The sequence below is a fragment of the Rhodopseudomonas palustris genome, assembly GCF_003591005.1.
Taxonomy (GTDB): domain Bacteria; phylum Pseudomonadota; class Alphaproteobacteria; order Rhizobiales; family Xanthobacteraceae; genus Rhodopseudomonas; species Rhodopseudomonas palustris_K.
Map to the genome: position 1 here is coordinate 56,503 of NZ_QYYD01000006.1, position 57,671 is coordinate 114,173.

The window sequence follows — 57,671 nt, forward strand, 5'->3', positions numbered from 1 at the left end:
AGCCGTTGGCGCTGGCGCAGAGCCTGTCGCTGATCGGCATCTGGGGCCTGACCTTCGTGGCGGTGGCGGTGTTCGCCAGCCCGGTGGCGCTGTTCGACGATACGGCCGATACCAAGCGGCGCTGGCTGGCGCCGGTAGCAGCGCTCAGCGTGCTCATCGTCATGGCGGTATTTGGCTCGGTGCGGCTGCAGAGCCATCCCACCCAGCTGGTCGACGGCGTGCGGCTCCGGATCATGCAGCCCAATCTGCAGCAGGACCAGCGCTTCAATTACGCGGCCAAAGCCGACGTGATGCTGAAATACCTCAGCCTGTCGGATCGCGCGACCGGACCGAATGCCACAGGCGTGCGCGACGCCACGCTGCTGATCTGGCCGGAATCGGCGTTCCCATTCTTCCTGGCGCGCGAGCCCGACGCGCTGGCGCAAATCGCCGAACTGTTGCCCAAGGGCACCATCCTGCTGACCGGGGCAGTTCGGCCGCCCGAGATGCCGCCCGGACGCCGCATTACCAGAGCGTACAATTCGATCTACGCGATCGATCACGACGGCTCATTGCTGTCCGTCTACGACAAGTTGCATCTGGTGCCATTCGGGGAATTTTTGCCGTACCAGAATTGGATGGAGAAGATCGGCTTCGTGCAGCTCACCAAGGTGCAGGGCGGCTTCCTCACCGGCACGGCGCGCCACAACATGGAGTTGCCGAACGCGCCGCCGCTACTGCCGCTGATTTGTTACGAGGCGATATTTCCCGATGAAATCGACATTCGCGGACGGCGTCCGGGCTGGATGTTGAATCTCACCAACGACGGTTGGTTCGGCGATTCGACCGGTCCCTATCAGCACCTGCAGCAGGCGCGGATGCGCTCCGTCGAGCAAGGCTTGCCGATGGTGCGTGCAGCAAACACGGGGGTTTCTGCGGTCATCGATCCGGTCGGGCGCGTCGTCGCACAGCTCGGGCTCGGTGTCGAAGGTGTTCTCGACTCGGCACTCCCCGCAGCTATCTCGCCGACCATCTACGCTCGCGTCGGAGAGCTTCCTGCGGCTGTGTTGGTTGCGTTGTCGATGATGCTTGTACTTCTGCGAAGGCGTTTCGCAGCCCGGTGATAGTACGTAAAGCTGCGGCGCAACCGGAGATTAGGCTGGAGAAAATACGCACGTCTATTATTGCGTTTCTGTATCGTTGTTCATTAACGTCGGCTTTTTAAGACATTTGACGTCTCCAATATTTCAGGCGTATTCCAATCCGCATCGCCTTCTATTGCGCATGCACGTGTCCTGAGGAGTAAGTGAGATGTCGACCAAAGCGCCCAATCCTGTTGACAAGTATGTCGGCAGCCGTGTGCGCATGCGGCGCATCATGCTCGGAATGAGCCAAGAAAAGCTCGGCGAAGCATTGGGCCTGACTTTCCAGCAAGTTCAGAAATACGAGAAGGGCACCAACCGCGTCGGTGCCAGCCGCATCCAGCAGATCTCCGAAGTTCTGCAAGTGCCAGTGTCGTTTCTGTTTGAAGGCGGCCCCAGTGGTGGGCTGGCCAACGGCACAGGTTTCAGCGAAGCGCCGTCTCCTTCGTATGTTTCGGACTTTCTCGCAACGTCCGAAGGCCTGGCGTTGACCCGCGCTTTTACCAAGATCACCGATGCCAAGCTCCGGCGCAGCATCGTCGATCTTGTCGAGCAGATCGCCGCACGTGAGCCGAACGAAACACGCTGAATTCGCCGATGAGTCCACGCCGCGGCCCGCGCCCTGATTAGTCAGAGCGCGGGCCGCGGCGTTTCGGGACAGTTTGAACTATTTCAAAACAGAACTATTCCGGGCAAACGGTGGCGCAGAACGTGGTAATGGTCACTATTGATCAATGCGTTCAGAATCATCGCCGCGATTTTGCGTATCAAGACGGATAAACAGACGTTCATCGACATGAATGATCCCGCTCATCACCACGGCTCGTTCTTCGGGCGACGCAAGGGCCACAAGCTGCGGGCCCACCAGGCCGATCTGGTCGACGCTCTGCTGCCGCAACTGGCGCTGAACATCGACCAGCCGGCGCCGGTCTCGCTCACCGGACTGTTCGATCCGCCCACAACCGCGGTGCGGCTTGAGATCGGCTTCGGCGGCGGCGAGCATCTCATCGCCGAAGCGTTGGCTCACCCGGACGTCGGCTTTATCGGGGCCGAACCCTACGTCAACGGGATGGCCAAGATTCTGGCCCGCATCGAAGATCAGAATATTCGCAATATCAGATTGTTTGCCGGCGACGCCGCGGAGCTGATGGAGTGGGTGCCGGCCGGATCATTGGCGCGGATCGACCTGATCCATCCCGATCCCTGGCCGAAGCGTCGGCACTGGAAGCGTCGTTTCGTGCAAGATGCGATGGTGACAGCGATGGCACGGGCGCTGGTGGCGGGCGGCGAATTCCGCTTCGTCAGCGATATCGACAGCTACAATGCCTGGACGCTGGCACATCTGCTGCGGTCGCCGGTGTTCGACTGGATGGCGGAGCGCGCCGATGACTGGCGCCAGCCCTGGCCGGCCTACACCATGACCCGCTACGGCCGCAAAGCAGAACGCGAGGGCCGCCGCGCTGCGTATTTCCGCTTCCGCCGGCTCGCCGCCTGAGCGGCTGCCGGCGCCACGGCGCTACGCCATGGTCTGCCGCAGCCGCCAGAACGCAACGATGCGCTGCGCGGTCGAGGGCGCGAGCCGTTCGAAATTGTGCAGGGCCTCTTCGACATCCGGTGACGCCGGCATCCGGTCGGGGCCGAGCCGCAGCCCGATCAGCGCCCTTACGGTGCTCCAGCCGAAGCCGATCGCCTTGCTGAGCATCAGCATCGGGTCATGGCTGTCACCGGCCATCAGCGGGTCGAGCGTCGCGATCCGCACGCCGGACATCGCCGACAGCGCCGCCACGGTTTCCTCGTAGCGGAAGGCCCGTGCGAACTCCAGCACGGTGGTCTCGGTCAGCCCATCGCGGTGATGCAGATCCACGATGGCCCGCTGCGCTGCCGTGAAATCACGCGTCACCGTACAGACCTGCGGCGCGCCGGCCAATTCGTGCATTAGGCGGTTGATGGCAATGCGGTTGCTCGGCGGCGCGGTCTCGATCAGCTGCCGCCGCGCCGTATCGCTGGCCACGGTCAGCAGATCCTTCAGGCGCTCCGACGACAGATCGGCGCGCCCGCCGATCGCCGAGACCAGCGCCACGTCCTGCGCGGCGCGGCGAACCAGGCCGCTGAAGCCGGACTGCGAGAATTGCGCGCCGGCATTCACTGCGATGCTGCGCAGGACGTCGCGGTCACCGCGTCGAACGATGACGTCGCTGACCGGCGGCGGCACGATGGGCCGCTCCGAGATCGCCATCAGGTGGGTCTGGCCGCGCGTGCCGGCGAGCTCGACCAGCGTCTCGCCGTCGATCTGGTTCGATCGTCGCAGCAGCGGTCCGGCGATGCCGATATCCTCGTCCTGCGCCAACTGCGCGATCAGCTGCGGCGGCGCATTGCCGAGCGAACAAAACCGCCGCGCCAGCTCGCTGCGCATCTCGACGTCGATGTCCGGCACCAGGCGCAGCAGCACGCTGTCGAACACCTTGACGTGTTCGGAGCTGAACTGCGCCGCGCCCTGCACGAACAGGTCGGCAATTCGGCGCACCGCGTCGGCGCGGCGCTCGAGGCTGCCGCTGCTGACCACGTCATCGAGCTCGGGTTGAAGGGGAGTTGCCGGGGACATCCTGTTTCTCGGCGAGGCCGCATTCGGCGGGTAGGCCGGAACTTAGGCGGGCGGCATGAACGAAGGGTTAGGGCAAGGGGCCCTTTTGCGACCGGCTCCCATGACGAAATCGCGGCCGCATCGGCCGCATCGGCCGAATGCGCGCAAGCTGGAACCGGCGCGGACAGGAGCACGTCAGCGCCTCGTCCGCAGCCCTTGCCGCTTCGGCAAAAAACCGCTATATCAGCGCCACTCAGAAATTCTCATACGACCACGTATCGAGAGTGGGCCCCGCGGGACCCGCTCTTTTTTATTACCTGGTCGCATGACCAGGCTGGCCGCTGGATGCCGGCCGCCGCCTTGACCCTGAACATGACGAGCCGACCATAACCGATCGCCAACGCTCACTCGATCCGACCATGACCGATCCGACCTCAGCCGCTGAAGCCCCCGATTTGCTGGACGAGCCGCGCCTGGTGGTCGAGCCCGGCGTCGCCGCGCGCTTTGGGGCGGTCGCGGAGCCGGTCTTGCTGGCGATGGGCTATCGGCTGGTGCGCATCAAGGTGTCGGGGGAGTCCGGCTGCACTGTGCAGATCATGGCCGAGCGGCCCGACGGCACGATGCTGATCGACGATTGCGAGGCGGTGTCGAAGGCGCTGTCGCCGGTGCTCGACGTCACCGACCCGATCGATCGCGCTTACCGGCTCGAGATTTCATCGCCCGGCATCGACCGTCCGCTGGTGCGACGCTCGGATTTCGCCCGCTACAGTGGCCATCTGGTCAAGATCGAGATGGCGGTGCCGCATCAGAACCGCAAACGTTTCCGCGGCCTGCTCGACGGCGTCGAAGGCGACGCGGTGCGGGTGCTGCGCGAGGGCGTGAAGGACGAAGAGCCGCTGGTGCTGTTGCCGATGCACGACATCAGCGACGCGCGGCTGGTGCTGACCGACGAGCTGGTCGCGGAGTCGATGCGCCGCGGCAAGCAGGCCGAGCGCGACCTCAAGCGGAGCCTCGGGCTCGCGCCGCCGCCGCCGCCGCATGCCAAGCGCAGCGATCCGAAGAAATCCAACGCGCCGAAGCCGAAGCTCAAGCCGGTGAAGCCGGCCGCCAAGCCGAAGCCGGCCAATACCAAAGCTCACCGTCTCGCCGCCGACAGGTCGCGGCGTGGCGATACCGACCTGTCCGAGGGAGATTGACCCATGGCCGTCAGCGCCAACAAGCTGGAACTGCTGCAGATCGCCGACGCGGTGGCACGTGAGAAATCGATCGACCGCGGCATCGTGATCGCCGCGATGGAAGACGCGATCGCCAAGGCGGCGCGCGCCCGCTACGGCTCGGAGACTGATGTTCACGCCGAGATCGACGCCAAGAAGGGCGAGCTGCGGCTCTCCCGTCACATGCTGGTGGTCGACACCGTCGAAAATCCCGCTAACCAGATTTCGCTGAAGGCCGCGCAGCGCGCCAATCCGGGCGCGCAGATCGGCGACACCATCGCCGACACGCTGCCGCCGCTGGAATACGGCCGCATCGCCGCGCAGTCGGCCAAGCAGGTGATCGTGCAGAAGGTGCGCGAGGCCGAGCGCGACCGGCAGTACTCCGAGTTCAAGGATCGCATCGGCGAAATCGTCAACGGCGTCGTCAAGCGCGTCGAATACGGCAGCGTGATCGTCGATCTCGGCCGCGGCGAAGCGATCGTGCGGCGCGACGAAATGCTGCCGCGCGAATCCTTCCGCAACGGCGACCGTGTCCGCGCCTACATCTTCGACGTCCGCCGCGAAACCCGCGGCCCGCAGATATTCCTGTCGCGCACCCATCCGCAGTTCATGGCGAAGCTGTTCGCCCAGGAAGTGCCGGAAATCTACGACGGCATCGTCGAGATCAAGGCGGTGGCGCGCGATCCGGGCTCGCGCGCCAAGATCGGCGTGGTGTCGCGCGACTCGTCGGTCGATCCGGTCGGCGCCTGCGTCGGCATGCGCGGTTCGCGCGTGCAGGCGGTGGTGAACGAACTGCAGGGCGAGAAGATCGACATCATCCCGTGGTCGCCGGACATTGCCACCTTCGTGGTCAACGCGCTGGCGCCGGCCGAAGTCTCGAAGGTGGTGATCGACGAAGATCGCGAGCGCATCGAGGTTGTGGTTCCGGACACCAATAACCAACTATCGCTTGCGATCGGCCGCCGCGGCCAGAACGTGCGTCTGGCCTCGCAGCTCACCGGCTGGGACATCGACATCCTCACCGAGACCGAGGAATCCGAACGCCGCCAGGCCGATTTCGAAAATTCGACCCGGGTGTTCATGGAAGCGCTCAACGTCGACGAGGTTGTCGGTCAGCTGCTCGCTTCGGAGGGATTCACCTCGGTCGAGGAATTGGCGATGGTGGACAGCCGCGAGCTGGCGTCGATCGAAGGCTTCGACGAGGAAACCGCCGAGGAATTGCAGACCCGGGCCCGCGAATATCTCGACCGCGTCGAATCCGAGATGGAAGCGCGCCGGCTCGAACTCGGCGTCGAGGACGCGCTGAAGGACGTGCCGGGTATGACCTCGAAGATCCTGGTCAAGCTCGGCGAAGGCGACGTCAAGACGGTCGAGGATCTGGCCGGTTGCGCCACCGACGATCTGGTCGGTTGGACCGAACGCAAGGAAGGCGCCGAGCCGGTGAAGTACGCCGGCATTCTCGACGGCGTCGAGATCTCGCGGGAGGACGCCGAACAGCTGATCATGCAGGCCCGCGTCAAAGCCGGCTGGATCACCGAGGAAGAACTCGCCAAGACCATGGGCGAGACCGCAGAAGTTGCGGAGACCGAGGCCGAGGCGGAGTGATCCGCCATGCCGCGCGATCCGAACCGGCGCATTGATCGATGCGTCTAGAGACATGAAGGGCTTGCCGACCGAATGCTTGCTGCCGCCGATGCTGCAGATCTCGACACCGGACCGCGGACTGGGAAGTCCGCGACCGAGCGGATGTGCGCGGTCACGCGGCAGGTGCGGCCGACGTCCGAGCTGATCCGGTTCGTGGTCGCGCCCACCGGCGAGGTGGTGGCGGACCTGAAACGAAAATTGCCGGGCCGTGGGCTGTGGGTCACCGCGACCCGAGCGATGGTCGAGCAGGCGGTCCGCCGCCGGGTATTCGCCAAGGGATTCAAGCGCGACGTCAAGGTCTCGCCGACGCTGGCGCAGGATCTCGACCGGCTGCTCGCGCAGTCGGTCTGCGACGCGCTGGCGATTGCCGCCAAGGCTCGCCAGGTGGTGTCGGGCTTCGGCAAGGTGGAATCCGCGCTGAAGAGCGGCGAAGCGGTCGCGATGCTGCACGCCGCCGACGGCGCCGCCGATGGAATCCGCAAGCTCGGCGCGGTTTCTCGTCAATTCGACGAGGGGGAGCCCGGTTCGCGGAAATTTCCCGTCCTCAACGTGCTCACGTCCGAAGAATTGGATTTGGCATTGGGGCGGTCAAATGTGATACATGCTGCCCTGCTTGCGGGCCCGGCCGGACGAACATTCCTGTCGCGCTGCCAGATTCTGGTCCGATACCGGCTGGCGGATGACGGCGATGCCGATGCGGCCATTGCGGGTGCAGCTCTTGCGGGTATGGATCTTGCGGGAACGCTGATCAACAGGCCGAAAGACGCTGCTGACCACGCCGCTGACGAACAAGCTGCTGACGAAGTTCGTGCGAACGCGCACGACGTTGAAGGATTGGGACGACTGAATGGTTGATACGAAAACTCCTGGCGACAAGACTCTGACGATGCCCACCAAGACCTTGACGCTGAAGCCGCGCGTCGAGCAGGGCGTCGTGCGCCAGAGCTTCAGCCACGGCCGTAGCAAGCAGGTGGTGGTCGAAAAGCGCGGCAAGCGACGCATCGGCGACGGCTCGCCCGAGCCGGCCGCGCCGGAAGTCGCCAAGAAGCCCGCTCCCGTCACGCCGACGCCGCAGCCCTCCGCGCCGCGCCAGCAGCCGCGTCCGTCGCCGCAGCAGCAGGCGCGTAGCGGCATGGTTCTGCGCACCCTGACCGAGGACGAGCGCAGCGCTCGCGCCACCGCGCTGGCCGACGCGCGCGTCCGCGAGGTCGAGGAGCGCAAGCAGGCCGAGATCGAGGCCGCGCGCCGCGCCGAGCAGGAGAAGATCGACAAGGCCGAGCGCGAGGCTGCCGAAGCCCGCCGCAAGGCCGAGGAAGAGCGTCACCGCCAGGAAGAAGAAACCAAGCGCAAGGCCGAAACCGAGGCCAAGAAGCGCTTCGGCGACGCCGAGCCAGCCCGCAAGCCGGCCGACGCCCGTCCTGCCGCGACCACCACCAGCGCCACCGCGCGCCCCGGCACCACGACCGCGCGCACGCCGGCCGCCCCGGGACGTCCGCCCGGCGTTGCCGCCGAGGCCGGCGACGACGACGAGGCGCCGCGGATGATCCGCCGCCCCGGCGGTCCGGCGCGTCCGGCGCCGCCGCCGAAGCAGCCGGCCGCCAAGCCCGGCGCGTCGAAGCAGCGCGGCCGCCTTACGGTCGTCACCGCGCTCAATGCCGACGACGTCCGCGAGCGTTCGATCGCTTCGTTCCGCCGCCGCACCCAGCGCCTCAAGGGGCACGCCTCGAACGAGCCGAAAGAAAAGCTGGTGCGTGAAGTCATCGTCCCCGAAGCCATCTCCATTCAGGAGCTCGCCAACCGCATGTCGGAGCGGGCGGTGGACGTCATCCGCATGCTGATGAAGCAAGGCGCGATGCACAAGATCAACGACGTCATCGACGCCGACACCGCGCAGCTGATCGCCGAAGAGCTCGGCCACACCGTCAAGCGCGTCGCCGCGTCGGACGTTGAGGAAGGCCTGTTCGACGTCGTCGACAATTCCACCGACACCGAGCCGCGTTCGCCGGTGGTGACCGTGATGGGCCACGTCGACCACGGCAAGACCTCGCTGCTCGACGCGCTGCGCCACGCCAACGTGGTGTCGGGCGAAGCCGGCGGTATCACCCAGCACATCGGTGCGTATCAGGTGACCTCGCCGGAGACCGGCACCAAGATCACCTTCATCGACACCCCCGGCCACGCCGCGTTCACCGCGATGCGCGCCCGCGGCGCCAAGGTCACCGACATCGTCATCCTGGTGGTGGCGGCCGACGACGGCGTGATGCCGCAGACCATCGAGGCGATCAATCACGCCAAGGCGGCCGGCGTGCCGATCATCGTGGCGATCAACAAGATCGACAAGCCGGACGCGCGTCCCGAGCGGGTCCGCACCGAACTGCTGCAGCACAACGTGCAGGTCGAATCGATGGGCGGCGACGTCGTCGACGTCGAAGTCTCGGCCAAGAACAAGACCAATCTCGACAAGCTGCTCGAGATGATCGCGCTGCAGGCCGAACTGCTCGACCTCAAGACCAACACCACCCGCCCGGCCGAGGGCACCGTGATCGAAGCCAAGCTCGATCGCGGCCGCGGTCCGGTGGCCACCGTGCTGGTCCAGCGCGGCACGCTGAAGGTCGGCGACATCATCGTGGCCGGCGCCGAGATGGGCCGCGTCCGCGCGCTGATCTCGGATATCGGCGAAACCGTGCAGGAAGCCGGCCCGTCTGTGCCGGTCGAGGTGCTCGGCTTCAACGGTCCGCCGGAAGCCGGCGATCGTCTCGCGGTGGTCGAGAACGAAGCCCGCGCCCGCGAGGTCACCTCCTATCGCGCCCATCAGAAGCGTGAGAAGGCGGCGTCCGCGGTCGGCATGCGCGGCTCGCTCGAGCAGATGATGAGCCAGCTCAAGACTTCAGGCCGCAAGGACTTCCCGCTGATCGTCAAGGCGGACGTCCAGGGTTCGCTCGAAGCCATCCTCGGCTCGCTGGAGAAGCTCGGCACCGACGAAGTCGCCGCGCGCATCCTGCACGCCGGCGTCGGCGGCATCAGCGAAAGCGACGTCACGCTGGCCGAAGGTTTCAACGCCGTCATCCTCGGCTTCTCGGTGCGCGCCAACAAGGAGGCCGCTGCGGCCGCCAAGCGCAACGGCATCGAGATCCGCTACTACAACATCATCTACGACCTGGTGGATGATATTAAGAAGGCGATGAGCGGCCTGCTCGCGCCGACGCTGCGCGAGACCATGCTGGGCAACGCCCAGATCCTGGAGATCTTCAACATCTCCAAGGTCGGCAAGGTCGCGGGTTGCCGCGTCACCGACGGCACCGTCGAGCGCGGCGCCAATGTCCGCCTGATCCGCGACAACGTCGTGGTGCACGAAGGCAAGCTGTCGACTCTCAAGCGCTTCAAGGACGAAGTGAAGGAAGTCCAGGCCGGCCAGGAATGCGGCATGGCGTTCGAGAACTACACCGACATGCGTGCCGGTGACGTGATCGAGTGCTACCGCGTCGAAACCATCCAGCGCTCGCTGTAAGTCCGATTCTTACAGCCGAGACGCTCGATTGAACTGAGACGTCATGGCCGGGCTGAAGCGCGAAGCGCGTCTTCGCGATTAGAGCCCGGCCATCCACGTCTTGCTTTGCCCCATCGAAGACGTGGATGCCCGCGACAAGCGCGGGCATGACGATAGTTTTGAGAGAGCATCATGCCTCGCCATCAGCAGAAAAATTCCCCGTCCGGCGGGTCGACGCGGTCGTTGCGTGTCGGCGAACTGGTGCGCCATGCCGCGGCCGAGATTTTCAGCCAGGGTGGCGTGCATGATCCGGTGCTGGAGACGCATCTGATTACGGTGCCGGAAGTCCGGATGTCGCCGGATCTGAAGCTCGCGACGATCTACGTGATGCCGCTCGGCGGCCGCGACGAGAAGCTGGTGCTGGACGCGCTCGAGCACCACAAGAAATTTCTGCGCGGCGAGATCGCCCGGCGCGTGAGCCTGAAATACGCCCCCGATATCCGCTTCCGCATCGACGAACGTTTCGCCGAGGCCGAGCGGATCGACAAACTTCTGCGCACACCCGCGGTGCAGAAAGACCTCGAACCCGATCCGGACCAGGACTGATGACCGTAACCACCTCCGCCGCGGCGCTCGCTCCGCATGACCTGCAGCACGGCACCGAACCCGCGCTGAGCGCCGCCGAGGCCCGCAAGCCGCGCGACAACAATGATCCGCGCAACCAGGCGCGCGGCAAGGACGGCAACAAGCAGCCGCGCCGCGACAAGCGCGACGTCCACGGCTGGGTGGTGCTCGACAAGCCGGTCGGCATGACCTCGACCCACGCGGTCGCGGTGGTGAAACGGCTGTTCTCGGCCAAGCGCGCCGGTCATGCCGGCACGCTCGACCCGCTCGCCTCCGGCGGGCTGCCGATCGCGATGGGCGAGGCCACCAAGACGGTGCCGTTCGTAATGGACGGCCGCAAGCGCTATCGCTTCACCGTGGCCTGGGGCGAAGAACGCGACACCGACGATACCGAAGGCCGCGCCGTCGCCACCAGCGCCGAGCGGCCGACCGCAGAAGCCGTGATGGCGCTGCTGCCGCGCTTCACCGGGGTGATCGAGCAGATCCCGCCGCAATATTCGGCGGTCAAGATCCAGGGCGAGCGCGCCTACGATCTGGCGCGCGACGGCGAAGTCGTGCAGCTGGCCCCGCGGCCCGTCGAGATTCACGAATTAACCCTGGTGGATCATCAGGATAGCGGCCATTCGGTGTTCGAGGCCGAATGCGGCAAGGGAACCTATGTGCGGGCGCTGGCGCGCGACATGGGCCGGCTGCTCGACTGCTACGGCCATATCTGCGCGCTGCGCCGGACGCTGTGCGGCCCGTTCGACGAGGCCGACATGATTCCGCTGGAACAGTTGCAGGCTTTGTGCGATAGAGCGGCGTCCGGCGAGGGTAGCCTCGCCGACGCGCTTTTGCCCGTTGAGACCGCGCTGGACGACATCCCGGCACTGGCCGTCACACGGGCTGATGCGGCAAGGCTCCACCGGGGCCAGGCCGTTTTTTTGCGCGGACGGGATGCGCCCAATTGCAGCGGCACAGTCTATGTCACGGTGGCAGGCCGGCTTCTGGCCCTCGCCGAGCTCGGCAACGGCGAACTCATCCCCAAGCGTGTGTTCAACCTCTCGGGACTGACCGCCAGTCCCGTCGCCAAAGAAAGTAATTGACGATGTCGATTGCCGCAGACCGCAAAGCGGAAGTCATCAAGACCAATGCCGTCAAGGCCGGTGATACCGGTTCGCCCGAGGTCCAGATCGCGATCCTGTCGGAACGCATCGCCAACCTCACCGCGCATTTCAAGACCCACACCAAGGACAACCACTCGCGTCGCGGGCTGTTGAAGCTGGTGTCGACGCGCCGTTCGCTTCTCGACTACGTCAAGAAGAAGGACGAGGCGCGCTACAAGGCGCTGCTCGAAAAGCACGGCATCCGTCGCTGATCGATCGCGTCCGCCGGCTGCGGCCTGGACGCGGTGCGCCGCTTCCAATTCGCCGCGCCGGCCGAACGACCACACGGGTGTGAACGAATTCGCCCGTGTGTTTCGCTCAGCCGCATCCGGTGGCTGGGCCGTCAACGGGCCCAAGGCCCGCTCCGCGAGGTCGGCGACCAAGGGTGGTCGCGATCCCGCACCCGGGAGGACCGAGCGCCATTCCCACCTTAAGACCATGGCAGGATCGCCGGACGCTGTGCAGGCTTCGCCGCCAGCGTCCCGCCATCTTGGCATGGTCTTTTGGTATCTGGCGTCCGGTCGTCTCGGCATCCGTATGAAAGAAGGATCCGATGTTCAATCAGCACTCCGTGGAAATCGATTGGGGTGGACGCCCCCTCAAGCTTGAAACCGGCAAGATCGCCCGCCAGGCCGACGGCGCCGTCGTCGCCACCTATGGCGAGACCGTCGTGCTCGCCACCGTGGTGGCCGCCAAGTCGCCGCGCGAAGGCGTCGACTTCCTGCCGCTGACCGTCGACTATCAGGAAAAGACCTACGCGGCCGGCCGCATCCCGGGCGGTTACTTCAAGCGCGAAGGCCGTCCGACCGAGAAGGAGACGCTGGTCTCCCGCCTGATCGACCGCCCGATCCGTCCGCTGTTCGCCGACGGCTGGCGCAACGAGACCCAGGTGATCGTCACCGTGCTGTCGCACGACATGGAGAACGATCCCGACATCGTCTCGCTGGTCGCCGCCTCCGCCGCGCTGACGCTGTCCGGCGCGCCGTTCAAGGGCCCGATCGGCGCCGCCCGCGTCGGCTTCATCAACGATGAGTACGTGCTCAACCCGGTGCTCGACGAGATGCCCGAGACCCAGCTCGAGCTGGTCGTCGCCGGCACCGCCGACGCGGTGCTGATGGTCGAATCCGAAGCCAAGGAGCTGTCGGAAGAAGTCATGCTCGGCGCCGTGATGTTCGGCCACCGCCACTTCCAGCCGGTGATCGACGCGATCATCGAGCTCGCCGAAAAGGCCGCCAAGGAGCCGCGCGAACTCAACGTCGTCGACGATTCGGCGATCGAGAAGGAAATGCTCGGCCTGGTCGAGCAGGAGCTGCGCGCCGCCTACGCCATTCCGGTCAAGCAGGATCGCTACGCCGCAGTCGGCAAGGTCAAGGAGAAGGCGATCGCGCACTTCTTCCCGGAAGGCCAGGAGCCGAAATACGACAAGCTGCGCATCGCCGGCGTGTTCAAGGAGCTCGAGGCCAAGATCGTTCGCTGGAACATCCTCGACACCGGCAAGCGCATCGACGGCCGTGATAGCAAGACCGTCCGCAGCATCGTGGCGCAGGCCGGCGTGCTGCCGCGCACCCACGGTTCGGCGCTGTTCACCCGCGGCGAGACCCAGGCGCTGGTCGTGACCACGCTCGGCACCGGCGAAGACGAGCAGTATGTCGACTCGCTGTCGGGAACGTACAAAGAGACGTTCCTGCTGCACTACAACTTCCCTCCCTACTCGGTCGGTGAGACCGGCCGCCTCGGTGGTACCAAGCGCCGCGAGATCGGCCACGGCAAGCTGGCGTGGCGTGCGATCCACCCGGTGCTGCCGCCGCATCACGAGTTCCCCTACACCATTCGCGTCGTCTCCGAGATCACCGAGTCGAACGGCTCGTCCTCGATGGCGTCGGTGTGCGGCGCCTCGCTGGCGCTGATGGATGCGGGCGTGCCGCTGAAGCGGCCGACCGCGGGCATCGCGATGGGCCTGATCCTGGAAGGCGAGCGCTTTGCCGTGCTGAGCGACATCCTCGGCGACGAGGACCACCTCGGCGACATGGACTTCAAGGTCGCCGGCACCGAGCAGGGAATTACTTCGCTGCAGATGGACATCAAGATCGCCGGCATCACCGAAGAGATCATGAAGGTGGCGCTCGGCCAGGCCAAGGACGGCCGCATCCACATCCTGGGTGAGATGTCCAAGGCGCTCGACCGCGCCCGCGCCGAGCTCGGCGAACACGCGCCGCGCATCGAGACCTTCAAGATCCCGACCGACAAGATCCGCGAAGTGATCGGCACCGGCGGCAAGGTGATCCGCGAGATCGTCGAGAAGACCGGCGCCAAGGTCAACATCGAGGACGACGGCACCGTCAAGGTCGCCTCGTCGGATGGCGAGTCGATCAAGGCTGCGATCAAGTGGATCAAGTCGATCGCCTCCGATCCGGAGATCGGCGAGATCTACGAAGGCACCGTCGTCAAGGTGATGGAGTTCGGCGCCTTCGTGAACTTCTTCGGCGCCAAGGACGGTCTGGTGCACATCAGCCAGCTCGCTGCCGGCCGCGTGCAGAAGACCTCCGACGTCGTCAAGGAAGGCGACAAGGTCAAGGTCAAGCTTCTCGGCTTCGACGACCGCGGCAAGACCCGGCTGTCGATGAAGGTGGTCGATCAGACCACCGGCGAAGACCTCGAGGCCAAGCAGAAGGCCGAAGGCGAAGCCCCGGCCCCGGCGGCCGGCGCGTAAGCTGCCGCCCGCACGGGCATTCGGCTCAATCATCGATCAGGGGCGGCCGCATCGGCCGCCCCTTTTTGATGCAGCAACCGCTGGTTCGTGTCCCGGCAGCCACGCCAACTGCCCGTTGATCTGCACGGCTTGGTGAACGGGGCAGTCAGGCCTTGCGACGCATATGCCGCACCCTGATACTCTCGGCATCCTCGAGAGACCGTCCTGATGCGCCGTTGGATTGGACAGCTCGCCGCGATCGTCCTGATACTCGCGCCGAACGGCGCATTGGCGCAGCGGGCTGTGCTGGTCGGCGAGAATGACGCGATCGTCAACACCGATCGCGACTACACATCCGGCTTCCGGCTCTCCATCGTGTTCGACGATTTCAACCGCGACCTGCTCGCCGGTCAGATGTTCGGCGCGGTGCGTCCGGCCCTGCTGACGTTCGGCGCGCCGGGCGGCGCCGTACGACAGCAGTTCGAATGGATCGCGCTGGCACAGAACATCTACACCCCGGACCGCGACACCCGCGGCACCTATGTGCCGGGCGTCGACCGCCCGTTCGGTGGCTGGCTCTACACCGGCTTCAGCATCGCGCAGGAAACGGCGCGCAGGCAGCTCGATTCGTTCGAGCTGCAGGTCGGTGCGGTCGGCGGCAACGCGTCGCTGGGCCAGGCGGTGCAGTCGAGCTTTCACCGCATGCTCGGTCAGTCGACGCCGGTGATCAACGGCTACGAACTACGCAACGAGCCGGGCATCGCAGTGTCGTGGGAGCGGCGCTGGAAGTTCGCGACCGATTTCGGCCAGGGTTTCGGCGCCGACATCATTCCGTCGCTCGGCTTCACCGGCGGCAATGTCTTCACCTATGGCGAGGCCGGCGCGATCGTCCGCGTCGGCCGCGCGCTGTCGACCAACTGGGGCCCGACGCTGGTTCGCCCCGGTGTGTCCGGCGCCAACTTCGTCAGTCCCGATCCGGCCGCACCGTTCTGGGGCTTCTCGTTGTTCGGCGGCGTCCAGGCGCGCGGGGTCGCGCGCAACATCTTCCTCGACGGCAGCACCTTCGCCGATAGCCCGCACGTCACGCGCGAGTCGTTCGTGTACGACCTCGTGGCAGGCGCGGAAGTGTTCAACCAGGCCGGCTTCCTCGCCTCACTGACCTGGATCCACCGCTCGCGCGAATACACCACACAGACGCGGGCCTATTCCGACTACGGCTCGGTCACGCTGGCCTATCATTTCTGAAGGCCTATTGGAAACTCGACCGCTTGACCGGCTGCGCTACTCCGTCGCGGCACACGGGCCCTAATTGACGAAACTGTGCATGAAACTGCGCGTAGTTCGTTCGGCCAGCAAACGGAGGAAACATGCCAGCCCTGTCTCGACGCCATCTGATGATGGCCGCTACCGGATTCGTTGCCGCCGCGGCCATGCCGCGCTACGCGTTCGCGCAAGCAGCGGCCGCGGCCGCTGGCCCTTTCCAGCTGCCGCCGCTGCCTTATCCGGCCGCCGCGCTCGAGCCGCATATCGATGCCAGGACGATGGAAACCCATCACGGCAAGCATCACCAGGCCTTCATCACCAATCTCAACACTTTCGCCAAGGACAATCCCAAGCTGGCCGAGATGCCCGTCCCTGACGTGCTGGCCAAGCTTGGCGACTTGCCTGACACGATTCGCACCGCCGTACGCAACAATCTCGGCGGTCACGCCAATCACACGATGTTCTGGGAAATCATGGGGCCGAACGGCGGCAAGCCGTCGGGAGAGGTTCTGGCCGCGATCGATCGCGATCTCGGCGGCATGGACAAGCTGCAGACCGACTTCAATGCCGCCGGTGGCCGTCAATTCGGATCGGGCTGGGTGTTCGTCACCGTCGCTCAGGACGGCAAGCTCGCGATCGAGACCAGACCGAACCAGGACAGCCCGCTGATGGACGGCAAGCGCGTTTTGCTCGGCAACGACGTGTGGGAGCACGCTTACTACCTGGCCTATCAGAACCGCCGCGCCGATTATCTCAAGGCGTGGTGGAATACGGTGAACTGGAGCAAGGTCGGCGAACGCTACGCCGCCGCCAAGGCCGGCACGCTCGGCGTCTGACACGCGACTGAGCGTCGTCATTGCGAGCAGCGAAGCGACGAAGCAATCCAGAAAGCTCCGGTTTGCGTCCTGTGGATTGCTTCGCTGCGCTCGCAATGACGAACGCCGCTGCTGATCTCTGCACTCGTCTTCAACCAGTCGCGCTCGCCACACGCAATCTTCACGCATCGCGTTGCTCCAGCTGCGGTTGCAGATTGCACTAAATACACGGCTGTTTCTTGCACGCGCCTGGTGCGCAAAACGAGTGTCGTCGCGAGGGTTGGGATTAGCGAACAATTAGATCGAATATACCACTATGCGAATAGCCCCGTAGAATTCCGATCAAATAAGCCGGCTTCGGGACGCACCCAGATGCTTATCCCGAGCAGAGGCACTTCAGATGTTTTCATTTCGGCGCAGCACGGCCGGCTTGTCGTCGTCGGCGATTCTCGAGGCGATCAATCGTTCGCAAGCGATGATCGAGTTCGATCTCGATGGCAATGTCATCACCGCCAACGACAACTTCCTCAATGTGCTTGGCTACAACCTCGATGAGATCAAGGGGAAGCATCACAGCCTGTTCGTCGATCCGGCCCAGAGCAGGAGCGCCGGCTATGCGGAGTTCTGGGCCGATCTGAAAGCCGGACGATTCCGGGCGGGTGAATTCAAACGCATGGCCAAGGGCGGAGGCGAGGTCTGGATCCAGGCGTCGTATAACCCGGTGCTCGACAAGGACGGCAAGACGCTCGGCGTCGTCAAGTTCGCCGCCAACATCACCGACGCCAAGCTGCGCAGCCTCGCCGACGCCGGCAAGCTCCAGGCGATCGGCCGCGCTCAGGCGGTGATCGAGTTCGCCATGGACGGCACCATCCTCGACGCCAACCAGAACTTCCTCGACGCGCTGGGCTACACGCTTGGCGAGATCAAGGGCAAGCACCATAGCCTGTTCGTCGAGCCCGCGGATCGCGACAGCACGGCCTATCGCGAGTTCTGGGCCACGCTGAACCGCGGCGATTATCTGGCGGCCGAATACAAGCGGATCGGCAAAGGCGGCCGCGAGGTGTGGATCCTCGCCTCCTACAATCCGATCCTCGACGACAACGGCAAGCCGGTCCGGGTGGTGAAGTTCGCCACCGACGTCACGCAGCAGAAGCTCGCCACTGCGGATCTGGCCGGTCAGATCGCCGCGATCGGCAAGTCGCAGGCGGTGATCGAGTTCGGCATGGACGGCACCATCCTCAGCGCCAACGACAATTTCCTGCACACGCTCGGCTACGGGCTGAACGAGATCAAGGGTCGTGATCACAGCATGTTCGTCGATCCGCACGAGCGCGACGGCGCCGAGTATAGGACGTTCTGGGATGCGCTGCGGCGCGGCGAATACCAGGCGGCCGAATACAAGCGGATCGGCAAGGGTGGCAAGGAGGTTTGGATCCAGGCGTCCTACAATCCGATCCTCGACCTCAACGGCCGCCCCTTCAAGGTGGTGAAATACGCCACCGACGTCACCCGGCAGGTGCTGATCCGGATGGGCAATGAGCGTGTTCGCGCCATGATGGATTCGGTTGCGGCCGGTGCCGAGGAGCTCAACGCTTCGGTGCGGGAGATCTCCGAAGCGATGACGAAGTCACGGCAGACCGCCGCCAGCGCGGTCGGCGAAGTCGACGCCGCCGACGGCCAGGCCAACCGCCTCAACGACGCCGCGCAGGCGATGAGCGGCATCGTCGAACTGATCGGCCACATCACCGGGCAGATCAATCTGCTGGCGCTCAACGCGACCATCGAATCGGCGCGTGCCGGCGAGGCGGGGCGCGGGTTTGCGGTGGTGGCGGCCGAGGTGAAGAACCTCGCCAATCAGGCCAAGCAGGCGACCGACAAGATCGGCGCCGAGATCGAGAACCTCAACAATATCTCGGGCGACGTCGTCACCGCGCTCGGCAAAATCAAGACCGCGATCCAGAACGTCAGCGAATACGTCACCTCGACCGCCGCAGCCGTCGAGGAGCAGAGCACGGTCACCGGTGAAATGTCGCACAGCATGCAACGCGCCGCCAACGAAGCCGCCTCCATCGCGGGGCGCTGAGCAACCTCGCCGTTAAGTAGCCGACCTCTCCGCGAGTCATTCCGGGGCGCTCGCAAAGCGAGCGAACCCGGAATCTCGACGGCTACGTTGGCACACCCCGAATTCCGTCACGGCCGGGCTTGTCCCGGCCATCCACGCCTTTTCTGAATTGCCGTCAGCAAGGCGTAGATGCCCGGCACAAGGCCGGGAATGACGCGAGGATAGGAAAGTGCCTGATTCTTAAGGTCGCATTTCCGGCTAGTCTCTGAGGAGCCCGGCTGAAGACTCGCTCCGTGGACTAATTACTTGAATGCCGTCATTGCGAGGAGCGAAGCGACGAAGCAATCCAGGCCCCGCGCTGGGCTTTGGATTGCTTCGCGGAGCCTGTGCTCGGACGGCGCGTAGCGCCGATCCGGGTGCTCGCAATGACGGAGTGCATCCAGGCGGCGCATGGTTCGAGACGGCGCTGCGCGCCTCCTCAGCATGAGGTTGTACTTGTGGCGGCGCCACGTTCGCCGCTCCGATTCTATCGCAACAGGACTACGCAGCTGCGGTGGCCGGCTTGCCGACGCCCTGCTGCACCACTTCGCCCAACACGTCGAAATCGTGCCGCCGCGGGGAGGTCTTGCGGAACACCAGGCCGATGCTGCGACCAGGCTGCGGCCGCCGCAGCCGCAGGAATTTGACGCGGTTGTCGCGGCGCTCGACGTCGGCGGCGATCTGCGGGATCAGCGTCACGCCGTAGCCGCCGGCGACCATCTGGATCACCGTGGTCAGGCTGGAGGCGCCGAACGTCGCGGTGCCGGCGCCGCCCATATTGACGGCGCGGTTGCGCGCGGTGGCGCAGAACGCCAACGCCTGGTCGCGCAGGCAGTGGCCGTCTTCGAGCAGGATCAGCCGCGACTGGTCGATCTCGTCGACCGCCACCGTGGCGGTTTCCGGCCGCGGATCGTCGGCCGGCACGGCGAGCAGGAATTCATCGTCGAACAGCGCGATGGTTTCGAGATCGCGGATGCCGACCGGCAGCGCCAGCAGCGCAGCGTCGAGTGCGCCGCTGCCGACCTCGGCGACCAGTTGCCGGGTCTGGCTCTCGCGCAGCTCCAGCCGCAGCTCCGGATAGCGCTGCTGCAGCAACGGCAGCACTTTGGGCAGCAGATACGGGGCCAGCGACGGGATCACGCCGAGCGTCAGCCGGCCGGTCAGCGGCTGGGCGCGGTGCCGCGCGAAATCCACCAGGTCGCGCGCGCCGCTCAGCAGTTCTTCGCCGCGGCGGGCGATTTCCCTACCAATTTCGGTCAGAAACACCTCGCTGGGCCGACGTTCGACGACCTTGACGCCGAGCGTGCGCTCCAGTTCGGCGATCTGCATCGACAGGGCCGGCTGGGTCACCGCGCAGGCATCCGCGGCGCGGCCGAAATGACCGTGACGCGCAAGCGCGGAGAGATAGCGGAGCTGCCGGAGCGTCACCATGCACGATCAGATAATCTGATCGGTATTGAAAATCAATTCGACTGGACCTGATCGTAGAACTGCTCCAGTCTGCGCCTGCCGGATCCGCGATGCGCGGACACAACCGGCCCAATAACCGCATCACCCCAAGACGAGATGCCGCGGACAGTCCCCCGGGTTCGTGGCGTTCTCGCCAGACAATGCAGCTGTCATCAAACGTTCGAACGACGCGAACACACTGACAGGCGACGACGGAGAGAATTCATGGACGCAAAGACCGACGACAAGGGCAAATGCCCGTTCCCGCATGGCGGCGGCGGTGGCCCCCGCGGCAACAAGAATTCGCAGTGGTGGCCGGAGATGCTCGACCTCAGCATGCTCCACCGCAACTCGTCGCTGTCGGACCCGATGAGCAAGGGCTTCGACTACAAGAAGGAATTCGAGAGCCTCGATCTCGACGCGGTGATCAAGGATCTGCACGCGCTGATGACCGACTCGCAGGAGTGGTGGCCAGCTGATTTCGGGCACTACGGTGGCCTGTTCGTCCGCATGGCCTGGCACTCGGCAGGCACCTATCGCACCACCGACGGCCGCGGCGGCGGCGGCGCCGGCCAGCAGCGCTTTGCGCCGCTGAATTCGTGGCCGGACAACGCCAACCTCGACAAGGCCCGCCGGCTGCTGTGGCCGATCAAGCAGAAGTACGGCAACAAGCTGTCCTGGGCCGACCTGTTCATCCTCACCGGCAACGTCGCGCTGGAATCGATGGGCTTCAAGACCTTCGGCTTTGCGGGCGGCCGCGACGATGTCTGGGAGCCGGAAGAGCTGTTCTGGGGTCCGGAAGGCACCTGGCTCGGTGACGAGCGCTATTCGGGCGAGCGTCAGCTGTCCGACCCGCTCGGCGCCGTGCAGATGGGCCTGATCTACGTCAACCCGGAAGGCCCGAACGGCAACCCCGACCCGGTCGCCGCCGCCAAGGACATCCGCGAGACCTTTGCCCGCATGGCGATGAACGACGAGGAAACCGTCGCGCTGATCGCCGGCGGCCACACTTTCGGCAAGACCCACGGCGCGGGTGACCCGTCGTTCCTCGGCGCCGAACCGGAAGGCGGCGCGATCGAGGACCAGGGCCTCGGCTGGAAAAGCACCCACGGCACCGGCTTCGGCGCCGACACCATCACGGGCGGCCCGGAAGTGATCTGGTCGCAGACCCCAACGAAGTGGAGCAACCACTTCTTCGAAAACCTGTTCGGCTTCGAATGGGAGCTCGACAAGAGCCCGGCCGGCGCCAAGCAGTGGAAGGCCAAGGGCGCCGAGGCGAACGTGCCGGATCCGTTCGATCCGAACAAGAAGCGCGTGCCGACGATGCTGACGACCGACCTGTCGCTGCGCTTCGACCCGGCCTACGAGAAGATTTCGCGCCGCTTCCTGGAGAATCCGGATCAGTTCGCCGACGCCTTCGCCCGCGCCTGGTTCAAGCTGACCCATCGCGACATGGGCCCGAAGGTCCGCTATCGCGGCAAGCTGGTGCCGAAGGAAGATCTGATCTGGCAGGATCCGATCCCGGCCGTCGACCACGAGCTGGTCAGCGACAAGGACATCGCGGACCTCAAGGCCAAGATCCTCGGGTCCGGCCTGTCGATCTCGCAGCTGGTGTCGACCGCCTGGGCTTCGGCCTCGACCTATCGGCACTCCGACAAGCGCGGCGGCGCCAATGGCGGTCGCATCCGCCTCGCGCCGCAGAAGGACTGGGAGGTGAACCAGCCGGATGATCTCGCCCAGGTACTGAGCAAGCTCGAAGCGATCCAGAGCGAGTTCAACGGCGCGCAAAAGGACGGCAAGAAGGTCTCGCTCGCCGACCTGATCGTGCTGGCCGGTTCGGCCGCGGTCGAGAAGGCCGCCAAGGACGCCGGCGTCACGGTCGAGGTGCCGTTCACCCCGGGCCGGATGGATGCCTCGGCCGAGCAGACCGACGCCGAATCCTTCAAGGTGCTCGAACCGCGCCAGGACGGCTTCCGCAACTACATCAACGCGGCCAAGCATCAGTTCATGAAGCCGGAGGAAGCGCTGGTGGACCGTGCGGCGCTGCTCAACCTCACCGCGCCGGAAATGACGGTGCTGCTCGGCGGGCTGCGCGTGCTCGGCGGCAATGTCGGCCACACCACCCACGGTGTGTTCACCGACCGGCCGGAGAAGCTCACCAACGACTTCTTCGTCAACCTCTTGGACATGAAGACGGTGTGGTCGCCCTCGGCCACCACCGAAGGCGTATACGAAGGTCGCGACCGCAAGACCGGCGAACTGCGCTGGACCGGCACCCGCGTCGACCTGATCTTCGGCTCGCACTCGCAGCTGCGCGCGCTCGCCGAAGTCTACGGCCAGTTCGACGTCAAGGAGAAGTTCGCCAAGGACTTCGCCGCCGCCTGGACCAAGGTGATGAACGCCGACCGGTTCGAAGTCGTGCCGAAGAAGGCCGCGGCGTAAGGATCACACGAAGATACGCAGCAACTAACAAAGGGCGGCCTCCGGGCCGCCCTTTGTATGTTTGTCAAAGGTTGCGAAGTCGCTTGTTCGTATCTGACGCTGCGGCGCGCGTCGCCCTCACCCCAACCCTCTCCCGCAAGCGGGAGAGGGAGTCCGGCAGCGGTCGGGGAGAAGGCTCGTGTGGCTCGTTAGCTCATAAGATCAATGCGCCGCCCCCAGCCGCAGCGCGCCCCCTCTCCCGCTTGCGGGAGAGGGTTGGGGTGAGGGCGCCCCAACCACGGCATCGGCGTTCGGCGAACCTCAATGCGCAGGCGTTTGTTACTTGTCGGCATCCGCCTTCAGCGCATCCGGCTTCGGCATCAGCACGATGTTGTAGCCGGAATCGACGTAGTGGGTTTCGCCGGTGACGCCGCCGGAGAGGTCGGACAGCAAGTACAAAGCCGAGCCGCCGAGCTCGTCCAGCGTGACGCCGCGGCCGAGCGGGGAGTGTTTTTCCATAAAGCCGAACATCGCGCGGGAATCGCCGATGCCGGAGCCGGCCAGCGTCCGCACCGGGCCTGCCGAGACCGCGTTGACGCGGATGCGCTTGGGGCCGAGATCGCAGGCGAGGTAGCGCACGCTGGCCTCAAGCGCCGCTTTCGCAAGACCCATCACGTTGTAGTTCGGCATCGCGCGTTCAGACGCGCCGAAGGTCAGCGTGATCATCGCGCCGCCGTCCGGCATCAGCGCCGCCGCGCGCTTGGCGACCTCGGTGAACGAGAAGCAGGAGATCACCATGGTGCGCGAGAAATTCGCGCGGCTGGTGTCGATGTACTCGCCGCGCAACTCGTTCTTGTCGGAGAAGCCGATCGCGTGGATCACGAAGTCGAGCTTGCCCCACTTGTCTTTCAGCGTCTCGAACACCGCGTCGACGCTGGCCACGTCCTCGACGTCGCAGGGAAGGACCAGGTCGGAGTTCAGCGACTGCGCCAGCGGCTTGACGCGGCGCGCCAGAGCGTCGCCCTGATAGGTGAAGGCGAGTTCGGCGCCGTGCGCGTGCAGCGTCCTGGCCATGCCCCAGGCGATCGAATGGTCGTTGGCGACGCCCATGATCAGCCCGCGCTTGCCCTGCATCAGTCCCTGCATTGTGGTGGCTCCCCTGTCCGTCATGCCCGAGCCCGTGCCGGGCACCAATGGCCGCGGCTGATCCGTGCTCTCAAACGTGGATGGCCGGGACAAGCCCGGCCATGACGATTGTCTAATTACTTCGATTGTCCGGCATGACCGCGCCGGGCACCGGCGCTCACGCCTCCAGCCGCTTGAACACCAGCGTCGCGTTGGTGCCGCCGAAGCCGAACGAGTTCGACAACACGGCGCCGATCTTGGCGTTGTCGATGCGCTTGCGCACGATCGGCATGTCGGCGAAGGCCGGGTCGAGCTCGGTGATGTGGGCGCTCTCGCAGATGAAGCCGTTCTGCATCATCAGCAGCGAGTAGATCGCCTCCTGCACGCCGGTGGCGCCGAGCGAGTGGCCGGTCAGCGCCTTGGTGGCGGAGATCGGCGGGCACTTGTCCTCGTTGCCGAACACCTTGCGGATTGCGGTGATCTCCGGCGCGTCGCCGGCCGGCGTCGAGGTGGCGTGCGGGTTGATGTAGTCGATCTTGATGCCGCCGGTGGTCGCCAGCGCCATCTGCATGCAGCGCTCTGCACCCTCACCGGACGGCGCCACCATGTCGTAGCCGTCGGACGTCGCGCCGTAGCCGACGATCTCGCCATAGATCTTGGCGCCGCGCGCCTTGGCGTGCTCGAGTTCTTCCAGCACCAGCACACCGGCGCCGCCCGCGATCACGAAGCCGTCGCGGTTGACATCATAGGGCCGCGACGCGGTGGCGGGCGTGTCGTTGTACTTCGAGCTCATCGCCCCCATCGCGTCGAACAGCACCGACAGCGACCAGTCGAGTTCCTCGCAGCCGCCGGCGAACACGATGTCCTGCTTGCCCCACTGGATCAGCTCGTAGCCATTGCCGATGCAATGGTTGGAGGTCGCGCAGGCCGACGAGATCGAATAGTTGACGCCCTTGATCTTGAACCAGGTCGCGAGCGTCGCCGATGCCGTCGAGCTCATCGCCTTCGGCACCGCGAACGGGCCGACGCGCTTCGGGCCCTTGCTGCGGGTGATGTCGGCGGCCTCGACGATGGTGCGGGCAGACGGCCCGCCCGAGCCCATCACGATGCCGGTGCGCGGATTGGAGATGTCGCTCTCCTCCAGGCCGGAATCGGCCAGCGCCTGTTCCATCGCCACATGATTCCACGCCGCGCCTTCACCGAGAAAGCGCATCGCGCGGCGGTCGACGACGTCGGCCGGATTGAGCGACGGGGCGCCCTGCACCTGGGAGCGGAAACCAAGCTCCGCATGCTTCTCGGCGCGCGAGATGCCGGACTTGGCATCATGCAGGCTCGCCAGCACTTCCTGGGAGTTGTTTCCGATCGACGAGACGATCCCCATCCCGGTGACAACAACGCGTCTCATATGGTCGCCTCGTTCATTTCATGGTCGTTCGCGGTGATGGCACGGCTTTGTGGCCGGCGCATGCGTTAACCGCCAACCGGCTGAGCCGTTTGCTTGAACAGACCAACTTTCAGATCCTTCGCCCGGTAGATGATCTCGTCGTCGGCCGAGAGCCACCCATCTGCGATACCAAGCCACAGCTTGGATCGCATCACCCGCTTGATATCGACATTGTAGACGACTTTGCGCACCGGCGGCAGCACCTGGCCGGTGAACTTTAGTTCCCCGAGGCCGAGCGCGCGGCCGGGACCCTCGCCGCCGACCCAGCCGAGGAAGAACCCGACCATCTGCCACATCGCGTCGAGGCCGAGGCAGCCCGGCATCACCGGGTCGTTCTTGAAGTGGCAGCCGAAGAACCACAGCTCCGGGTTGACGTCGAGTTCAGCGCGAACCAGGCCCTTGCCGAATTCGCCGCCGTCCTCGGTGATGGTGGTGATGCGGTCGAACATCAGCATCGGCGGCAGCGGCAGCTGGGCGTTGCCGGGGCCGAACAATTCGCCGCGGCCGCAGGCCAGCAGGTCTTCGTACTCGTAGCTGGAACGACGATCCTGCATGCGGCTTTGCCTTTTTGAGTCTTGCGGATGTCCGAAATCGACCGACGGTGTCGCTGCACTGTCGGCGCTCGCCTGTTCCTTATGCAACGGGCGAATGCGCGGGTCTCTAACATAGGCATTGCACCCGGCAAAGCGGCACCTCCGTATTCCTCCCTAAGTAAAACGTCCGAATGGTTCTAGATGCGAAGCGCTTGCACCCCCTTGGAATGCTTCCTATAATCACTTGACTGTACAAAAAGGGACTTCCGCCGTGGACATCGGAGAGCGTGCGACATTTTTGCGTGAGGACACTGCGGCGACGGCGCCTGCCGCCGAACCGCACCTCAATGGCTGCCCGTGGCACGACGTCACCGAGATGCTGTCGTCGGTCGGCCTGCGCCCGACCCGCCAGCGCATGGCGTTGGGCTGGCTGCTGTTCGGCAAGGGCGACCGGCATCTGACCGCCGAAATGCTGTACGAAGAGGCCAGCCAGGCCAAGGTTCCGGTGTCGCTGGCGACCGTCTACAACACGCTGAACCAGCTCACCGAGGTCGGTCTGCTGCGCCAGGTCAGCGTCGACGGCACCAAGACCTATTTCGACACCAACGTGTCGGCGCACCAGCACTTCTATCTCGAGAACAACCACGAGCTGATCGACATTCCGGATCAGCACGTCGCGCTGCGCCAGACCCCCGAAGTTCCCGAGGGCTACGAAATCGCCCGCGTCGACGTCGTCGTCCGCATCCGCAAGAAGGCTTGATCCTTTAGAGAGCCGGCGCCTCCCGCGCGTCGCCCTCACCCCAGCCCTCTCCCGCAAGCGGGAGAGGAAGCGCGCCGTGCTTGCGGCGAGGGTGGTGATTTGTCTCGAACGCTCGAAGTGATCTCAGACCTCTCCCCGCGTCGCAGCCGGACTCTCTCTCTCCCGCTTGCGGGAGAGGGCTGGGGTGAGGGCGAGTCGAGTCGCAGCACTCCATCATCACTTCGGACGATCAGCGCCCGCTCAATTCACCTGCTCGTCCGCATACACGCCCCACAGCCGCTGCTTCTCGATCCAGCCGTCGAAGCCCTGGCCGATGATCCGGCACCAGCTGGCGTCGCAGCGCTTGATCTGGGCGACGACGCCGGCCTGCAGCCGCGCCGCGACGGCGGCGCCGGTCGAGGCGCTTTCGTACAGAGTCGCCAGCTCGTCCTTGTCCTTCATGGTGATCACCGCGGTCCGCCGGCCGGACAGCAGCGAGTGATACACCCAGCCCTCGGCGCCTTCGGAGTCGCGCACCCGCCGCCAGTTTTCGAACTCGGCGGTGATTTCCACCGGCAGTCCGGCGCGAGTGTAGACCCAGGCGACGTCGTTGTCCTTGGTCGGGCCGATCCGGACGTTGACGTGATCCGACTTCAGGCTGACATAGCGCGGCACGGGCAGCCCGCTGGCCGAGAGCGGCGAGTCCTTCGCGGCGAGCACAGGCGCCGCGGCACCTACCATCGCACCTGCGAACAACAACACTGCAACCGGACTCTTCAGCTTCATATGACACGCCCCTCAGTTTGGTGATCGTGCGCGTCGCTGGGGGGAAACCACAGCCGGATAGTGGGGTCCTTGTCTTGGCGCGGTCTTCTGCTAGAGAAAGCCGGAAGGCATCCGGTGACCCCGAGCTGGTGAAGGGACCGAACGGAAGGGACCCGCCCCTGCGGTCGCGCTGTAGCGGGAGTGTCGAACAGGTCGGTTAACGCCGACTAAACAGTCGCGCCAGACTCGGCAGAGAGCGTGTGAATGTCGGTTAAGAAGAAGCCTCTGGTCGTCGTCACCCGCAAGCTTCCGGACTCGATCGAAACCCGGATGCGCGAACTGTTCGACGCGCGGCTCAATCTCGACGACGAGCCGATGTCGGCCGAGAAGCTCGCCGAAGCGGCACGCACCGCCGACATTCTGGTACCAACCGTCACCGACACCATCACGGCCGAGATGCTGAACCAGCCGGATTGCCGGCTCAAGCTGATCGCGCATTTCGGCAACGGCATCGACAATCTCGACGTCGCCGCCGCGCACGCCCGTGGCATCACCGTCACCAACACCCCGAAGGTGCTGACCGAAGACACCGCCGACATGACGATGGCGCTGATTCTCGCGGTGCCGCGGCGGCTGATCGAAGGCGCGGCGCTGCTCACCGACGGCGGCGAGTGGCCCGGCTGGTCGCCGACCTGGATGCTCGGCCGCCGGCTGGGCGGTAAGCGGCTCGGCATCATCGGTATGGGCCGGATCGGCCAGGCGGTGGCGCGGCGTGCCCGCGCCTTCGGGCTGCAGATCCATTATCACAACCGCAAGCCGGTGGCGCCGCGGATCGCCGACGAGCTCGGCGCGACCTATTGGGATTCGCTCGACCAGATGCTGGCCCGGATGGACATCATCTCGGTCAACTGCCCGCACACGCCCGCGACCTTCCATCTGTTGTCGGCGCGCCGGCTCAAGCTGATCCGCAAGGACGCCTTCATCGTCAACACCGCGCGCGGCGAAGTGATCGACGAAGAGACGCTGACCCGCCTGATCGAGAGCGGCGACATCGCCGGCGCCGGCCTCGACGTCTACGAGCACGAGCCCGCCGTGAACCCGAAGCTGGTCCGCCTCGCCAAGCACGGCAAGGTCGTGCTGCTGCCGCACATGGGCTCGGCCACCATCGAGGGCCGCGTCGAGATGGGCGAGAAGGTGATCATCAACATCCGCACCTTCCTCGACAACCACAAGCCACCGGACCGCGTGCTGCCGGGGATGCTGTAAGCGAACTAATCAGCTCAGCGCCCGCGTCGCCCTCACCCCAACCCTCTCCCGCAAGCGGGAGAGGGGGCTCGCGGTGCATGGGGAGATGGCGATTGATGATTTCGGACTCACGACAGATGTAAAGCCTCTCCCCGACCGCAGCGGGGCCCCCTCTCCCGCTTGCGGGAGAGGGCTGGGGTGAGGGCGCCCCAGGCACTGACTCAGCGACTCTCCCGCTTCCGCCACGCCGCCGCAAAATCGATGAACGCGCGCAGCGCCGGCGGCGGTTGGCGGCGGCTCGGGTAGTACAAGAACGGGCCGGGAAACGGGTCGCACCAGTCGCTGAGCACACTGACTAACCGTCCGGCCGCCAGATCGTCGCGCACATAGTCCAGAAAACTCACCGTCACACCCAACCCGTCGCGTGTCGCGCGCAGCGCCAGCGCGATCGAATTGACCCGCAGCGGCCCGGGCGGCGCGATCCGCACCGTGCGCCCGTCTCGCTCGAATTCCCAATCCGGCACCGCGCCGCTCTCATAGCGAATGCCGATGCAGCGGTGATTGAGCAGATCCTGCGGCTGCCGCGGGGTGCCGTGCCGCGCCCAATAGTCCGGCGTCGCCACCACGACGTAATGCTGCGGCGGCCCGAGCGGCACCGCTACCATGTCCTGCGCCAGGTGTTCGCCATAGCGCACGCCGGCGTCGAAGCCGGCCGCGACGATGTCGATCAGCGTGGCCTGCACGATCACTTCGAGTTCGATCAGCGGATGCGCGGCGAGGAACGGCCCGAGCATCGGGCCGAGCACCAGTTCGGCGGCCGGCGCCGGCGCGTTGATCCGCAGCCGCCCGGACGGCACCGCGCGTAGTCCGCGCACCTGGTCGACCGCGGCATCGATGTCGCGCAGCATCGGGCCGATCCGGCCGAGCAGCAGTTCGCCGGCTTCCGTCAACGCGACGCTGCGCGTGGTCCGGTGCAGCAAGCGCACGCCGAGGCCGTCCTCGAGCTCCCGCAGCCGCTGGCTGAGGCTCGAGGTCGATACCCGCTGCTCCAGCGCGGCGCGGCGGAAATTGCCGGTCCGGGCCACCGCCGCGAACGCCGAGAGGTCGCGCAGATCGATCTGGGTCATTGTTCGATATCCTGAACAGTCTATCCGGCATTGTCCAGCTTATCGCATGCCGCTGCGTCGACCATATCGGGCACATCAACCCGAAAGGACTTCCGCGATGATCACCCGCAAACTCGGCACCGCCGGCCCGCTCGTCTCCGCCCTCGGCCTCGGCTGCATGGGCATGTCGGACCTCTATGGCCCATCCGACCGCGCCGAAAGCATCCGCACCATTCACGCCGCGCTCGATGCCGGCGTCACGCTGATCGACACCGGCGATTTCTACGGCATGGGCCACAACGAGATGCTGATCGGCGAGGCGCTGAAGGGTCGCAACCGCGACGCGGTGCAGCTCAGCGTCAAATTCGGCGCGCTGCGCGATCCGCAGGGCGGCTTCGCCGGCTTCGACGGCCGCCCCGCGGCGGTGAAGAACTTCCTCGCCTACACGCTGCAACGGCTCGGCGTCGATCACATCGACATCTATCGCCCGGCGCGGCTCGATCCGAACGTGCCGATCGAGGATACGATCGGGGCGATCGCCGACCTGGTGCAGGCCGGTTATGTCCGCGGCATCGGCCTGTCGGAAGTCGGCAGCGACACCATCCGCCGCGCCGCCAAGGTGCATCCGATCGCCGATCTGCAGATCGAATACGCGCTGATCACCCGCGGCATCGAGGACGACATCCTGCCGACCTGCCGCGACCTCGGCATCGGCATCACCGCTTACGGCGTGCTGTCGCGCGGGCTGATCGGCGGCCATTTGTCGAAGCCGCCGGCCGCCAATGACTATCGCAGCCACAGCCCGCGTTTCCAGGGTGCCAATCTCGACGCCAATCTGGCGCTGGTGGAGAAGCTGCGCACCATCGCGGACGGCCTCGGCGCCTCGGTGGCGCAGATCGCGATCGCCTGGGTGCTGGCGCAGGGCGACGACATCGTGCCGCTGATCGGCGCCCGCACCGTGCCGCGGCTGCAGGAAGCGCTCGGCGCGCTCGATGTCGAGCTGACGCCCGCACATCTCGCCGCCCTCACCACCGCAATGCCGCGCGACGCCGCAATGGGCACGCGCTATCCAGACGTGCAGATGGCATTCCTGGATAGCGAGAAGTAACAGGCGCTGCACCCGCGTCGCCCTCACCCCAACCCTCTCCCGCAAGCGGGAGAGGGGGCTCGCCGCATGCGGGGCGAGGGGAGTTGATGAACTCGGATTCAAGATTGATAGTTCAGTGATTTCGGATAGTGCAAAGCCTCGCCGCGCCCGCAGCGCGCTCCCTCTCCCGCTTGCGGGAGAGGGCTGGGGTGAGGGCGCCCCAGGCAGTGAGTCCGTTATCGATGCGCGCTCAGATCGCGGATGCTCGGCGCATTCCCGTTCAGCGGATTGCCCGGGTCGCGGCCGTAGCGCAGCGTCTCGAATCGCATGCTGCGCGCGTCGATCATCAGCAGCCGCCCGACCAGGCCTTCGCCGAAGCCGACGATCTCGCGGATCGCTTCCAGCGCCATCATCGAGCCGAGCGTGCCGGCGAGCGCGCCCATCACGCCGGCCTCTTCGCAGGCCGGCACCGTGCCGGGCGGCGGCGCTTCGGGAAACAGGCACCGATAGGTCGGGTTGCGTTCGCCGGCGGCGTTGGTTTCATGCCCCCGGATCGTCGTCAGCGAACCGTCGAACGGGCCGAGCGCCGCGGTGACCAGCGGCTTCTTGGCGAGGTAGCAGGCGTCCGCCACCAGATAGCGCGTCGCAAAATTGTCCGAGCCGTCGAGCACCAGGTCGCAGGCCCCGATCAGCTCCAACGCATTCGCCGCATTGATCCGCGTCGCGTGCGGCACGACCGTGACATGCGGATTGAGCGCCGCGATTCGTGCTGCAGCGCTGTCGACCTTGCGGGCACCGACATCGGGCGTCGCGTGGATGATCTGCCGCTGCAGGTTCGACAGCGACACGACATCGTCGTCGACGACATGCAACGTCCCGACACCGGCCGCCGCCAGATACATCAGCACCGGCGCGCCGAGTCCGCCGGCGCCAATCACCAGCACGCGCGCGTTGCGAAGCGCCGCCTGACCAGGCCCGCCGACCTCGCGCAGCACGATATGGCGGGCGTAGCGCTCCAGCTCCTCGGCACTCAGCATGATGGGGATGTGTCCTTCACTCTCGGACGAGCGTCTGACGGCACGCATCGAACCCGTCGACCGTTGTTTCTGACCAAGCATCTATGATTATCTGCGCCGAGCTCAACCATGGCGCGATGCGGGTGGGAATTGTCATGAGATCGATACTGGCCGCAACCCTGGTGATCGCGGGTCTGACCGGGGCCGCTGCGCAGACCGCACCGGCGCCGTCCGCCGTGCCCGGCGTCAAGCCGAAGCCCGTCGCCACCACACCGATCCGTCCGGCGCTGCAAACCCCGGGTGAGACCGTCACCGCAATGACGCCGGCGGAGCGTCAGGCGATCCAGTCGGATCTGGCCTGGATCGGCGCCTACAACGGCGTGATCGACGGTCAGGCGTCCGACCGCATGGTGGCGGCCATCAAGGCGTTTCAGAAGGATCACGGCGCCAAGCAGACCGGCGTGCTCAATCCGCAGGAGCGCGCCCAGCTCGCCGAGGCGGCGCGCAAACTGCAGGGCAATGTCGGCTGGAAGCTTGTGACCGATATGGTCACCGGGGCGCGGCTCGGCATTCCGGCGAAGCTGGTACCGCAGCAAACCTCGGACGCCAATGGCAGCAAATGGTCGTCCGCGACCGGCACCATCCAGATCTCGCTGGCGCGGCGCAAGGAAGCCGGCGTCACCACCGCCAAACTCGCCGATCAGGAGAAGAAGCAGACCGGCCGCCAGCTCAGCTACAGCGCAGTCAAGCCGGATTTCTTCGTGCTGTCCGGCCTGCAGGGCCAGAAGAAATTCTACATTCGCGGCGCCTTCAAGGACGCCGAGGTGCGCATCCTCACCATCCTGTACGATCAGGCCACCGAAGGCACGATGGAGCCGGTGGTGATCGTGATGTCGAGCGCGTTCACGCCGTTCCCGGCCGGCGTGCTGGCCGGCCCGCCGCCGCGCAAGAAGGTGGAGTACTCGACCGGCGCGATCGTCAGCGACGACGGCGCCATCCTGGCCGACCGCGAGGCGGTCGATGCCTGCGTGTCGATCGTGGTCGCCGGCCACGGCAATGCCGATCTGGCCGCGACCGACAAAACGCACGACCTCGCGCTGCTGCGGATTTATGGCGCCCGCGGGTTGAAGCCGCTGGCGCTCGCCGCCGCGAAGGCGCCGGCGACGGTCGATCTCGTCGGCATCGCCGATCCGCAGAGCCAGGGCGGCGGCGCCGCGGTCAGCGTCGCGCGCGCCAGCGTCACGCCGGTCGGGACCGGCGGGCTCGCGCTGTCGCCGCCCCCCGGCCTCGGCTTCTCTGGCGCTCCCGCGCGCGACGCCGACGGCAAATTCGCCGGCCTCGCGCTGCTCCGCCCGCCGCAGGTCGCCGGCCCGGCGAACGGCGTCGTTGCGACGCAAGCCATGCTGGTCGATGCGGAGGCGGTGCGCAAGTTCTTGCTAAGCGCCAATGTCAAGCCAACCACAGAGGCCGGCGACGCCAAAGCGAGCGTTGTGCGCGTGATCTGCGTGCGGAAATAATTGCGGCGGACTCACTCCCCGCGTCGCCCTCACCCCACCCCTCTCCCGCAAGCGGGAGAGGGAGCCGGCCGTGCTTGGGGCGACAACGATGTCATCCCGCAGCGCCCAAGTTTATGCACGACATCAACCCCACTTGCGGCGGAACTCCCTCTCCCGCTTGCGGGAGAGGGTTGGGGTGAGGGCGAGCCGAGCACGGCGTCTACGCAACTACTTCTGACAAACCGAACACCAGAACGTCGATCGCCCGTTCTGCACGAAGCGTTTCACCACGCCGTTGCAGCCTTCCGTCCGGCAGCGTTCGTCCTCGCGGTCGTACACCGCGAAGGAATGCTGGAAGTAACCGAGTTCGCCGGAGGTCTGGCGGTGGTCGCGCAGTGACGAGCCGCCGGCCTTGATCGCGTCGTGCAGCACGTCGCGGATTGCGTCGGTCAGGCGGAGCGCGCGGTCGGTCGGGGAGCCTTTGCGGTCGGCCAGCGCCGCGGCCTTGCGCTTCGGCGACAGATGCGCGCGCCACAGCGCCTCGCACACATAGATGTTGCCGAGCCCGGCGACGACGCGCTGGTCGAGCAGCGCGGCCTTCAGGCTGGTCTGCTTGCCGGCGCAGGCCCTGGCCAGCATCGCGGCGTCGAAGGCGTTGCCGAGCGGCTCCGGGCCGAGGCCCTTGAGATGCGGCTCGTCGTCGATATCGGCGCGGGCGAAGATCTTCATGAAGCCGAATCGGCGCGGGTCGTTGAAGATCACCCGGGCGCCGCTCGACATCTCGAACACCACATGATCGTGGGCGCGGTCCTCGCTGCGCGGATGGTGAAACTCGCCCGGCGTCGCGGCGCCGCCCTCGGTGACGACGCGGAACGAGCCCGACATGCCCAGATGCATCAGCAGCACTTCGCCGGAAGAGAGGTCGGCCAGCAGATATTTGGCACGCCGCCCGAGTCCGGTGATGGTCTGCCCCGTCAGCCGCGACACGAAGTCCTGCTGAAACGGAAACCGCAAATCGGCGCGGTTCGCCACCGCCCGCTCGATCCGGAATCCCTCCATGGCCGGCGCGAGGCCGAGGCGGACGGTTTCGACTTCGGGAAGTTCGGGCATCTTGGGCTCTTTCGATCCAGGCGGGACACTCTCCCCGTCATTGCGAGGAGCGTAGCGACGAAGCAATCCAGCGACGGGCGCCGTCTGCGGCTCTGGATTGCTTCGCTGCGCTCGCAATGACGGGGTGAGGGCAGTCGGAGGCCCGCCAATCCGCCCGGCGGCTAGGGCATTCAGGTGATAGCGCCTGCCGCCTCGGCGCGCTATATGGTGCGCCGCGGAGCGGGTTTTCGCGTTTCGGGCGGCTTTGGCCCGGAAAGACCTCCGCGCGCAGGAGTGACCACCATGACTCAGCCGAACGAGACCACGCATTTCGGCTATCGCGACGTGCCGCTGGACGACAAGCAGACGCTGGTCAACGACGTGTTCCACAGCGTCGCCAGCCGCTACGACCTGATGAACGACCTGATGTCGGGCGGAATGCATCGGTTGTGGAAGGACGCGATGATCACGACGCTGAATCCGCCGCGTGACGACACGCCGTTCCGGCTGCTCGACGTCGCGGGCGGCACCGGCGACATCTCGTTCCGCGCCGCCAAGGCCTCGGGCGCCGGCTTCCACGCCACGGTCTGCGACATCAACACCGACATGCTCGAGGTCGGCCGCCAGCGCGCCGCCGAGCGCCACCTCGACGATCGCATCGAGTTCGTCGAGGGCAATGCCGAAGCGCTGCAGTTCGCCGACAAGAGTTACGACGCCTATACGATCGCGTTCGGCATCCGCAACGTGCCGCGGATCGATCTCGCCTTGAAGGAAGCCTACCGGGTGCTGAAGCCGGGCAGCCGCTTCCTGTGCCTCGAGTTCTCGACCGTCGACGTGCCGGGCCTCGCCAAGGTCTACGACCTGTTTTCCTTCAAGGTGATCCCGCAGATCGGCCGCGTCGTCACCGGCGATGCCGACAGCTATCAGTATCTGGTCGAATCGATCCGCAAATTCCCGCGGCCGTATGATTTCGCCGAGATGATCCGCGACGCCGGCTTCGCGCGGGTCAACTGGCAGATCATGAGCGGCGGCATCGTGGCGATGCATTCGGGCTGGCGTTTGTGATCGCAGCCCTGACGCATGTGGCGCGGCTCGCCCGCGCCGCCTTCGTGTTCGCGCGCGAAGGCGTGTTCGGCGTGGTCGATCCGGCGCTGATTCCGCCGGCTGGGCAATTGCCGGTGCGGCTGGCGCGGCTGATCGAGCGGCCCGGCGCCAAATCGGGCGCACGGCTGTCGCGCGCGCTAACGCGGCTCGGCCCGGCCTATCTCAAGCTCGGACAGTTTCTGGCGACGCGGCCCGACGTGGTCGGCGTGGCGATGGCGCGCGATCTCGAAGCCTTGCAGGACCGGCTGCCGCCGTTCTCGCAGGACGAAGCCAACGCGGTGATCGCCGCCTCGCTGGAGCGGCCGGTCGAGCAGGCCTTCGTCAGCCTGTCGCCGCCGGTCGCCGCGGCTTCGATCGCCCAGGTGCATCGCGGCGTCGTCGAGGTTGGCGGCGTGCACAAGCAGGTTGCCGTCAAGGTGCTGCGTCCCAATGTGGCGGCGCGCTTCAAGCGCGATCTGTCGGACTTCTTCTTCGTCGCCGACAAGGCCGAGCAGTATTCGTCCGAGGCGCGGCGGCTGCGGCTGGTCGAAGTCATCAACACGATGTCGCGTTCGGTGGCGATGGAGATGGACCTGCGGCTCGAAGCCGCGGCCGCCTCCGAGATGGCCGAGAACATCAAGGACGATCCGGATTTCCGGGTGCCGGCGGTGGACTGGGACCGCACCACCCACAACGTGCTGACGATGGAGTGGATCGACGGCATTCCGCTCAACGATCACAAGCGGCTCGCCGAGGCCAATGTCGACACCGTGTCGCTCGGCCGCAAGGTGATCCAGAGCTTCCTGCGCCACGCGCTGCGCGACGGCTTCTTCCACGCCGACATGCACCCGGGCAATCTGTTCGTCGATCCGCAGGGCAAGCTGGTCGCGGTCGATTTCGGCATCATGGGGCGGCTGCTGCCGAAGGAGCGGCGCTTCCTCGCCGAGATCCTGCTGGGCTTCATCACCCGCAACTATCGCCGCGTCGCCGAAGTGCATTTCGAGGCCGGCTACGTGCCGCCGCATCATTCGGTCGAGAATTTCGCGCAGGCGATCCGCGCCATCGGCGAGCCGATCCACAATCGGGTGGCCGAGGAAATCTCGATGGCCAAGCTGCTGACCCTGCTGCTCGAGGTCACCGGGCTGTTCGACATGCGCACCCGGCCTGAATTGATTCTTCTGCAGAAGACCATGGTAGTGGTCGAGGGCGTGGCGCGTAGTTTCGATCCGAAGCTCGACATCTGGAAGGTCGCCGATCCTGTGGTGCGCGAATGGATTCAGCGCAACCTCGGTCCGGTCGGCAAGGTCGAAGGCGCGCTCACCGGCGCCGGCGAACTCGGCCACACGCTGAGCGGCCTGCCGACCATCGTGTCGCGCGCCGTCACCGTGCTGAACCAGCTCGAAGTGATGACCAAGGACGGGCTGGTGCTGGCGCCGGAGACCATCGCGGCGATCGGCCACTCCGAACGCCGTCGCACCCGCGGCCGCACCGTCGCGCTGTGGATCATTGCGGTGACGTTCATTGGCGTTCTCATCGCGATGTCGCGGCTGTAATGCTGGCATTGCTGTCAGGGCTTGCTAGCAGTGCATACGAGCGGTAGCTTCCCACCATGGCAAACCTGACGATCCGCAAACTCGACGAGATGCTGAAGGCCGAGCTGCGCCAGCGCGCCGCCGCCAATGGCCGGTCGATGGAAGACGAAGTGCGGGTGATCCTGCGCGATGCCGTGCATCAGCGCCACGGCTTTGCGCCGGGCTTGTCTCAAGCCGGCGGCGAGACCGTTCCGGACGACATAACGTCCGACGATCACTCGGTCCTTGCTTCCGCCCGGCCGTCCGCAGCGCGCGTCACGCTGATCGTCGGCGGCGGCATCGCGGCCTACAAGGCGATGGACCTGATCCGCCGGCTGAAGGAGCGCGGCGCCGAGGTGCGCGTCGTGCTGACCAAGGCGGCGCAGCAATTCGTCAGTCCGCTCACCGCCAGCGCGCTGTCGCACCAGCGCTGCTACACCGATCTGTTTGATCCGCAGAGTGAGTTCGACGCCGGCCACATTCGTCTCGCCCGCGACTGCGATCTGATCGTCGTCGCGCCCGCCACCGCCGACCTGATGGCCAAGATGGCCGGCGGCCACGCCGACGATCTTGCCACCGCGATCCTCTTGGCGACCAATCGCCCGGTGCTGCTGGCGCCGGCAATGAATCCCCTGATGTGGAATAATTCGGCGACGCGTCGCAACGTCGATCAGCTGAAGCGCGACGGCATCACCATGGTCGGCCCGAATGCCGGCGAGATGGCCGAGCGCGGCGAGGCCGGCACCGGCCGCATGGCCGAGCCGATCGAAATAGCCGCCGCCGCACAGGCACTTTTTGCACCGCCGCCGCGGCCGCTGCGGGGCCGCCGGGTGCTGATCACCGCCGGTCCGACGCACGAGCCGATCGATCCGGTGCGCTACATTGCTAATCGCTCGAGCGGCAAACAGGGCTACGCGATCGCCGCTGCCGCGGCGCGCGCCGGCGCCGAGGTGGAACTGATATCAGGCCCGGTCGATCTCGCCGCTCCCGAGGGCGTCACGTTGACGCGTGTCGAGTCGGCGCGTGAAATGCTCGCTGCCGTACGCAGCGCATTGCCGGCCGACGTCGCGATCTTTGCCGCCGCGGTGGCCGACTGGCGCGTTGCCAGCGAAGGCGAGCAGAAGATCAAGAAGGGGACCGGCGGCCCGCCGCCGCTGCAACTCACCGAGAACCCTGACATCCTGGCGACAATTGCCCAGCTCACCGAGCAGCGCCCGAAGCTGGTGATCGGCTTCGCGGCCGAGACCGAGAATCTGCTGGGCAACGCCCGCGCCAAGCTCGCCCGCAAGGGCTGCGACTGGATCGTCGCCAACGACGTTTCGCCCGCCACCGGGGTCATGGGCGGCGACCGTAACACCGTGCATCTGTTGATGAAATCCGGCGACGCCGTCGAGATCGATTCGTGGCCGGTGATGACCAAAGACGACGTCGCGCGGGCGCTGGTGCAACATATCGCGCAGGTGACGGAACAAGACTCAATACAAGACTCGGAAGTACACGCCTGATGAGCAAACCCGTCGCCGTCGAGATCAAGCAACTGCCGCACGCCGCCGACCTGCCGCTGCCGTCGTACCAGACCGTGCACGCGGCCGGCCTTGATCTCTGCGCCGCCAACCCGGACGATGCGCCGCTGGTGCTGGCGCCAGGACGCCACGCGCTGGTACCGACAGGATTGTCGATCGCTCTGCCAACGAACTACGAGGCCCAGGTGCGCCCGCGCTCCGGCCTTGCCGCCAAGTTCGGCGTCACCGTGCTGAACGCGCCCGGCACCATCGATGCTGATTATCGCGGCGAGATCGGCGTGTTGCTGATCAATCACGGCACCGAGCCCTTCACCATTCGGCGCGGTGAGCGCATCGCCCAGATGGTGATCGCGCCGGTGGTGCAAGCCGAACTGATCAGCGTGGAAGAATTGTCCGAGACGGCGCGCGGTGTGGGAGGCTTCGGCTCGACCGGCCGCTAGATTTTGTGTCAAGCGAGCGACGATTTGTCAGTTAAAAATATACTTCGCCGTTTCGTCACCCGCCCTCGCGACGTTCACGGTCTGGACTCTTACCCGCCAAGTTGCGAACAGGATATTGTCGAGCGATTCGGCGGCGGCGTTGACGATCTGCGATCGCGTCGAGTGGTTGGGGCAATCCATGTCAGACGTATTGGGGTCGATGCGTCGGGCCTGCTTGTCGTGCACGTCACTCGTGCGCGGTGCCGCAGGGGCTGGCTTACTAGCGGCATCGACGCCGGCGTGGGCCGACGAGCATCTCGCCGCACTCACGTCCCGCATGATCACAGATTTCAGCCGGCACGAGCTGGTGACGCTGGCGATGGCCGTGTCGGTGCTCGGCTTCTCGGTGGTGTCGGCGATCCTGCTGATGCGCACGCGGCAACGCGCTGCGGCGGAAGAAACCCGGCTGCGGACCGACGTCCAGACCCTGCAGGCGGAATCGGATCGGTTGCGCGCGCTGCTGTTCGTGGAACCTCAGGTGCTGATCTCCTGGCCGGCCGGCGATGATCGTCCGCAGATCAGCGGCGACATCGCGCTGCTGCTGCCGCACGAGCCGCACGGCGCCAAGCCGCAGCGCATCCTGGCGTTCGGCACGTGGCTGCCACCCGAGCCTGCGCTGCAGATGGATCACGCCGTCGACGCGCTGCTCGACAAGGGCGAAGCCTTCCTCCTGCACCTGACCACGTCGACCGGCCGCGCCATCGAGGCGATGGGCCGCGCCATCGGCGGCCAGGCCATCCTGCGGCTGCGCGAACTCAGCGGCGTGCGCCGCGAACTGGCCGACATGTCGCGGCGCTACAAGGCGCTGCAGGACGAGACCGAGATGCTGCGCGGCTTCGCCGAAGCGGCGCCGTGGCCGATCTGGACGCGCCGCGCGTCGGGCGAACTCGCCTTCGCCAACGCCGCCTACGCGCGGGCCACCGACGCCGGCAGTCCGGCCGATGCGGTCAGCCGCAATCTCGAACTGCTCGACAGCAACGACCGCGGCAATCTCGCCCGCTCCCTGCACGAGGAGTCGGAATTTGCTGCGCGGCTGCCGATCGTGGTGCGCGGCGAGCGCCGCTATTTCGATGTGCGAGCGCTGCGGCTCGCTCATGGCAGCGCCGGCATCGCGGTGGATTCCAGCGAGGCCGCGGCGCTCGGCGCCGCGCTGGTGCGGATGGCGGACGCGCACCGCCGCACGCTGGATCAGCTGTCGTCCGGCGTCGCGGTGTTCGACGCGCAGCGGCGGCTGGCATTTTACAACGACTCCTATCGCAAGCTGTGGGATCTCGACCGCGCCTTCCTCGACAGCCATCCGGATGATTCCAGCGTCCTCGACCGGCTGCGCGCCGCGCGCAAACTGCCGGAAGAGCGCGACTTCAAGGCGTGGAAAAACAAGCTCCACGAGGCCTATCGGGCGGTCGAAGCCGAGAAGGCGATCTGGTATCTGCCCGACGGCCGCGCCATCAGCATCGTCACCACGCCCAATCAGGAAGGCGGCGTCACCTATCTGTTCGACGACGTCACCGAAAGCCTCGATCTGCAGCGCCGCTATGGCGGGCTGATCGACGTCCAGCGCGAGACGCTCGACAATCTGACCGAGGCGGTGGCGGTGTTCGGCAGCAATGGCTGCGCGCAACTGTTCAATCCGGCATTCACCCGGATGTGGAACCTGTCGGCCGAGGCGCTGGCGAGCCGGCCGCACATCGAAACCGTCGAGGACTGGTGTCGGCCGCTCTATGATGACGAGATAAGCTGGCAGGCGCTGCGCAGCGCCATCACCGGGATCGACGATCGCCGCAACGTGCTCTTGAAGCTGGAGCGCCGCGACGGCTCGGTGCTGTCGTGCAAGACGATGCCGCTGCCCGACGGCGCCACGATGCTGACGTTCCAGGACATCACCGACACCGAGAATGTCGAGCGCGCGCTGCGGGAACGCAACGAGGCGCTGGAGACCGCCGACCGCATCAAGATCGACTTCGTCCATCACGTCTCCTACGAACTGCGCTCGCCGCTGACCACGATCATCGGCTTCGCGCATTTCCTTAGCGATCCGAGCACCGGCCCGCTCACCGACAAGCAGGCCGAGTACCTCGCCTACATCACCACCTCGACCAATGCGCTGCTGGCGATCATCAACAACATCCTCGACCTCGCCAGCATCGACGCCGGCGCGATGACGCTCAATCTTGGCCCGATCGATATCCGCCGCGCCATCGACGCGGCGGTCGAGGGCATCCAGGATCGCCTCGCCCGCGACCAGATCACGCTCGATATCGACGTCGATCCGAGCATCGAGGGCTTTGTCGGCGACGAGCGCCGCGTCGTGCAGGTGCTGTACAATCTGCTCGCCAACGCGGTCGGCTTCTCGCCGCCGCAGGCTGAAGTGAAGCTGGCGGTGCGCAAAGCCGGCAACCGCATCGTGTTCTCGGTCACCGACGCCGGCCCCGGCATCGATCCGGCCGTCAAGGACAAGGTGTTCGACTGGTTCGAAAGCCACTCCCAGGGCTCGCGGCATCGCGGCCCTGGCCTTGGTCTGGCGCTGGTACGATCCTTCGTCGAACTGCACGGCGGCAAGGTCCAGGTCGATTCGGTGGTCGGGCACGGCACCACGGTGGTGTGCGAATTTCCGATCGACCAGACCGCGCAGCGTAACGCGGCCGAATGACGGCGCCGGCGACATTCTCGGTCGCGCTCGCCAACGAGACGGCGACGGCGCGGCTGATGGCGGAGATCGCGCTGCTGATCGGCCCTGGTGATGTCGTCACGCTGTCGGGCGATCTCGGCGCCGGCAAGACCGCGGCGGCGCGGGCAATGATCCGTTATCTGGCCGGAGACGACGACTACGAAGTCCCGAGCCCGACCTTCACACTGGTACAAAGCTACGAGCTGCCGCCGTTTCCGCTGCTCCACGCCGATCTGTATCGCATCGAAGATCCCGGCGAGCTCGAAGAGATCGGGCTGTCGCCGCTGCCGGACGGCGCAGTGGCGCTGATCGAATGGCCGGAGCGGGCGCCCGGCGCGATGCCGGACGACCGCATCGACATCGCGCTCAGCCATCGTCCGGCGCTCGGCTCGCTGGCCCGCGCCGCAGAAATCACCGGCCACGGCAAGGCCGCCGCGCAGGTCGAGCGGCTGGCGGCGCTGCGCAGCTTCATCGAAACTTCCGGCTATGCGGAGGCCGACCGCCGCCACATGCCGGGCGACGCTTCGACACGGTCCTACGCGCGGCTGATCAAGGACGGCCAATCGCTGATCCTGATGAATGCGCCGCGGCGGCCCGATGGTCCCGCGCTGTACGCCGGCAAGAGCTACAGCGCTGCAGTGCATCTGGCCGAAGACGTCCGGCCGTTCGTGGCGATCGCAAGCGGGTTGCACGCACGGCGCTTCTCGGCGCCGGCGATTTTGCACGCCGATCTCGATTCGGGCTTCCTGATCACCGAGGATTTCGGCCGCGAAGGCGTCGTCACCGGATCGCCGCCGGCGCCGATCGCTGAGCGCTATCAGGCCGCTGCCGATCTGCTGGCGACGCTGCATGGCCAGGCGCTGCCCGACACGCTGCCGTTGCCGCAGGACAACTACGCCATCCCGGTGTTCGACCTTGAGGCGATGCTGATCGAGGTCGGGCTGATGACCGAATGGTATCTGCCCGATCGGGGCGTCGCGCTCGCCGCCAGCGACCGCGCCGATTTCGTCGCGCTGTGGCGCCGGCTGCTGGGCGGCCTCGCCGACGAGCCACACACCTGGGTACTACGCGACTATCACTCACCGAACTTGATCTGGCTGGAGGAGCGCGACGGCATCGCGAAGGTCGGTGTGATCGATTTTCAGGACACCGTGCTCGGTCCGCCGGCCTACGACGTGGTGTCGCTGCTGCAGGATGCGCGGATCGACGTGCCCGAATCGCTCGAGCTGGCGTTGTTCGGCCGCTACATCAAGGCGCGGATCGCCGCCGACCCGAGGTTCGATCCCGCCCGCTTCGCCCAGCGCTACGCGCTGATGTCGGCGCAGCGTAACACGCGGCTGCTCGGCACCTTCGCACGGCTCAACCGGCGCGACGGCAAGCCGCATTACCTGAAGCATCAGCCGCGGATCTGGACTTATCTGATGCGTTCGCTGGCGCACCCGTCGTTGGTTGAACTGAAGGCCTGGTCCGACGCTCACGTGCCGCCTCCACGGTGATTTCAGCGACAGGTTTTACCCGATATTAGGCGACCGCTCCCTACCCTCGACGCCTCGACAGTCTTCCCGTAAATCGCACGCCTGGTCGCTGCGTCGGGGCGAGGGACCTCATGGTTGGTGAACGGAACAAGGACGGCCGCGTCGTGTTCGAACGCGGCATCCGGGCGCAGATGATGGCGATCGACGGCACCTGGCGCCGGCCCTGCCTGCTCGAGGACGTCTCTGAAGCCGGCGGCAAGCTCACCATCGAGGGCGCCGTCGACGGCCTCAACCTCAAGGAATTCTTCCTGCTGCTGTCGTCGACCGGGCTGGCCTATCGGCGCTGCGCGCTGAGCTGGGTCAATGGCGACCAGATCGGCGTCAGCTTCCTGCGCCATGACAAAAAGAAGCGCCCGAGCAGCCGCGCCGGAACCGCAACCGCCTAGAGCTTTTCCGGTTCTGATAGAATCACCGGAGCTCTAAATCTTTCTTCTGACGCGTTTTCTTCACGCGAACCGGTATCCACTCCGCTCGAAAACGCTCTACACTGTTTCGCGGAAGCGGCTTCGCGCGGGTCGTGGTGTCGCACCGTCGTCATGGTTGGCGACTACCCAAGGACCGTTGATACACCGGTCGCCGCTGCGTGATACAATCGATTCGCACCGATCCGATCCGGTCCGAAACGCGAGCGATGATGTCCGTTCAACCTTCCCGCGCCATGGTGCTTGCTGCAGGCTTCGGCCTGCGCATGCGCCCGCTCACCGACAACAAGCCGAAGCCGCTGGTGCGCGTCGCCGGCAAGCCGCTGCTCGACCACGTGCTCGACAGGCTCGCCGAGGCCGGCGTGACCGAAGCCGTGGTCAACGTGCACTATCTGCCGGACCAGATCATCGATCACGTCGTATCGCGGACGGCGCCGAAGGTGATCATCTCCGATGAACGCGACATGGTGCTCGGCACCGGCGGGGCCGTGGTCAAGGCACTGCCGCTGCTCGGCGATGCGCCGTTCTATCATCTCAACGCCGATACGCTGTGGATCGACGGCGTGCGACCGAATCTCGCGCGGCTTGCCGATGCGTTTGACCCGGCCCGGATGGACATCCTGCTGCTGATGGCGCCGACCGCGGGCAGCATCGGCTATGCGGGCAAGGGAGACTTTGCAATGGCGCCGGACGGGTCCTTGCGCAAGCGCAAGGAGAACGAGGTGACGCCGTTCGTTTATGCGGGCGTCGCCATCATGTCGCCGGCGATCTTCGCCGACGCGCCGCGGGGCGAATTTTCGCTGACCAAGATGTTCGATGAGGTGGCCGAGCAGGGCCGGCTGTTCGGGCTGCGGCTCGACGGCACGTGGATGCATGTCGGCACGCCGGATGCGGTCGCGGCGGCCGAGCGGGCCTATCTCGCCAGCGTCGCCTGAGGGCCGCCGCACCTCCCGTGCGGTGCGCCGCCATGGCATGATCGCCGGATCGGCGAATCAGGGTGTCCATGCGCGTTTTCAGTGTTCCGTCTTCCGCGCCGTTTCTGCGCTCGACAATTGCCGCGCTGGTCGATGGCGAACTGATCGAGGGCTTTTCGGTCCGCACCCAGCCCGAGCGGCTGGCCGAAGCGACGCTTTATCTGCCGACCCGCCGCGCCGGACGGCTGGCGCGCGACATCTTCCTGGACGTCCTCGGGACCGACGCCGTGCTGCTGCCGCGCATCGTCGCGCTCGGCGGCATCGACGAGGACGAGTTGGCGTTCGCACAGGCGGCCCAAGGCGTTGCCGATCTCGAAATTCCGCCCGCGCTCGACGGCCTGCCGCGCCGGCTGCTGCTGTCGCAGCTGATCGCCGTCTGGGCCAAGAGCCTGCGGCCGGGCGATCCGCATCAGGCGCCGCTCGTCATCGGTGGCCCGGCCTCGACTTTGGCGCTGGCCGACGATCTGGCGCGGCTGATCGACGACATGGCGACGCGCGGCGTCGACTGGACCAAGCTCGATAGCTTGGTGCCGGATGCGTTCGACCGCTACTGGAAGCTGACGCTCGACTTCCTCAAGATCGCCGGCCAGTGGTGGCCGCAGCATCTGCGCGAGACCGACCGGATCGAGCCGGCGGCGCGGCGCGATCTGTTGATCGAGGCCGAAACCCGCCGCCTTGCGGCGCATCAGGGCGGGCCGGTGATCGCCGCCGGCTCGACCGGTTCGATGCCGGCGACCGCGCGGCTGCTGCATGCCATCGCCGGGCTGCCGCACGGCGCCGTGGTGCTGCCGGGGCTCGACACTGAGCTCGATGACGCAGCGTGGGATCTGATCGAAGGCACGCGCGACAAGCAGGGCAGGCAGCTAACGCCGCCGTCGCCCAACCATCCGCAATTCGCCATGCATGGCCTGCTGACGCGGATGGGCCTGCAGCGCCGCGACGTCCGGCGGCTGGGCGTGAGCGCGCGGCCGGGCCGCGAAGTCCTCGCCTCCGAGGCGATGCGGCCGTCGGCCGCGACGGCGGTGTGGCACGACCGGCTGGCCGATCCGCAGGTCGAGCAACTGATCGAAGCCGGAGTTGAGAAGCTGACGCTGATCGAGGCGCCGAATTCCGAGATCGAGGCGCTGGCGATCGCGGTGGCGCTGCGCGAGGCGACCGAACTCGGCCGCACCGCCGCTCTGGTGACGCCGGATCGCGCGCTGGCGCGCCGCGTCGTCGCCGCGCTCGGCCGCTGGAATCTGCCGGTCGACGATTCCGGCGGCGATTCGCTGATGGACACCCAGGCCGGCATTTTCGCGCGGCTCGCTGCCGAGGCCGCGCTGCATGGCTGCGAGCCGCCGACGCTGCTGGCGCTTCTGAAACATCCGCTGCTGCGGCTCGGCCGCGCCGCCGGCGGTTGGCGGCATGCGATCGAAACGCTGGAACTGGCGCTGCTGCGCGGGACCCGGCCGTCGCCGGGCTGCGAAGGGCTGCTGCGGGACTACGCGTCGTTCCGCGCCGAACTCGCCAAGCACAAGCGCGGCGAACTCAGCGCGCTGCACGCCTCGGAGCCGCGCGCGCGGCTCGGCGATGACGCGCTCGATGCCGCGCAGGCGCTGATCGACGAACTCCGCACAGCACTGCTGCCGTTGGAGAGCGTCGGCAAAGATCCGATCGACCTGTGCGTGTTCGGCCAGCGTCATCGCGAAGTGCTCAAAGCGCTGTCGAGCGATGCGGACGGCATCGCCGTGGCGTTCGAAGGCCAGGGCGCGGCATTGCTGCGCGCCTTCGACGACCTCGCCGAAGTCGAGCCGAGCGCCGGCGTGCCGGTGCCGCCGCACGACTATCCGGATGTGTTCGAGACCGCGTTCGGCGATATCACCGTGCGCCGGCCTGAACTCGCCGAAGCCGCGCTGCGGATCTACGGCCCGCTCGAAGCGCGGCTGACGACGCATGACCGCGTCATTCTCGGCGGGCTGGTCGAGGGCGTGTGGCCGCCGGCGCCGCGGATCGATCCGTGGCTGTCGCGGCCGATGCGTCACGAGCTTGGCCTCGATCTGCCGGAGCGCCGCATCGGGCTGTCGGCGCACGACTTCGCGCAGGCGCTCCGCGCCGACGAAGTGATTCTTACCCATGCCAACAAGGTTGGCGGCGCGCCGGCGGTTGTGTCGCGGTTTCTGCACCGGCTCGAAGCGGTTGCCGGCAAGACGCGGTGGGGTACGCTGAAGCAGCGCGGCCAAGCGTATCTTGACTATGCGCAGGCGCTCGATCGTCCCGCCGAGGTGAGGCCGATCGCGCAGCCGGCGCCGAAGCCGCCGCGCGAGGCGCGGCCGCTGAAACTGTCGGTCACGGCGATAGAGGACTGGCTGCGCGATCCCTACACGATCTACGCCAAATACATCCTCGGCCTGTCGCCGCTCGATCCGGTCGACATGCCGCTGTCGGCGGCCGATCGCGGCTCGGCGATCCACGAGGCGCTCGGCGAATTCACCGAGCGCTTCGCCGATGAATTACCAGAGGATCCGGCGCAGATGCTGCGCGAGATCGGCGCCAAACACTTTGCGCCGCTGATGGATCATCCCGAGGCGCGGGCGCTGTGGTGGCCGCGCTATCTGCGCGTCGCCGGCTGGTTCGCCAATTGGGAGCAGGACCGCCGCCCGCATCTGCGCCACGTCATCGCCGAGCGCAGCGGTTCGCTGTCGATCCCGCTCGACGGCGGCCGCAATTTTGTCTTGTCGGCGCGCGCGGATCGCATCGAGCACCGTGCCGACGGCAACTACGCGATTCTCGACTATAAGACCGGCAACCCGCCGACCGGCAAGCAGGTCCGCATGGGGCTGTCGCCGCAGCTGACGCTGGAAGCCGCGATCCTGCGCGCCGGCGGCTTTGACGGCATCGATGCCGGCGCCTCGGTCGCCGAACTCACTTACGTCAAGCTCAGCGGCAACTCGCCGCCGGGCGACGAGCGCGTGCTCGAACTCAAGATCGACCGCAAGGACGAGCCGCAGGAGCCCGACGATGCCGCAGCCGAGGCGCTGGCCAAACTCACCGGCCTGATCCGCCGCTTCGACGACGAGGCGCAGCCCTATCACGCGCTGGTGCTGTCGATGTGGGCGCAACGCTACGGTCGCTACGACGATCTGGCGCGGATCAAGGAATGGTCGGCGGCCGGCGGAGTAGGAGAGGGCGCATGAGCAGGCCGCGCATCATTCCGGATCAGGCGCGCGAGCGGCAGATCCTCGCCTCCGATCCGACCGCGTCGGTGTTCGTCTCGGCCAATGCCGGATCGGGCAAGACGCATGTGTTGGTTCAGCGCGTCATTCGTCTGCTGCTCGACGGCGTGCCGCCGGAACGCATCCTGTGTATCACCTTCACCAAGGCGGCCGCCGCCAATATGGCGGAGCGGGTGTTCACCACGCTTGGCCGCTGGGTGACGCTGGACGATGATCAGCTCGCCGACGCCATTCGCCAGACGGGTATCAAGTCGGTCGGCCCCTCGCTGCTGGCGCAGGCGCGAAAACTGTTCGCCTGTGCGCTGGAGACGCCGGGTGGGCTGAAGGTGCAGACCATCCACGCGCTGTGCACCCGGCTGCTGCAGCAGTTTCCATTCGAAGCCAACGTGCCGGCGCGCTTCACCGTGCTGGACGATCGCGACCAGGCCGAGCTGATGCAGCGCGCCAGCCTCGCGGTGCTGCTGCAGGCCGCGGCGGCGCCGGGCAGCGCGGCCGGCCAGGCACTGGCGCTGGCGATGACCAGCGCGGCCGATATCACCTTCCGCGAGGTGGTGCATGAAGCCAGCATGAGCCGCGACCGCTTCCTCGGCTGGGTGGCGCAGGCCGGCGGCGTCGACGGCGCGATGGCGCAGTTATCAACGACACTCGGCGTGGCGCCCGATGATAGTTGCGCCGACGTCGATCGCGACATCGTCGACGGCCCGTATCTGCCGCGCGCCCGCTGGGCCGGCAGCGCCGCCGTGTTCGAGGGCGGCAGCAAGACCGATCTGGATCAGGCGCAGCGGCTGCGCGACGCGCTGGCGGCGAGCGACACCGCGCAGCTCGAGAAGTATCTCGAGCTGTTCTTCACCAAGGACGCCAAGCTGCGCAAAAGCTTCGCGACCAAGAAGATCGCCGACCCGATGCCCGGCTTTGCCGAGGATCTGAAACGCGAGGGCGAGCGGCTCGAAGGCCTGCTGGAGCGCCGCCGCGCACTGCTGATGCGCGAGCGCACAAGGGCGCTCTTGGTGATCGCCGCCGATGTCGCCGGACGGATCGCGCGCGAGAAGCAGGAACGCGGGCTGCTCGACTACGACGACCTGATCGACAAGACGCTGCAAATGCTCGACAGCGGTGCGTCGAGCTGGGTGCATTTCAAGCTCGACCGCGGCGTCGATCACGTGCTGATCGACGAGGCGCAGGATACGTCCCCGAAGCAGTGGGACATCGTCGCGCATCTGATCGCGGAGTTCACCGCAGGTGAGGGCGCGCGCGACGGCATCAAGCGCACGGTGTTCGCGGTCGGTGACGAGAAACAGTCGATCTTTTCGTTTCAGGGCGCGGTGCCGAAGGAATTCGCCGAGCGCCGCGACCTGCTGCAGCGACGCTTCCACGGCGCCGGGCTGAGTTTCGAGAAGGTCAGCTTCAACTACTCGTTCCGCTCCGGCGCCACCATCCTGCACTCGGTCGATCATGTGTTCCGCGATCCCGAGATCTATCGCAGCATCCACGCCGATACGAGCTACCCGCTGCACCAGGCGCTCAACGATGCCGGTCCCAGCCTGATCGATCTGTGGCCGCTGGAACTTCCCGACGAGAAGCAGTCGATTGAAGGCTGGCGCGCGCCGTTCGACGCGGTGTCGGAGACCAGCCCCGAAGTGCGGCTGGCCGACAAGGTCCGCGCCGAGATCGCCGCGCTGATTGCCGAGGGCACGATGACTGGCCCGGTCGGTGCGCGGCGCCGGCTCAGCTATGGCGACGTACTGATCCTGGTGCGGCGGCGCGGCTCGGCGTTCGATGCGGTGATCCAGGCGCTGAAGCGCGGCGGCATTCCGGTCGCCGGCGCCGACCGGCTGAAACTGACCGAGCACATCGCGATCATCGATCTGATGAATCTCGCCGACGCGCTGCTGCTGCCGCAGGACGATCTGGCGCTGGCGGTGGCGCTGAAGAGCCCGCTGTTCGGCCTCGACGACGACGATCTGTTCCGGCTCGCCTGGCGCCGCAACGGCTCGCTGCGCGCTGCGCTGCGCGACAAGGCGGCGGGCGATGCGAAACTCACAACCGCGCAGCAGCGTCTCGACGCCTGCGCGACGCGGGCGCTGGCCGATACGCCGTTCGGCTTTTACGCGTGGCTGCTCGGCGGCGATGGCGCGCGCGAGAGCGGCCGCGCCCGCATCCTGCGCCGGCTCGGCCCGGAGGCCAACGACGCGCTCGACGAGTTTCTCGAATTGGCGCTGAGCTTCGAGCAGAAGCAGGCGCCGTCGCTGCAGGGCTTCATGGCATGGCTGCGCGCCGCCGACACCGAGATCAAGCGCGACATGGAGATTTCGCGCGACGAAGTCCGGGTGATGACCGTGCACGGCGCCAAGGGTCTCGAAGCGCCGGTGGTGTTCCTGGTCGATACCACGTCGTCGCCGGCCGACACCCAGCGGCTCAATCTGATCCGGTTGCCCGCCGGCAACGCGCAGCCCGGCGCGCCGTCCGCGATGGTGTGGGCCGGCCGCAAGGCCAATGATCCGCGTATCGTCGAGCAGGCCCGCGCCGCGATGATCGCCGAGACCGAGGACGAGTATCGCCGCCTCTTATACGTGGCGATGACCCGCGCGGCGGACCGGCTGATCGTCGGCGGCTGCATGCCGGGCAATCGCAACGACGTCCGCGCGCTGTCCTGGTACGACCTGATCAGCAAGGGCCTTGAAAATTCGGGTCTGGCGATGCGCACCGTGCCGCCGCCCGATGGCGCGGTGAAGCGCTATTGCCGCCCCGAGGACGACGTCGTCGAGACGGTCGCGCCCATCGCGGCGCAGGACGAAACGAAGACGATCGACCTGCCGGTCTGGCTGCATAAATCCGCCCCAGCGCGGCGCGAGCCGGAGCCGCTGTTGCGGCCGTCCGATTCCGACGACGCCGATCAGCGCCGCCTGCGCCGCGGCGAGTCTCCCGAGCAGCGCGCCCGCGCCCTGCAGCGCGGCACGCTGGTGCACCGGCTGCTGCAATCGCTGCCCGATCTGCCGACGGAGGCGCGGCCCGGCGCCGCCGCCCGCTTCCTCGCCCGCAACGCGGCCGATTGGGACGCACCCGAGCGCGATGCGCTGGCCGCGCGGGTGCTCGAGGTGATCGGCGATCCCCGCTTCGCCGCGGTGTTTGCGCTGGGCAGCCGCGCCGAGGTGCCGATCGTCGGCCGGCTGCAGCGCCATGGTGAGCCGGTCCTGGTGTCCGGCCAGATCGACCGGCTGGTGGTGACCAAGACCGACGTGCTGATCGTCGATTTTAAGACCAATCACGCCCCGCCGCGCAGCCTGGCGGACGTGCCGCCCGCCTATCTGCGCCAGCTCGCGCTGTACCGCGCCGTGCTGGCCCGGCTTTATCCCCAGCGCACCGTCCGGGCCGCCCTGCTGTGGACCGAAGTGCCTGAGATCATGGAGCTTTCGGCGCCTGCGCTGGACGCGGAGCTGACCCGGTTGACGGCCGCGTGAGCGTGCTTGACCCCGCCCCGGCGCGTTCATACGTTGATTTCATCATCCGGGCGCGATTCCCTTACCGCCCTTATCCGCTCCCCCACGAGGTATCCCATGGCCGTAGGCAAGGTGTCTGACTCTGATTTCGAAGCTGAAGTTCTCAAGGCGCAGGGCCCAGTGGTGGTGGATTTCTGGGCCGAGTGGTGCGGACCGTGCCGCATGATCGCCCCGGCGCTGGACGAGATTTCCGGCGCGATGGGCGACAAGGTGAAGATCGTCAAGCTCAACGTCGACGAGAGCCCGGTCACCGCGTCGAAGTACGGCGTGATGTCGATCCCCACCCTGATGATCTTCAAGGGCGGCGAAATGGCCTCCCGCCAGGTCGGCGCCGCGCCGAAGGCCAAGCTGCAGCAGTGGATCAGCTCGGCGGTCTGAACCAGGGCGCTCCACGAACGTTTGTAACGGCCGGCAATCGCCGGCCGTTTTGCGTTTCCGGCCTCTCGTCATTGCGAGGAGCGAAGCGACGAAGCAATCCAGCCCCGTGCTCGGCGCTGGATTGCTTCGCTTCGCTCGCAATGACGGGGATGGACCGGCTGGTAACGAGTGAGTTCGTATCGTGGCTGCGCGGAAATCATCCAACACCAAGACGGGCGCCGCCCCGCTCGCGCCGATGGAGGCGCGGTCGGTCGATGCAATTCCGACCGGGGCGGAGTGGCAGTACGAGCCGAAATGGGATGGTTTTCGCTGCCTGATGGTACGCAGCGGCGACGCCGTCGTGCTGTGGTCGAAATCCGGCGAGGACCTCACCCGTTACTTCCCGGAGTTAGTTGTCGCCGCGCGCGAGCTGAAGGCCGAGCGCTTCGTGCTCGATAGCGAGATCGTGGTGCCGCAGGGGAAGGCGTTCTCGTTCGATGCGCTGCTGCAGCGGATTCATCCGGCCGCGAGCCGGGTGAAGAAACTTTCAACCGAGACACCGGCGCTGCTGCTGGTGTTCGATCTGCTGGCGAACCCGCGCGACGACGCGCTGGGCGGGCAGCCCCTATCTGAGCGGCGCAAAGCGCTCGAAGCCTTCGCTAAGGCGCAGTTCAAAGGTCATCCGACCTTTCACCTGTCGCCGGTCACCACCAGTGACAAGCAGGCCGCCAAATGGCTGGCGCAGGCCGGCGGCGGCTCCGACGGGGTGATCGCCAAGCGGCGCGATCTCGCGTATCAGTCGGGCAATCGCGACGGCATGCAGAAGATTAAGAAATTCCGCAGCGCTGATTGCGTGGTCGGCGGCTTCCGCTACGCCAGCGCCACGCTGAACGGCCGCAAGGTGGTCGGCTCGCTGCTGCTCGGGCTCTATGACGAAGCCGGCCTGCTGCATCATGTCGGCTTCACCTCGGCGCTGAAGCGCGCCGAGAAGCCGGCGCTCACCGACAAGCTGGAAAAGTTGCCGGGCGAAGGCTTCACCGGCAATGCGCCGGGCGGGCCGAGCCGGTGGTCGACCGAGCGTTCGTCGCAATGGCAGAAGCTTGCGCCCAAGCTGGTCGTCGAAGTCTGCTACGATCACTTCAGCGGTGAGCGCTTCCGCCACGGCACCAGCCTGCTCCGCTGGCGGCCCGACAAGGCGCCGCGGCAATGCACGATGGACCAGCTCGAGCAAACGCACATCGATCCGCTCAAGCTGCTGGGGTGAGATCCGGGGGCAAGTAACAACATTTTCTCTCTTCATCGACGGCTGATTCCTTCAAGTTCTTCGCTCACCTTCGTCATGGCCGGGCTTGTCCCGGCCATCCACGCCTTTTCCAGAAGGACAACCTCTCCGTCATTGCGAGCGAAGCGAAGCAATCCAGAAGCGACGTGCACTGCGCTGGTTTGCTTCGTCGCAATGACTGAGGATGCCGCAAGGCGTGGATGCCCGGGACAAGCCCGGGCATGACGGGGAGAGGTTGGTGCTCGTGGTTTAGAAGGTGCGTCGTTGCGCCGACAATTTTCGATTGCTAATTCGGCGGCGTGCCGTTGAGCTCCAGCACATGGCCGGCCAGATACAAGGACCCGGTGATCAGGATCCGCGGCGGCAGTTCGTAGGCAAGCGACGCGATGCGGCGCAGCGCCGTCGGCACGTCCTCGGCAAGTTCGACGCGCAGGCCGAGGGCGCGGCCGGCGTCGGCGAGGCTCTCGGGCGGCATCGCGCCCTCGCGGTTCGGGATCGGCACCGCAATCAGATGCCGTGTCAGCCCGGTGAAGTTGGTGAGAAACGCGGCCGCGTCCTTGTTGGCCATCATGCCGGCGATCAGCACCAGCGGCCGCGACACGCGTTCTTCGAGGTCGCCGAGCGCCGCCGCGGCAACGCGGCCGCCATCGGCATTGTGCGCGCCGTCGAGCCACAGCTCGCAGCCCTGCGGGGCGTCCTGGAGGAGTTTGCCGACCGTGAGGCGCTGCATCCGCGCCGGCCAGTCGGCGGCGAGCAAGCCGGTCTGATACGCGGCCTGGTCGATGGCAAAGCGCGTCTGCGCGCGCAGCGTCGCGATCGCGAGGCCTGCATTGTCGATCTGGTGCCGTCCGAAAAGTTTCGGCGCGGTGAGGTCCATCAGGCCGCGTTCGTCCTGATAAGCGAGCCGGCCGTGTTCGAGTTGCACGTGCCATTGCTGGCCGCGGGCGAACAGCGGCGCGCGCTGTCGCCGCGCTTCGCGCTCGATCACCGCCAGCGCCGCCTCGTCCTGTTCGGCGACGATCACCGGCGCGCCGCGGCGCAGGATGCCGGCTTTTTCAGCTGCGATGTCGGCGAGTGTCGGGCCGAGAAATTCGGTGTGGTCGATGCCGATCGGTGTCAGGACGCAGGCCAGCGGATGTTCGACCACATTGGTGGCGTCGAGCCGGCCGCCCAGCCCAACTTCCAGCAGCAGAATATCAGCGGGATGCTGCGCGAAAAGCCACAGCGCCGCGACGGTTTCGATCTCAAACAGCGTGATCGGCGCGCCGCCATTGACCCGCTCGCAATGGGCCAGCGCTGCGGCGAGCTCGTCGTCGCTCACCAGCACGCCGCCGCCCGGCTTGCCGAGCCGGATGGTCTCGTTGACGCGCACCAGATGCGGCGAGGTGTAGGCGTGGACGGCGAGGCCGGCGGCTTCAAGGATGGCGCGCAGGAAGGCGAGGGTGGAGCCCTTGCCGTTGGTGCCGGCGATGTGGATCACCGGCGGCAGCTTGCGTTCGGGATGGTCCAGCGCCGCCAGCAGCCGCTCGACGCGGCCGAGCGTGAGGTCGATCCGCGCCGGATGCAGCTGCGCCAGGCGCGTGCGCAACTCGCCGACCGAACCAGACCTCTGCGGATCGGTGGCCGCGCTCACGCCTGCGGCGCAGCCGGGGGCGTCGCCTCGGGCGCCGTCGTCACGCTCTCGGCCGCCGCGACAGGCTCCGGCGGCGGAGCGGCTTCGGTGGCGATCGCCGGGGCCTCGGTGGCGGGCAGCGGCGTTTTGGTCAGGATGCGGCACAGCCGTGCCAGGGTCGGGCGCAATTCGTGGCGATGCACCACCATGTCGACCATGCCGTGATCGCGCAGATATTCGGCGCGCTGGAAACCGTCCGGCAGCTTTTCGCGAATGGTCTGTTCGATCACCCGGGCGCCGGCGAAGCCGATCAGCGCGCCGGGTTCGGCGAGCTGGACGTCGCCGAGCATCGCATAGGAGGCGGTGACGCCGCCGGTGGTCGGGTTGGTCAGCACCACGATGTAGGGCAGCTTGGCTTCGCGCAGCATCTGCACCGCGACGGTGGTGCGCGGCATCTGCATCAGCGACAAAATGCCTTCCTGCATCCGGGCGCCGCCGGAGGCTGCGAACATGATGAAGGGCGCGTGCTTTTCGACCGCCAGCTCCATGCCGCGAATGATCGCCTCACCGGCCGCCATGCCGAGCGAACCGCCCATGAAGTCGAAGTCCTGCACGGTGACGACGACGCCATTGCCCTCGAGCTTGCCGAAGCCGACCTTCACGGCATCCTGCGCGCCGGTCTTGGTGCGCGCGTCCTTGATGCGGTCGGCATATTTGCGTTCGTCGCGGAATTTCAGCGGGTCGGCGACGACTTCAGGCAGCGCGACGTCGTACCAGGTCTCGTTGTCGAAGATCGAGCGCAGCCGGGCCAGCGCGCCCATCCGCATGTGATAGTTCGAGCCGGGGATGACGAACTGGTTCTGCTCGACGTCCTTGTAGAACACCAGCTGCCCGGTATCCGGACATTTGATCCACAAATTCTCCGGCGTTTCCCGCCGCAGCATGTTGCGGATTTTTGGACGGACGACGTTGGTCAACCAGTTCATGATGGGCTCCGCGCGTCGCCGAACCTGGCGCCGCTGGTTGATGGTACTGCCGGGATATGGCGGCGGAGGCGGGCTCCGTCCAGACCATGCCCCTAACTGACGATGGCCTACTCGGCGGCCTGTTTGACGCCGCGGACGCCGGCGGACAGCGACGCGACCAGATCCGCCACCGCGCCGACGCTGGCCTGGGTGGCTTGGTTGTCGGCGTCCAGGCTGGCCTTGAGCGCATCGATCAGCGCGGTGCCGACCACCGCGCCGTCGGCCTGGGCGGCGATCGCGCCGGCGGCCTCCGGGGTGCGGATGCCGAAGCCGACGCAGACCGGCAGGTCGGTGTGGCGCTTGATCCTGGCCACCGCGGCGCCGACCGCAGCCGTATCCGCCGAGGCCGAGCCGGTGATGCCGGTGATCGACACGTAATAGACGAAGCCCGAGGTGTTGGCGAGCACCGCCGGCAACCGCTTTTCGTCGGTGGTCGGGGTTGCAAGGCGAATGAAGTTGAGCCCAGCCTTCATGGCCGGCAGGCACAGCTCCTCATCTTCCTCTGGCGGCAGGTCGACCACAATCAGCCCGTCGACGCCGGCCGCCTTGGCGTCAACGAGAAACTGATCGACGCCATAGATGTAGATCGGGTTGTAGTAGCCCATCAGCACGATCGGGGTAGCGTCGTCGCCTTCGCGGAAATCGCGCACCAACCCAAGCGTCTTTTTCAGCGTGGTGCCGGTGTGCAGCGCGCGCAGCCCCGCGGCCTGGATCGCCGGGCCGTCGGCCATCGGGTCGGTGAACGGCATGCCGATCTCGATGATGTCGGAGCCGGCCGCCGGCAGCGATTTCAGCACCTGCAGCGAGGTTTCGAGGTCGGGATCGCCCGCCATCACGAAGGTGACGAGTGCCTTGCGGCCCTGCTGCTTCAGCGCGGCGAAGCGGGCGTCGATACGCGTCGTCATTTTTCAGCCCCTTTCGGCGGGCGCTTCTGCCTTTCGGGCAGGCTGCTTTTCAATTCTTTCACCGCATCACCCAGGATGAATGTGTTGTGCACGAAGGACTCAATCGCGTCCATCATAGTGTTCAACTGCTCAGACGTCGGCCTCCATCCCCGATGTGCAGCAGCGCTTCCTGCATCGGTAAGCGCGTCGAGGATATCTTTCTGGTCCGAACCGATCTTCCCGCGCTTGACCAACTCCGCAAGTTTCTCCTGGAACGTTATGCCCGGATCGATTCCCACAAATTCTGACGTTCGATCGAAAACTGTACGAACGCCAATAGCAGCTAAAACAGCCAAATCTTTTTCTAGTGCAGTATATACACTCGATATGAGACTGTATGCGTTCTCATCGAGTGCTCGAAGCTTCTCGAGCCATGTTGGCTCTTTCCGGCCGGCATCTGGCGTATGAGGCCAATGTTCAATCTGGTGTTGATACTCGAAATCTCCATTCGCTAAATGCTCGTAGTCTTCGGAAAAAATGAAATCGGTCTGAAAGTACACGGCTTCACAAGCTGGGCATTCGAGTATTCGATAGTCAGTGTGAGTCCACAGACCTAATTCGTCGTCACTGTCATGCTTGCTGTGGGCAGCAACAACGTTTGCCCAACGCTGCGGACCGCAATTTGGACAGTCTCCTCGAACACGATCTTTCATAACCGGGGTGACAGCTGCCTTTTCATCCACGGAAATGATTCCCTTCCAATTTCGTTCGTAGTCCATAAAGCCGGCGCAGATATCAAAAATTCAAGGCGTGCGGTCACGAATTCATCAGAACTTGCCCCCGAGATGTTCGGCCACCGAGGCGAGGTCCTTGTCGCCTCGGCCGGACATGTTCAGCACCATCACGTGATCCTTCGGCAGGATCGGCGCGAGGTCGGCGATTTTGGCGAGCGCGTGTGCTGGTTCCAGCGCCGGGATGATACCTTCGAGCCGGCAGCACAGCTTGAACGCCTCGAGCGCCTCGGTGTCGGTCGCCGACAGGAAGTTGACGCGGCCGACATCGTGCAGCCAGGCATGCTCAGGGCCGATGCCCGGATAGTCGAGGCCGGCCGAGATCGAATGCGCCTCCTGGATCTGGCCGTCGTCGTCCATCAGCAGATAGGTGCGGTTGCCGTGCAGCACGCCGGGCTTGCCGCCGGCGATCGAGGCGGCATGCAGCTTGTCGAGGCCGTGGCCCGCGGCTTCGACGCCGTAGATCGCGACGCCGGCATCGTCGAGGAAGGGATGAAACAGCCCCATCGCGTTGGAGCCGCCGCCGATGCAGGCGATCAGCGAGTCCGGCAGGCGGC

Annotated in this window: 46 protein-coding genes (2 of these 46 only partly in view); 31 read left to right on the forward strand and 15 right to left on the reverse strand. The window is 66.3% G+C overall.

All coding sequences use genetic code 11. The annotated features are described in order from the left end of the window. The 3 genes from lnt to trmB form a co-directional block, all read left to right on the forward strand. Nucleotides 1–1,103 carry the 3' portion of an apolipoprotein N-acyltransferase gene (gene lnt / locus D4Q52_RS07465; RefSeq protein ID WP_119855924.1) on the forward strand. 502 nt of this gene lie to the left of the window's left edge, so 1,103 of the gene's 1,605 nt are visible here — the last part of the coding sequence; its start codon lies off the left edge, out of view; it ends in the stop codon at nucleotides 1,101–1,103. 187 nt (nucleotides 1,104–1,290) lie between these two features. Beyond that, on the forward strand, nucleotides 1,291–1,710 hold the full coding sequence (locus tag D4Q52_RS07470) for a helix-turn-helix domain-containing protein (RefSeq protein WP_119855925.1): 420 nt from the start codon (nucleotides 1,291–1,293) through the stop codon (nucleotides 1,708–1,710). 207 nt (nucleotides 1,711–1,917) lie between these two features. Then, on the forward strand, nucleotides 1,918–2,616 hold the full coding sequence (trmB, locus tag D4Q52_RS07475) for a tRNA (guanosine(46)-N7)-methyltransferase TrmB (protein ID WP_119856047.1): 699 nt from the start codon (nucleotides 1,918–1,920) through the stop codon (nucleotides 2,614–2,616). 21 nt (nucleotides 2,617–2,637) lie between these two features. Here the strand turns inward: trmB and D4Q52_RS07480 are convergent, their stop codons facing one another. Beyond that, the gene (locus D4Q52_RS07480) at nucleotides 2,638–3,723 is read right to left on the reverse strand and encodes a DUF2336 domain-containing protein (RefSeq protein ID WP_119855926.1); all 1,086 of its coding nucleotides are present in this window, start codon (nucleotides 3,721–3,723) and stop codon (nucleotides 2,638–2,640) included. A gap of 398 nt (nucleotides 3,724–4,121) precedes the next feature. Between D4Q52_RS07480 and rimP the strand changes: the two genes are divergently transcribed. From rimP to D4Q52_RS07535, 11 genes are all read left to right on the forward strand, one after another. Beyond that, nucleotides 4,122–4,898, forward strand: coding sequence for a ribosome maturation factor RimP (gene rimP, locus D4Q52_RS07485; protein WP_119855927.1), 777 nt, complete (start codon nucleotides 4,122–4,124; stop codon nucleotides 4,896–4,898). Nucleotides 4,899–4,901: 3 nt separating this feature from the next. Continuing rightward, the gene (gene nusA, locus D4Q52_RS07490; RefSeq protein WP_119855928.1) at nucleotides 4,902–6,521 is read left to right on the forward strand and encodes a transcription termination factor NusA; all 1,620 of its coding nucleotides are present in this window, start codon (nucleotides 4,902–4,904) and stop codon (nucleotides 6,519–6,521) included. Between the two features lie 72 nt (nucleotides 6,522–6,593). Next, nucleotides 6,594–7,415 (forward strand): RNA-binding protein, encoded by an 822-nt coding sequence (locus D4Q52_RS07495; protein ID WP_119855929.1) that lies wholly within the window; start codon nucleotides 6,594–6,596, stop codon nucleotides 7,413–7,415. Beyond that, nucleotides 7,408–10,068 (forward strand): translation initiation factor IF-2, encoded by a 2,661-nt coding sequence (gene infB / locus D4Q52_RS07500; RefSeq protein ID WP_119855930.1) that lies wholly within the window; start codon nucleotides 7,408–7,410, stop codon nucleotides 10,066–10,068. The genes D4Q52_RS07495 and infB overlap by 8 nt, the downstream gene beginning before the upstream one ends. Before the next feature lie 171 nt (nucleotides 10,069–10,239). Then, a complete protein-coding gene (gene rbfA / locus D4Q52_RS07505; protein WP_119855931.1) occupies nucleotides 10,240–10,653 on the forward strand; it encodes a 30S ribosome-binding factor RbfA in 414 nt (137 codons plus the stop codon). Next, entirely contained in the window at nucleotides 10,653–11,756 is a 1,104-nt protein-coding gene (gene truB, locus D4Q52_RS07510) for a tRNA pseudouridine(55) synthase TruB (protein ID WP_119855932.1), read from the forward strand. Before rbfA ends, truB begins: the two co-directional genes overlap by 1 nt. A 2-nt stretch (nucleotides 11,757–11,758) precedes the next feature. Continuing rightward, the gene (rpsO, locus tag D4Q52_RS07515; protein ID WP_119855933.1) at nucleotides 11,759–12,028 is read left to right on the forward strand and encodes a 30S ribosomal protein S15; all 270 of its coding nucleotides are present in this window, start codon (nucleotides 11,759–11,761) and stop codon (nucleotides 12,026–12,028) included. Nucleotides 12,029–12,369: 341 nt separating this feature from the next. Beyond that, on the forward strand, nucleotides 12,370–14,526 hold the full coding sequence (pnp, locus tag D4Q52_RS07520) for a polyribonucleotide nucleotidyltransferase (RefSeq protein ID WP_119855934.1): 2,157 nt from the start codon (nucleotides 12,370–12,372) through the stop codon (nucleotides 14,524–14,526). A gap of 207 nt (nucleotides 14,527–14,733) precedes the next feature. Further along, entirely contained in the window at nucleotides 14,734–15,750 is a 1,017-nt protein-coding gene (locus tag D4Q52_RS07525) for a lipid A deacylase LpxR family protein (protein WP_119855935.1), read from the forward strand. A gap of 122 nt (nucleotides 15,751–15,872) precedes the next feature. Next, complete coding sequence (locus tag D4Q52_RS07530) at nucleotides 15,873–16,604, forward strand: superoxide dismutase (protein ID WP_119855936.1); 732 nt, start codon at nucleotides 15,873–15,875, stop codon at nucleotides 16,602–16,604. A 379-nt stretch (nucleotides 16,605–16,983) separates the two neighbouring features. Beyond that, nucleotides 16,984–18,666 carry a methyl-accepting chemotaxis protein gene (locus tag D4Q52_RS07535; protein WP_119855937.1) on the forward strand — a complete coding sequence of 561 codons (1,683 nt, stop codon included), beginning with the start codon at nucleotides 16,984–16,986 and terminating at the stop codon, nucleotides 18,664–18,666. A gap of 519 nt (nucleotides 18,667–19,185) precedes the next feature. Here the strand turns inward: D4Q52_RS07535 and D4Q52_RS07540 are convergent. Further along, nucleotides 19,186–20,115, reverse strand: coding sequence for a LysR substrate-binding domain-containing protein (locus D4Q52_RS07540; RefSeq protein WP_119855938.1), 930 nt, complete (start codon nucleotides 20,113–20,115; stop codon nucleotides 19,186–19,188). Nucleotides 20,116–20,358: 243 nt separating this feature from the next. Here D4Q52_RS07540 and katG point away from each other — a divergent pair, with 243 nt between their 5' ends. Continuing rightward, on the forward strand, nucleotides 20,359–22,575 hold the full coding sequence (katG, locus tag D4Q52_RS07545; protein ID WP_119855939.1) for a catalase/peroxidase HPI: 2,217 nt from the start codon (nucleotides 20,359–20,361) through the stop codon (nucleotides 22,573–22,575). Nucleotides 22,576–22,893: 318 nt separating this feature from the next. Here katG and fabI read toward each other — a convergent pair whose 3' ends face one another. From fabI to fabA, 3 genes are all read right to left on the reverse strand, one after another. Continuing rightward, nucleotides 22,894–23,700 (reverse strand): enoyl-ACP reductase FabI, encoded by an 807-nt coding sequence (gene fabI / locus D4Q52_RS07550; RefSeq protein ID WP_119855940.1) that lies wholly within the window; start codon nucleotides 23,698–23,700, stop codon nucleotides 22,894–22,896. A gap of 157 nt (nucleotides 23,701–23,857) precedes the next feature. After that, nucleotides 23,858–25,084: a beta-ketoacyl-ACP synthase I gene (fabB, locus tag D4Q52_RS07555; RefSeq protein WP_119855941.1), complete on the reverse strand. Its 1,227-nt coding sequence runs from the start codon at nucleotides 25,082–25,084 to the stop codon at nucleotides 23,858–23,860. A 65-nt stretch (nucleotides 25,085–25,149) separates the two neighbouring features. Continuing rightward, nucleotides 25,150–25,677, reverse strand: a complete 528-nt coding sequence (gene fabA, locus D4Q52_RS07560) for a bifunctional 3-hydroxydecanoyl-ACP dehydratase/trans-2-decenoyl-ACP isomerase (RefSeq protein WP_119855942.1) — start codon at nucleotides 25,675–25,677, stop codon at nucleotides 25,150–25,152. Nucleotides 25,678–25,933: 256 nt separating this feature from the next. Between fabA and irrA the strand changes: the two genes are divergently transcribed. Beyond that, a complete protein-coding gene (gene irrA, locus D4Q52_RS07565) occupies nucleotides 25,934–26,416 on the forward strand; it encodes an iron response transcriptional regulator IrrA (protein ID WP_425328460.1) in 483 nt (160 codons plus the stop codon). A gap of 240 nt (nucleotides 26,417–26,656) precedes the next feature. On the opposite strand, the gene D4Q52_RS07570 is transcribed toward irrA, so the two are convergent. Beyond that, nucleotides 26,657–27,136, reverse strand: coding sequence for an SH3 domain-containing protein (locus D4Q52_RS07570; RefSeq protein ID WP_425328461.1), 480 nt, complete (start codon nucleotides 27,134–27,136; stop codon nucleotides 26,657–26,659). 288 nt (nucleotides 27,137–27,424) lie between these two features. Here D4Q52_RS07570 and D4Q52_RS07575 point away from each other — a divergent pair, with 288 nt between their 5' ends. After that, nucleotides 27,425–28,426 carry a 2-hydroxyacid dehydrogenase gene (locus D4Q52_RS07575; protein ID WP_119855945.1) on the forward strand — a complete coding sequence of 334 codons (1,002 nt, stop codon included), beginning with the start codon at nucleotides 27,425–27,427 and terminating at the stop codon, nucleotides 28,424–28,426. Nucleotides 28,427–28,626: 200 nt separating this feature from the next. Here the strand turns inward: D4Q52_RS07575 and D4Q52_RS07580 are convergent, their stop codons facing one another. Continuing rightward, nucleotides 28,627–29,532 (reverse strand): LysR family transcriptional regulator, encoded by a 906-nt coding sequence (locus D4Q52_RS07580; RefSeq protein WP_119855946.1) that lies wholly within the window; start codon nucleotides 29,530–29,532, stop codon nucleotides 28,627–28,629. Between the two features lie 97 nt (nucleotides 29,533–29,629). Here D4Q52_RS07580 and D4Q52_RS07585 point away from each other — a divergent pair, with 97 nt between their 5' ends. Continuing rightward, nucleotides 29,630–30,619, forward strand: a complete 990-nt coding sequence (locus D4Q52_RS07585) for an aldo/keto reductase (RefSeq protein WP_119855947.1) — start codon at nucleotides 29,630–29,632, stop codon at nucleotides 30,617–30,619. A 215-nt stretch (nucleotides 30,620–30,834) separates the two neighbouring features. Here D4Q52_RS07585 and D4Q52_RS07590 read toward each other — a convergent pair whose 3' ends face one another. Further along, the gene (locus tag D4Q52_RS07590) at nucleotides 30,835–31,635 is read right to left on the reverse strand and encodes a HesA/MoeB/ThiF family protein (RefSeq protein ID WP_119855948.1); all 801 of its coding nucleotides are present in this window, start codon (nucleotides 31,633–31,635) and stop codon (nucleotides 30,835–30,837) included. A gap of 134 nt (nucleotides 31,636–31,769) precedes the next feature. Between D4Q52_RS07590 and D4Q52_RS07595 the strand changes: the two genes are divergently transcribed. Then, nucleotides 31,770–33,131, forward strand: a complete 1,362-nt coding sequence (locus D4Q52_RS07595) for a peptidoglycan-binding protein (RefSeq protein ID WP_119856048.1) — start codon at nucleotides 31,770–31,772, stop codon at nucleotides 33,129–33,131. A gap of 207 nt (nucleotides 33,132–33,338) precedes the next feature. Here the strand turns inward: D4Q52_RS07595 and mutM are convergent, their stop codons facing one another. Next, nucleotides 33,339–34,220, reverse strand: a complete 882-nt coding sequence (gene mutM, locus D4Q52_RS07600) for a bifunctional DNA-formamidopyrimidine glycosylase/DNA-(apurinic or apyrimidinic site) lyase (protein WP_119855949.1) — start codon at nucleotides 34,218–34,220, stop codon at nucleotides 33,339–33,341. Between the two features lie 282 nt (nucleotides 34,221–34,502). Here mutM and ubiE point away from each other — a divergent pair, with 282 nt between their 5' ends. From ubiE to dut, 4 genes are read left to right on the forward strand one after another with little or no spacing between them, the layout of a single operon-like run. Further along, nucleotides 34,503–35,264 (forward strand): bifunctional demethylmenaquinone methyltransferase/2-methoxy-6-polyprenyl-1,4-benzoquinol methylase UbiE, encoded by a 762-nt coding sequence (ubiE, locus tag D4Q52_RS07605; RefSeq protein ID WP_119856049.1) that lies wholly within the window; start codon nucleotides 34,503–34,505, stop codon nucleotides 35,262–35,264. Continuing rightward, nucleotides 35,261–36,835 (forward strand): 2-polyprenylphenol 6-hydroxylase, encoded by a 1,575-nt coding sequence (ubiB, locus tag D4Q52_RS07610; protein WP_119855950.1) that lies wholly within the window; start codon nucleotides 35,261–35,263, stop codon nucleotides 36,833–36,835. The genes ubiE and ubiB overlap by 4 nt, the downstream gene beginning before the upstream one ends. A gap of 56 nt (nucleotides 36,836–36,891) precedes the next feature. Further along, nucleotides 36,892–38,358, forward strand: a complete 1,467-nt coding sequence (gene coaBC, locus D4Q52_RS07615; protein ID WP_119855951.1) for a bifunctional phosphopantothenoylcysteine decarboxylase/phosphopantothenate--cysteine ligase CoaBC — start codon at nucleotides 36,892–36,894, stop codon at nucleotides 38,356–38,358. Beyond that, nucleotides 38,358–38,816, forward strand: a complete 459-nt coding sequence (dut, locus tag D4Q52_RS07620) for a dUTP diphosphatase (protein ID WP_119855952.1) — start codon at nucleotides 38,358–38,360, stop codon at nucleotides 38,814–38,816. The genes coaBC and dut overlap by 1 nt, the downstream gene beginning before the upstream one ends. Before the next feature lie 27 nt (nucleotides 38,817–38,843). On the opposite strand, the gene D4Q52_RS26450 is transcribed toward dut, so the two are convergent. Continuing rightward, nucleotides 38,844–39,041, reverse strand: coding sequence for a hypothetical protein (locus D4Q52_RS26450; protein ID WP_182915269.1), 198 nt, complete (start codon nucleotides 39,039–39,041; stop codon nucleotides 38,844–38,846). Between D4Q52_RS26450 and D4Q52_RS07625 the strand changes: the two genes are divergently transcribed. From D4Q52_RS07625 to D4Q52_RS07660, 8 genes are all read left to right on the forward strand, one after another. Then, complete coding sequence (locus D4Q52_RS07625) at nucleotides 38,995–41,505, forward strand: sensor histidine kinase (RefSeq protein WP_119855953.1); 2,511 nt, start codon at nucleotides 38,995–38,997, stop codon at nucleotides 41,503–41,505. The genes D4Q52_RS26450 and D4Q52_RS07625 overlap by 47 nt on opposite strands. Beyond that, nucleotides 41,502–43,019 (forward strand): tRNA (adenosine(37)-N6)-threonylcarbamoyltransferase complex ATPase subunit type 1 TsaE, encoded by a 1,518-nt coding sequence (gene tsaE, locus D4Q52_RS07630; RefSeq protein WP_119855954.1) that lies wholly within the window; start codon nucleotides 41,502–41,504, stop codon nucleotides 43,017–43,019. Before D4Q52_RS07625 ends, tsaE begins: the two co-directional genes overlap by 4 nt. A 110-nt stretch (nucleotides 43,020–43,129) precedes the next feature. Then, nucleotides 43,130–43,444 carry a PilZ domain-containing protein gene (locus D4Q52_RS07635; RefSeq protein ID WP_119855955.1) on the forward strand — a complete coding sequence of 105 codons (315 nt, stop codon included), beginning with the start codon at nucleotides 43,130–43,132 and terminating at the stop codon, nucleotides 43,442–43,444. Nucleotides 43,445–43,692: 248 nt separating this feature from the next. After that, nucleotides 43,693–44,415 (forward strand): nucleotidyltransferase family protein, encoded by a 723-nt coding sequence (locus tag D4Q52_RS07640; protein ID WP_119856050.1) that lies wholly within the window; start codon nucleotides 43,693–43,695, stop codon nucleotides 44,413–44,415. Nucleotides 44,416–44,483: 68 nt separating this feature from the next. Then, nucleotides 44,484–47,627: a double-strand break repair protein AddB gene (gene addB / locus D4Q52_RS07645; RefSeq protein WP_119855956.1), complete on the forward strand. Its 3,144-nt coding sequence runs from the start codon at nucleotides 44,484–44,486 to the stop codon at nucleotides 47,625–47,627. Beyond that, the gene (gene addA / locus D4Q52_RS07650) at nucleotides 47,624–51,124 is read left to right on the forward strand and encodes a double-strand break repair helicase AddA (protein ID WP_119855957.1); all 3,501 of its coding nucleotides are present in this window, start codon (nucleotides 47,624–47,626) and stop codon (nucleotides 51,122–51,124) included. The genes addB and addA overlap by 4 nt, the downstream gene beginning before the upstream one ends. A gap of 96 nt (nucleotides 51,125–51,220) precedes the next feature. Beyond that, complete coding sequence (gene trxA / locus D4Q52_RS07655; protein WP_054163299.1) at nucleotides 51,221–51,541, forward strand: thioredoxin; 321 nt, start codon at nucleotides 51,221–51,223, stop codon at nucleotides 51,539–51,541. 181 nt (nucleotides 51,542–51,722) lie between these two features. Further along, nucleotides 51,723–52,784 (forward strand): ATP-dependent DNA ligase, encoded by a 1,062-nt coding sequence (locus tag D4Q52_RS07660; protein WP_283805659.1) that lies wholly within the window; start codon nucleotides 51,723–51,725, stop codon nucleotides 52,782–52,784. 304 nt (nucleotides 52,785–53,088) lie between these two features. On the opposite strand, the gene D4Q52_RS07665 is transcribed toward D4Q52_RS07660, so the two are convergent. From D4Q52_RS07665 to trpB, 5 genes are all read right to left on the reverse strand, one after another. Then, nucleotides 53,089–54,435 carry a bifunctional folylpolyglutamate synthase/dihydrofolate synthase gene (locus D4Q52_RS07665; RefSeq protein ID WP_119855958.1) on the reverse strand — a complete coding sequence of 449 codons (1,347 nt, stop codon included), beginning with the start codon at nucleotides 54,433–54,435 and terminating at the stop codon, nucleotides 53,089–53,091. Next, nucleotides 54,432–55,400, reverse strand: coding sequence for an acetyl-CoA carboxylase, carboxyltransferase subunit beta (gene accD / locus D4Q52_RS07670; protein WP_119855959.1), 969 nt, complete (start codon nucleotides 55,398–55,400; stop codon nucleotides 54,432–54,434). The genes D4Q52_RS07665 and accD overlap by 4 nt, the downstream gene beginning before the upstream one ends. 107 nt (nucleotides 55,401–55,507) lie before the next feature. Continuing rightward, complete coding sequence (trpA, locus tag D4Q52_RS07675) at nucleotides 55,508–56,344, reverse strand: tryptophan synthase subunit alpha (RefSeq protein ID WP_119855960.1); 837 nt, start codon at nucleotides 56,342–56,344, stop codon at nucleotides 55,508–55,510. Further along, nucleotides 56,341–57,066: a DUF4145 domain-containing protein gene (locus tag D4Q52_RS07680; RefSeq protein WP_182915264.1), complete on the reverse strand. Its 726-nt coding sequence runs from the start codon at nucleotides 57,064–57,066 to the stop codon at nucleotides 56,341–56,343. Before D4Q52_RS07680 ends, trpA begins: the two co-directional genes overlap by 4 nt. Before the next feature lie 84 nt (nucleotides 57,067–57,150). Continuing rightward, nucleotides 57,151–57,671, reverse strand: the end of a protein-coding gene (gene trpB, locus D4Q52_RS07685; protein ID WP_119855962.1) for a tryptophan synthase subunit beta. The gene runs 694 nt beyond the window's last position; the window shows 521 of its 1,215 coding nt (coding positions 695–1,215); its start codon lies beyond the right edge, outside the window; it ends in the stop codon at nucleotides 57,151–57,153.

Excerpts from the sequence above, each read along its gene's own strand:
- D4Q52_RS07470 (WP_119855925.1), top strand. The coding sequence starts at position 1,291 with ATGTCGACCAAAGCGCCCAATCCTGTTGACAAGTATGTCGGCAGCCGT.
- trmB (WP_119856047.1), top strand. The coding sequence starts at position 1,918 with ATGAATGATCCCGCTCATCACCACGGCTCGTTCTTCGGGCGACGCAAG.
- D4Q52_RS07480 (WP_119855926.1), bottom strand. The coding sequence starts at position 3,723 with ATGTCCCCGGCAACTCCCCTTCAACCCGAGCTCGATGACGTGGTCAGC.
- rimP (WP_119855927.1), top strand. The coding sequence starts at position 4,122 with ATGACCGATCCGACCTCAGCCGCTGAAGCCCCCGATTTGCTGGACGAG.
- nusA (WP_119855928.1), top strand. The coding sequence starts at position 4,902 with ATGGCCGTCAGCGCCAACAAGCTGGAACTGCTGCAGATCGCCGACGCG.
- D4Q52_RS07495 (WP_119855929.1), top strand. The coding sequence starts at position 6,594 with ATGCTTGCTGCCGCCGATGCTGCAGATCTCGACACCGGACCGCGGACT.
- infB (WP_119855930.1), top strand. The coding sequence starts at position 7,408 with ATGGTTGATACGAAAACTCCTGGCGACAAGACTCTGACGATGCCCACC.
- rbfA (WP_119855931.1), top strand. The coding sequence starts at position 10,240 with ATGCCTCGCCATCAGCAGAAAAATTCCCCGTCCGGCGGGTCGACGCGG.
- truB (WP_119855932.1), top strand. The coding sequence starts at position 10,653 with ATGACCGTAACCACCTCCGCCGCGGCGCTCGCTCCGCATGACCTGCAG.
- rpsO (WP_119855933.1), top strand. The coding sequence starts at position 11,759 with ATGTCGATTGCCGCAGACCGCAAAGCGGAAGTCATCAAGACCAATGCC.
- pnp (WP_119855934.1), top strand. The coding sequence starts at position 12,370 with ATGTTCAATCAGCACTCCGTGGAAATCGATTGGGGTGGACGCCCCCTC.
- D4Q52_RS07525 (WP_119855935.1), top strand. The coding sequence starts at position 14,734 with ATGCGCCGTTGGATTGGACAGCTCGCCGCGATCGTCCTGATACTCGCG.
- D4Q52_RS07530 (WP_119855936.1), top strand. The coding sequence starts at position 15,873 with ATGCCAGCCCTGTCTCGACGCCATCTGATGATGGCCGCTACCGGATTC.
- D4Q52_RS07535 (WP_119855937.1), top strand. The coding sequence starts at position 16,984 with ATGTTTTCATTTCGGCGCAGCACGGCCGGCTTGTCGTCGTCGGCGATT.
- D4Q52_RS07540 (WP_119855938.1), bottom strand. The coding sequence starts at position 20,115 with ATGGTGACGCTCCGGCAGCTCCGCTATCTCTCCGCGCTTGCGCGTCAC.
- katG (WP_119855939.1), top strand. The coding sequence starts at position 20,359 with ATGGACGCAAAGACCGACGACAAGGGCAAATGCCCGTTCCCGCATGGC.
- fabI (WP_119855940.1), bottom strand. The coding sequence starts at position 23,700 with ATGCAGGGACTGATGCAGGGCAAGCGCGGGCTGATCATGGGCGTCGCC.
- fabB (WP_119855941.1), bottom strand. The coding sequence starts at position 25,084 with ATGAGACGCGTTGTTGTCACCGGGATGGGGATCGTCTCGTCGATCGGA.
- fabA (WP_119855942.1), bottom strand. The coding sequence starts at position 25,677 with ATGCAGGATCGTCGTTCCAGCTACGAGTACGAAGACCTGCTGGCCTGC.
- D4Q52_RS07570 (WP_425328461.1), bottom strand. The coding sequence starts at position 27,136 with ATGGTAGGTGCCGCGGCGCCTGTGCTCGCCGCGAAGGACTCGCCGCTC.
- D4Q52_RS07575 (WP_119855945.1), top strand. The coding sequence starts at position 27,425 with ATGTCGGTTAAGAAGAAGCCTCTGGTCGTCGTCACCCGCAAGCTTCCG.
- D4Q52_RS07580 (WP_119855946.1), bottom strand. The coding sequence starts at position 29,532 with ATGACCCAGATCGATCTGCGCGACCTCTCGGCGTTCGCGGCGGTGGCC.
- D4Q52_RS07585 (WP_119855947.1), top strand. The coding sequence starts at position 29,630 with ATGATCACCCGCAAACTCGGCACCGCCGGCCCGCTCGTCTCCGCCCTC.
- D4Q52_RS07590 (WP_119855948.1), bottom strand. The coding sequence starts at position 31,635 with ATGCTGAGTGCCGAGGAGCTGGAGCGCTACGCCCGCCATATCGTGCTG.
- D4Q52_RS07595 (WP_119856048.1), top strand. The coding sequence starts at position 31,770 with ATGAGATCGATACTGGCCGCAACCCTGGTGATCGCGGGTCTGACCGGG.
- mutM (WP_119855949.1), bottom strand. The coding sequence starts at position 34,220 with ATGCCCGAACTTCCCGAAGTCGAAACCGTCCGCCTCGGCCTCGCGCCG.
- ubiE (WP_119856049.1), top strand. The coding sequence starts at position 34,503 with ATGACTCAGCCGAACGAGACCACGCATTTCGGCTATCGCGACGTGCCG.
- coaBC (WP_119855951.1), top strand. The coding sequence starts at position 36,892 with ATGGCAAACCTGACGATCCGCAAACTCGACGAGATGCTGAAGGCCGAG.
- dut (WP_119855952.1), top strand. The coding sequence starts at position 38,358 with ATGAGCAAACCCGTCGCCGTCGAGATCAAGCAACTGCCGCACGCCGCC.
- D4Q52_RS07625 (WP_119855953.1), top strand. The coding sequence starts at position 38,995 with ATGTCAGACGTATTGGGGTCGATGCGTCGGGCCTGCTTGTCGTGCACG.
- tsaE (WP_119855954.1), top strand. The coding sequence starts at position 41,502 with ATGACGGCGCCGGCGACATTCTCGGTCGCGCTCGCCAACGAGACGGCG.
- D4Q52_RS07635 (WP_119855955.1), top strand. The coding sequence starts at position 43,130 with ATGGTTGGTGAACGGAACAAGGACGGCCGCGTCGTGTTCGAACGCGGC.
- D4Q52_RS07640 (WP_119856050.1), top strand. The coding sequence starts at position 43,693 with ATGTCCGTTCAACCTTCCCGCGCCATGGTGCTTGCTGCAGGCTTCGGC.
- addB (WP_119855956.1), top strand. The coding sequence starts at position 44,484 with ATGCGCGTTTTCAGTGTTCCGTCTTCCGCGCCGTTTCTGCGCTCGACA.
- addA (WP_119855957.1), top strand. The coding sequence starts at position 47,624 with ATGAGCAGGCCGCGCATCATTCCGGATCAGGCGCGCGAGCGGCAGATC.
- trxA (WP_054163299.1), top strand. The coding sequence starts at position 51,221 with ATGGCCGTAGGCAAGGTGTCTGACTCTGATTTCGAAGCTGAAGTTCTC.
- accD (WP_119855959.1), bottom strand. The coding sequence starts at position 55,400 with ATGAACTGGTTGACCAACGTCGTCCGTCCAAAAATCCGCAACATGCTG.
- trpA (WP_119855960.1), bottom strand. The coding sequence starts at position 56,344 with ATGACGACGCGTATCGACGCCCGCTTCGCCGCGCTGAAGCAGCAGGGC.